Source organism: Aneurinibacillus thermoaerophilus, assembly GCF_900099925.1.
GTDB lineage: Bacteria > Bacillota > Bacilli > Aneurinibacillales > Aneurinibacillaceae > Aneurinibacillus > Aneurinibacillus thermoaerophilus.
In genome coordinates this window covers 1-56469 of record NZ_FNDE01000020.1, presented here as the reverse complement: position 1 = coordinate 56469, position 56469 = coordinate 1, and the positions used below count along the sequence as shown (strand labels likewise).

54 protein-coding genes and 5 pseudogenes are annotated in these 56469 nt (G+C 41.3%); 45 read left to right on the top strand and 14 right to left on the bottom strand.

Annotated elements, in window-relative coordinates:
- The 14 genes and pseudogenes from BLR88_RS11170 to BLR88_RS11115 all read left to right on the top strand — a co-directional run.
- Positions 1–345: pseudogene (locus tag BLR88_RS11170) on the top strand (DDE-type integrase/transposase/recombinase); the annotation flags it as partial.
- Positions 333–524, top strand: a pseudogene (locus tag BLR88_RS11165) (ATP-binding protein); the annotation flags it as partial. The pseudogenes BLR88_RS11170 and BLR88_RS11165, both read left to right, overlap by 13 nt.
- A gap of 160 nt (positions 525–684) precedes the next feature.
- Complete coding sequence (locus tag BLR88_RS11160; RefSeq protein ID WP_091260700.1) at positions 685–1320, top strand: hypothetical protein; 636 nt, start codon at positions 685–687, stop codon at positions 1318–1320.
- 515 nt (positions 1321–1835) lie between these two features.
- A pseudogene (locus BLR88_RS20575) lies at positions 1836–2009 on the top strand (heterocycloanthracin/sonorensin family bacteriocin); the annotation flags it as partial.
- Positions 1927–2133: a hypothetical protein gene (locus tag BLR88_RS11155; RefSeq protein ID WP_409359897.1), complete on the top strand. Its 207-nt coding sequence runs from the start codon at positions 1927–1929 to the stop codon at positions 2131–2133. The pseudogene BLR88_RS20575 and the gene BLR88_RS11155, both read left to right, overlap by 83 nt.
- Before the next feature lie 138 nt (positions 2134–2271).
- A complete protein-coding gene (locus tag BLR88_RS11150) occupies positions 2272–4236 on the top strand; it encodes a putative thiazole-containing bacteriocin maturation protein (protein ID WP_091260696.1) in 1965 nt (654 codons plus the stop codon).
- On the top strand, positions 4233–6176 hold the full coding sequence (locus BLR88_RS11145; protein ID WP_091260695.1) for a TOMM precursor leader peptide-binding protein: 1944 nt from the start codon (positions 4233–4235) through the stop codon (positions 6174–6176). The genes BLR88_RS11150 and BLR88_RS11145 overlap by 4 nt, the downstream gene beginning before the upstream one ends.
- 33 nt (positions 6177–6209) lie before the next feature.
- Positions 6210–7790, top strand: coding sequence for a SagB family peptide dehydrogenase (locus BLR88_RS11140; protein WP_091260693.1), 1581 nt, complete (start codon positions 6210–6212; stop codon positions 7788–7790).
- A 96-nt stretch (positions 7791–7886) separates the two neighbouring features.
- Complete coding sequence (locus BLR88_RS11135) at positions 7887–8465, top strand: nucleotidyltransferase family protein (protein ID WP_057899130.1); 579 nt, start codon at positions 7887–7889, stop codon at positions 8463–8465.
- Between the two features lie 170 nt (positions 8466–8635).
- A complete protein-coding gene (locus BLR88_RS11130; RefSeq protein WP_091260692.1) occupies positions 8636–9472 on the top strand; it encodes an EcsC family protein in 837 nt (278 codons plus the stop codon).
- A gap of 224 nt (positions 9473–9696) precedes the next feature.
- The gene (locus tag BLR88_RS11125; RefSeq protein ID WP_091260690.1) at positions 9697–11319 is read left to right on the top strand and encodes a multicopper oxidase family protein; all 1623 of its coding nucleotides are present in this window, start codon (positions 9697–9699) and stop codon (positions 11317–11319) included.
- Positions 11320–11399: 80 nt separating this feature from the next.
- Positions 11400–11534 carry an SHOCT domain-containing protein gene (locus BLR88_RS20570; RefSeq protein ID WP_139184963.1) on the top strand — a complete coding sequence of 45 codons (135 nt, stop codon included), beginning with the start codon at positions 11400–11402 and terminating at the stop codon, positions 11532–11534.
- Between the two features lies 1 nt (position 11535).
- On the top strand, positions 11536–12240 hold the full coding sequence (locus BLR88_RS11120; protein WP_057899128.1) for a response regulator transcription factor: 705 nt from the start codon (positions 11536–11538) through the stop codon (positions 12238–12240).
- Positions 12213–13637 carry a sensor histidine kinase gene (locus tag BLR88_RS11115; RefSeq protein ID WP_091260689.1) on the top strand — a complete coding sequence of 475 codons (1425 nt, stop codon included), beginning with the start codon at positions 12213–12215 and terminating at the stop codon, positions 13635–13637. The genes BLR88_RS11120 and BLR88_RS11115 overlap by 28 nt, the downstream gene beginning before the upstream one ends.
- A 298-nt stretch (positions 13638–13935) precedes the next feature.
- On the opposite strand, the gene pdaA is transcribed toward BLR88_RS11115, so the two are convergent.
- The 5 genes from pdaA to BLR88_RS11095 form a co-directional block, all read right to left on the bottom strand.
- Positions 13936–14715, bottom strand: coding sequence for a delta-lactam-biosynthetic de-N-acetylase (gene pdaA / locus BLR88_RS11110; RefSeq protein WP_091260687.1), 780 nt, complete (start codon positions 14713–14715; stop codon positions 13936–13938).
- A 168-nt stretch (positions 14716–14883) separates the two neighbouring features.
- A complete protein-coding gene (locus BLR88_RS19030; protein WP_139184962.1) occupies positions 14884–15009 on the bottom strand; it encodes a S8 family serine peptidase in 126 nt (41 codons plus the stop codon).
- A 31-nt stretch (positions 15010–15040) separates the two neighbouring features.
- Positions 15041–16645: an APC family permease gene (locus tag BLR88_RS11105; protein ID WP_057899125.1), complete on the bottom strand. Its 1605-nt coding sequence runs from the start codon at positions 16643–16645 to the stop codon at positions 15041–15043.
- 127 nt (positions 16646–16772) lie between these two features.
- A complete protein-coding gene (locus BLR88_RS11100; protein WP_091260686.1) occupies positions 16773–17798 on the bottom strand; it encodes a 4-hydroxyproline epimerase in 1026 nt (341 codons plus the stop codon).
- Positions 17795–18979, bottom strand: coding sequence for an NAD(P)/FAD-dependent oxidoreductase (locus tag BLR88_RS11095; protein ID WP_057899123.1), 1185 nt, complete (start codon positions 18977–18979; stop codon positions 17795–17797). The genes BLR88_RS11100 and BLR88_RS11095 overlap by 4 nt, the downstream gene beginning before the upstream one ends.
- Positions 18980–19154: 175 nt before the next feature.
- Here BLR88_RS11095 and BLR88_RS11090 point away from each other — a divergent pair, with 175 nt between their 5' ends.
- From BLR88_RS11090 to BLR88_RS11075, 4 genes are all read left to right on the top strand, one after another.
- Positions 19155–20858, top strand: a complete 1704-nt coding sequence (locus BLR88_RS11090; RefSeq protein ID WP_091260684.1) for a sigma-54 interaction domain-containing protein — start codon at positions 19155–19157, stop codon at positions 20856–20858.
- Between the two features lie 78 nt (positions 20859–20936).
- Complete coding sequence (locus BLR88_RS11085; RefSeq protein ID WP_057899121.1) at positions 20937–21209, top strand: (2Fe-2S)-binding protein; 273 nt, start codon at positions 20937–20939, stop codon at positions 21207–21209.
- On the top strand, positions 21206–21550 hold the full coding sequence (locus BLR88_RS11080; RefSeq protein ID WP_057899120.1) for a (2Fe-2S)-binding protein: 345 nt from the start codon (positions 21206–21208) through the stop codon (positions 21548–21550). Before BLR88_RS11085 ends, BLR88_RS11080 begins: the two co-directional genes overlap by 4 nt.
- Positions 21547–22749 (top strand): FAD-dependent oxidoreductase, encoded by a 1203-nt coding sequence (locus tag BLR88_RS11075; protein WP_057899119.1) that lies wholly within the window; start codon positions 21547–21549, stop codon positions 22747–22749. Before BLR88_RS11080 ends, BLR88_RS11075 begins: the two co-directional genes overlap by 4 nt.
- Before the next feature lie 109 nt (positions 22750–22858).
- On the opposite strand, the gene BLR88_RS11070 is transcribed toward BLR88_RS11075, so the two are convergent.
- Both BLR88_RS11070 and BLR88_RS11065 read right to left on the bottom strand, forming a co-directional pair.
- On the bottom strand, positions 22859–24295 hold the full coding sequence (locus BLR88_RS11070) for an aldehyde dehydrogenase family protein (protein ID WP_057900353.1): 1437 nt from the start codon (positions 24293–24295) through the stop codon (positions 22859–22861).
- Positions 24296–24424: 129 nt separating this feature from the next.
- The gene (locus BLR88_RS11065) at positions 24425–25306 is read right to left on the bottom strand and encodes a dihydrodipicolinate synthase family protein (protein WP_057899118.1); all 882 of its coding nucleotides are present in this window, start codon (positions 25304–25306) and stop codon (positions 24425–24427) included.
- A gap of 376 nt (positions 25307–25682) precedes the next feature.
- Here BLR88_RS11065 and BLR88_RS20395 point away from each other — a divergent pair, with 376 nt between their 5' ends.
- Positions 25683–25817 (top strand): hypothetical protein, encoded by a 135-nt coding sequence (locus tag BLR88_RS20395; RefSeq protein WP_302846665.1) that lies wholly within the window; start codon positions 25683–25685, stop codon positions 25815–25817.
- Positions 25818–26011: 194 nt separating this feature from the next.
- Here BLR88_RS20395 and BLR88_RS19025 read toward each other — a convergent pair whose 3' ends face one another.
- On the bottom strand, positions 26012–26347 hold the full coding sequence (locus BLR88_RS19025) for a hypothetical protein (RefSeq protein ID WP_139184961.1): 336 nt from the start codon (positions 26345–26347) through the stop codon (positions 26012–26014).
- A gap of 409 nt (positions 26348–26756) precedes the next feature.
- Here BLR88_RS19025 and BLR88_RS11055 point away from each other — a divergent pair, with 409 nt between their 5' ends.
- The 19 genes from BLR88_RS11055 (at position 26757) to BLR88_RS10965 (ending at position 44893) form a co-directional block, all read left to right on the top strand.
- Positions 26757–27527: a transposase gene (locus BLR88_RS11055; RefSeq protein WP_408863342.1), complete on the top strand. Its 771-nt coding sequence runs from the start codon at positions 26757–26759 to the stop codon at positions 27525–27527.
- Positions 27466–27681: a transposase gene (locus BLR88_RS20565; RefSeq protein WP_409359895.1), complete on the top strand. Its 216-nt coding sequence runs from the start codon at positions 27466–27468 to the stop codon at positions 27679–27681. Before BLR88_RS11055 ends, BLR88_RS20565 begins: the two co-directional genes overlap by 62 nt.
- Positions 27682–27889: 208 nt before the next feature.
- Positions 27890–28162 carry a hypothetical protein gene (locus BLR88_RS11050; protein WP_057899116.1) on the top strand — a complete coding sequence of 91 codons (273 nt, stop codon included), beginning with the start codon at positions 27890–27892 and terminating at the stop codon, positions 28160–28162.
- Between the two features lie 1225 nt (positions 28163–29387).
- Entirely contained in the window at positions 29388–30104 is a 717-nt protein-coding gene (locus BLR88_RS11045; protein WP_091260680.1) for a 7-carboxy-7-deazaguanine synthase QueE, read from the top strand.
- Between the two features lie 11 nt (positions 30105–30115).
- Entirely contained in the window at positions 30116–30802 is a 687-nt protein-coding gene (gene queC, locus BLR88_RS11040) for a 7-cyano-7-deazaguanine synthase QueC (protein WP_091260678.1), read from the top strand.
- Positions 30803–30814: 12 nt separating this feature from the next.
- On the top strand, positions 30815–31210 hold the full coding sequence (locus tag BLR88_RS11035) for a 6-carboxytetrahydropterin synthase (protein WP_091260676.1): 396 nt from the start codon (positions 30815–30817) through the stop codon (positions 31208–31210).
- A 1-nt stretch (position 31211) separates the two neighbouring features.
- On the top strand, positions 31212–31781 hold the full coding sequence (gene folE / locus BLR88_RS11030) for a GTP cyclohydrolase I FolE (RefSeq protein WP_057899112.1): 570 nt from the start codon (positions 31212–31214) through the stop codon (positions 31779–31781).
- Positions 31782–31806: 25 nt separating this feature from the next.
- Positions 31807–32298 (top strand): preQ(1) synthase, encoded by a 492-nt coding sequence (gene queF / locus BLR88_RS11025; RefSeq protein ID WP_057899111.1) that lies wholly within the window; start codon positions 31807–31809, stop codon positions 32296–32298.
- Positions 32299–32318: 20 nt separating this feature from the next.
- A complete protein-coding gene (locus BLR88_RS11020) occupies positions 32319–33026 on the top strand; it encodes an iron-containing redox enzyme family protein (protein WP_057899110.1) in 708 nt (235 codons plus the stop codon).
- A gap of 71 nt (positions 33027–33097) precedes the next feature.
- Positions 33098–34303 carry an ATP-grasp domain-containing protein gene (locus BLR88_RS11015; RefSeq protein WP_057899109.1) on the top strand — a complete coding sequence of 402 codons (1206 nt, stop codon included), beginning with the start codon at positions 33098–33100 and terminating at the stop codon, positions 34301–34303.
- The gene (locus tag BLR88_RS11010; protein WP_057899108.1) at positions 34293–35687 is read left to right on the top strand and encodes an aspartate aminotransferase family protein; all 1395 of its coding nucleotides are present in this window, start codon (positions 34293–34295) and stop codon (positions 35685–35687) included. Before BLR88_RS11015 ends, BLR88_RS11010 begins: the two co-directional genes overlap by 11 nt.
- Before the next feature lie 10 nt (positions 35688–35697).
- Complete coding sequence (locus BLR88_RS11005) at positions 35698–36636, top strand: ATP-grasp domain-containing protein (RefSeq protein WP_057899107.1); 939 nt, start codon at positions 35698–35700, stop codon at positions 36634–36636.
- Positions 36633–37835 (top strand): ATP-grasp domain-containing protein, encoded by a 1203-nt coding sequence (locus BLR88_RS11000; RefSeq protein WP_057899106.1) that lies wholly within the window; start codon positions 36633–36635, stop codon positions 37833–37835. Before BLR88_RS11005 ends, BLR88_RS11000 begins: the two co-directional genes overlap by 4 nt.
- 398 nt (positions 37836–38233) lie before the next feature.
- Positions 38234–39475 (top strand): MFS transporter, encoded by a 1242-nt coding sequence (locus tag BLR88_RS10995; RefSeq protein ID WP_057899105.1) that lies wholly within the window; start codon positions 38234–38236, stop codon positions 39473–39475.
- A 262-nt stretch (positions 39476–39737) separates the two neighbouring features.
- Positions 39738–40334: a class I SAM-dependent methyltransferase gene (locus tag BLR88_RS10990; protein ID WP_091260674.1), complete on the top strand. Its 597-nt coding sequence runs from the start codon at positions 39738–39740 to the stop codon at positions 40332–40334.
- Between the two features lie 217 nt (positions 40335–40551).
- Positions 40552–40779, top strand: coding sequence for a hypothetical protein (locus tag BLR88_RS10985; protein WP_091260672.1), 228 nt, complete (start codon positions 40552–40554; stop codon positions 40777–40779).
- A 305-nt stretch (positions 40780–41084) separates the two neighbouring features.
- Complete coding sequence (locus BLR88_RS10980; RefSeq protein ID WP_057899103.1) at positions 41085–42407, top strand: PLP-dependent aminotransferase family protein; 1323 nt, start codon at positions 41085–41087, stop codon at positions 42405–42407.
- A gap of 659 nt (positions 42408–43066) precedes the next feature.
- Complete coding sequence (locus BLR88_RS19560; RefSeq protein ID WP_156424065.1) at positions 43067–43219, top strand: hypothetical protein; 153 nt, start codon at positions 43067–43069, stop codon at positions 43217–43219.
- A gap of 1173 nt (positions 43220–44392) precedes the next feature.
- Positions 44393–44893 (top strand): hypothetical protein, encoded by a 501-nt coding sequence (locus BLR88_RS10965; protein ID WP_057899100.1) that lies wholly within the window; start codon positions 44393–44395, stop codon positions 44891–44893.
- 27 nt (positions 44894–44920) lie between these two features.
- On the opposite strand, the gene BLR88_RS10960 is transcribed toward BLR88_RS10965, so the two are convergent.
- From BLR88_RS10960 to BLR88_RS10950, 3 genes and pseudogenes are all read right to left on the bottom strand, one after another.
- On the bottom strand, positions 44921–45442 hold the full coding sequence (locus BLR88_RS10960; RefSeq protein WP_091260669.1) for a hypothetical protein: 522 nt from the start codon (positions 45440–45442) through the stop codon (positions 44921–44923).
- 769 nt (positions 45443–46211) lie between these two features.
- Positions 46212–46463, bottom strand: a complete 252-nt coding sequence (locus tag BLR88_RS10955; RefSeq protein ID WP_257721607.1) for a peptidoglycan-binding domain-containing protein — start codon at positions 46461–46463, stop codon at positions 46212–46214.
- A gap of 3 nt (positions 46464–46466) precedes the next feature.
- A pseudogene (locus BLR88_RS10950) lies at positions 46467–46901 on the bottom strand (L,D-transpeptidase); the annotation flags it as partial.
- Between the two features lie 402 nt (positions 46902–47303).
- On the opposite strand from BLR88_RS10950, the gene BLR88_RS10945 reads away from it, so the two are divergent.
- From BLR88_RS10945 to BLR88_RS10925, 4 genes are all read left to right on the top strand, one after another.
- Positions 47304–48605 carry an IS91 family transposase gene (locus tag BLR88_RS10945; RefSeq protein WP_091260666.1) on the top strand — a complete coding sequence of 434 codons (1302 nt, stop codon included), beginning with the start codon at positions 47304–47306 and terminating at the stop codon, positions 48603–48605.
- Positions 48606–49067: 462 nt separating this feature from the next.
- Positions 49068–49430, top strand: coding sequence for a GyrI-like domain-containing protein (locus BLR88_RS10935; protein ID WP_057899097.1), 363 nt, complete (start codon positions 49068–49070; stop codon positions 49428–49430).
- A 224-nt stretch (positions 49431–49654) separates the two neighbouring features.
- Complete coding sequence (locus BLR88_RS10930; RefSeq protein WP_057899096.1) at positions 49655–50383, top strand: MOSC domain-containing protein; 729 nt, start codon at positions 49655–49657, stop codon at positions 50381–50383.
- A gap of 127 nt (positions 50384–50510) precedes the next feature.
- Positions 50511–50927 carry a FixH family protein gene (locus BLR88_RS10925; protein ID WP_057899095.1) on the top strand — a complete coding sequence of 139 codons (417 nt, stop codon included), beginning with the start codon at positions 50511–50513 and terminating at the stop codon, positions 50925–50927.
- A 323-nt stretch (positions 50928–51250) separates the two neighbouring features.
- On the opposite strand, the gene BLR88_RS20560 is transcribed toward BLR88_RS10925, so the two are convergent.
- A complete protein-coding gene (locus tag BLR88_RS20560) occupies positions 51251–51820 on the bottom strand; it encodes a YkoP family protein (protein WP_057899094.1) in 570 nt (189 codons plus the stop codon).
- 129 nt (positions 51821–51949) lie between these two features.
- On the opposite strand from BLR88_RS20560, the gene BLR88_RS10915 reads away from it, so the two are divergent.
- A complete protein-coding gene (locus tag BLR88_RS10915; protein ID WP_091260664.1) occupies positions 51950–53050 on the top strand; it encodes an MGDG synthase family glycosyltransferase in 1101 nt (366 codons plus the stop codon).
- Positions 53051–53087: 37 nt separating this feature from the next.
- Here BLR88_RS10915 and BLR88_RS10910 read toward each other — a convergent pair whose 3' ends face one another.
- Complete coding sequence (locus tag BLR88_RS10910; RefSeq protein ID WP_091260662.1) at positions 53088–53927, bottom strand: metallophosphoesterase; 840 nt, start codon at positions 53925–53927, stop codon at positions 53088–53090.
- Between the two features lie 260 nt (positions 53928–54187).
- Between BLR88_RS10910 and BLR88_RS10905 the strand changes: the two genes are divergently transcribed.
- Positions 54188–55360, top strand: coding sequence for a pyridoxal-phosphate-dependent aminotransferase family protein (locus BLR88_RS10905; RefSeq protein ID WP_057899092.1), 1173 nt, complete (start codon positions 54188–54190; stop codon positions 55358–55360).
- A gap of 40 nt (positions 55361–55400) precedes the next feature.
- On the opposite strand, the gene BLR88_RS10900 is transcribed toward BLR88_RS10905, so the two are convergent.
- Complete coding sequence (locus BLR88_RS10900) at positions 55401–56174, bottom strand: ABC transporter ATP-binding protein (RefSeq protein WP_254778303.1); 774 nt, start codon at positions 56172–56174, stop codon at positions 55401–55403.
- Between the two features lie 93 nt (positions 56175–56267).
- Between BLR88_RS10900 and BLR88_RS10895 the strand changes: the two are divergent.
- Positions 56268–56469: pseudogene (locus BLR88_RS10895) on the top strand (IS701 family transposase); the annotation flags it as partial.

Below are 56469 nucleotides of genomic sequence, written 5' to 3'. Positions count from 1 at the left end.
ATGAAGTATGCAGAAGTGACAACGTCTCAAGACCAGGAGCACTTGATGCAGTGTCTCATTCATAGTTTCAAGTATTTTGGCGGTGTTCCGCAACATATCTTGTTTGACAACATGAAGACTGTGACAGATGGACGGGAACAAGGTGTGGTGAAGTGGAATGAACGATTTGCGGAGTTTGCCTCTTACTACTCCTTCACTCCGAAGGCTTGTAAGCCCTACAGGGCTCAAACAAAGGGCAAAGTAGAGCGAGCCATTCAGTACATTATGAATTCATTCTATGTAGGGACATCTTACGATTCGGTAGAGGATCTGAACCAACAGCTTCTTCGAGCTATGAATGTGGTTCTATCATCATGACCTCCAACAAGTCATTTGGTGAATGGGGAGAAGTATTGGGAGATCCAGTTATTGCGACAGCGATGTTGGATCGACTTCTGCATCATTCTCGTATCTTTAACATGAAAGGTGAAAGCTACAGATTACGGGAAAAGAAGGCTGCATCACGAAAACAGAAGGGTTCGTGAGGAACCCTTCTGGGGAATTTTAAAACGGCGATTTTGGGGAAGTTATAGCCGGCCTTGACACTATCGATACTCGTATAAATTTGTTCCCTTTTAGAATCTACCTAAATATAAATAGTATAAAATAACCCTACAAAGAAGGAAGAGGAGCAACGAGACGATTGTGGAGAACTGGGAACTCGTAAAGAAATTATCCAGCCGAAAGAAATTAGGAACGGTTTGGTTGGTTCGCAGAAGCAAAAGTGGACAGACTGAAACAGGGTATTTTAAATTTTCAAACCCACAAAATGAAAGGTACATTGGTCCTCTCTCAGGAAATGAACTGCTTGCTTACCATCTGGCTTCAAGGCTGCACCTACCGACTGCCCGCGTAGAAGCAGCAAAGATTAAAGGGCAGCTCGGTGTAGTATCGCTAGCACGCCCTGAGCCTAAATTATATAAATGGGATCAATTAACTAGACATATCTACCATAATATTCCGAGGTTTATTCTTCGCCCTGAAAGACTGCTCAAAATGTTTGTTTTTGATATTTGGATTTGCAACATCGACCGACATGGGGGAAATTTGCTTGCTTACCCTGTAGGGGAAAAATATGATTTCTATCTTATTGACCATGGTCTGTCTCTGCTTGGTGCTGTGCAATGGCAGGGATTTTCCTGGGATCATCCACACTGGGACAGGGTAGTGGGTTACAATCGAAATTACGTAAGAGGCTTAAGCAAATATATTCGTAGTTATGGCGCATTGAATACGGAAGTGGTCGGCGGCAATCCAAGGCTTAAGCAAATATATTCGTAGTTATGAGCAGCTGAAGCCTTACGTAAAAGAGATACAGCATATACCTTACCAGGAGTTAGAAAAATCTGTTGATTCGATTCCACTGACTATGCTTTCCCATGAAAATAAAAGAACCGTAAAGCAGCTGCTGCTCTCACGTCAGAAGAAGCTGCATACCATTGTGCAGCAGTGGATAAAAGATTACAAAAGACCCCCGGAACCGTAATTTCCGGGGGTCTCTGTTTGGTGCGCCCGGCATGGGCGTCATCTATAGGGTTCAAGTCCCGAATGGCGAAGGCAGTTGTAGCCATTAGCTTATGATAAGGGTGTCGACCGTGACAAGGGCGAGGCTCTGTAAAAATAGGTATTTAAATCAGTAACAATAGCCCAGCATAGTTCATATTTTGTTGAGGGGAGTAAATTCGAAGTATTTGGTGGATTCACCCGTTACGCAGTTGTTCTTTGTTTTGTCCTCTTTTCGAGTTGCTGGTTCGCTGCCGGCACAATTATCAATTTAATAAACGGAGGTTGTAAAAATGGATGATTTCAAAGATGAACTCCAGGAGCTGAATGTTGATCATTTCGAGGCGGGCCAACTGGTTTCTTATGATAATCAAAGCCAGTACTATGTTGATCAGTCTCGACAATGTTCTAATTGTTTTCATTGTACCCGTTGCTTTAATTGCTCTCGTTGTTCTAATTGCTTCAATTGTTTTCGTTGTTCTAATTGCTTTAATTGTACCCGTTGTTTTAATTGCTCAAACTGTTCCCGTTGTGGCGGTGGCCGTTGAGCCCATTGTTTCTAGTTTCCTAACGGAAACCGTGGTTGCATAAGGAGAAGAGCCCCTGCATAAGTTGCTGCAGGGGCTCTTTTCTACAAGAGTAGACATAAGGGACAAATAGCAGTACATAAGATTATGGTGAAGGTGATGGTGCAGAATTTGAGAACAGATCATGGTAAGGAGGAGTGTAATGACAAATTTGCCCCCTTCTACGCGCCTGAAAGTGAAAAGGGACACATTTTTTCTCCCTGATCCAAACGGCGGTGTGTATTTTCGGAACAACGTAAGCTCGTTCCGTATGAAAGGCAGTACGATCGACCAGTGGATTGAAAAACTGATGCCCATGTTCAACGGAGAGCACACGTTGGAGGATTTGACAGACGGATTGCCGGACCAATATCGAGGCCGGGTATATGAAATCGCAGAAATTCTGTACCAAAACGGCTTTGTTCGGGATGTGAGCCAAGACCGTCCGCATCAATTGACGGAGCAGGTTCTCAAAAAGTATGCTTCTCAAATTGAGTTTTTAGACAGTTTTGTCGATTCCGGTGCATACCGTTTTCAAACCTATCGTCAGGCCAAAGTGTTGGCGGTTGGCTCTGGTCCTTTTTTTGTCTCGTTGGTTTCTGCGTTGCTCGAATCCGGATTGCCCAAGTTCCACGTGCTGATCATGGACTCGGTGCCGACCAATCGGCTGCGGTTGGTGGAGCTGGTGGCACATGCCCGCAAAACGGACCCTGAGGTGGCGGTAGAGGAGGTCACCTTGCAGAAGGGGGGGATGAGTTCTTGGTGGGAGGCTGTGCAGCCGTTTGATTCGATTTTGTATGTGTCGCAGGAGAGTAATGTAGAGGAACTGCGGGTTCTTCATGCGATTTGTAGGAAGGAGAAGAAGGTGTTACTCCCCGCCATATGTCTGCAGCAGATGGGTATGGCGGGCCCACTGGTGCATCCAGACTCTGAGGGATGCTGGGAGTCGGCGTGGCGCCGCATCCACCAATCCGCGCTTTGCAAGGACCAGGGGCTGCACGCCTTCTCCTCCACAGCGGGAGCGATGTTGGCGAATGTGCTCGTGTTTGAATTGTTCAAAAAGGTGACGGGAGTGACGAAATCGGAACAGACGAATCAATTCTTCCTGCTTGATCTGGAGACGTTAGAAGGAAACTGGCATTCGTTCCTGCCCCATCCGCTGGTGACCGGACGTGTGTCAGCTGAATGGGTTCAAGATTTTGATCTTCTTCTTGAACGGAGCTCGAGCAGAAGAGAGCCGAGCGGATTACTTCCTTACTTCAGCCAGTTGACATCGGCGGAATCAGGAATTTTCCATATTTGGGAGGAGGGAGATTTGAAGCAGATTCCGTTGGCCCAGTGCCGAGTTCAGGCAGTTGATCCGCTGTCGGAGGGGCCGGCTGAGCTATTGCCAGACATTGTCTGTGCAGATCTGACGCATGAGGAGGCGCGGCGGGAAGCGGGGCTGGCCGGGATTGAAGCGTATGTGTCGCGAATGGTCGGTCTGCTCGTTACGACGCTTTCCTTACATCAGGAAGTAGAGGATAGTATGGTAGAATCGCAGGAATTTGTCGGTGTCGGAGTGGGGGAAACGGTTGCGGAAGGTGTTTGCCGCGGTTTGCAAAGATGTTTGGCCGAAGAGTTGGGCAAGCAACAGGCCAATCTGAAACCTTCTGTCTTTCGAGTGCAGTTGGGTATGGTAGAAGATGAACGTTGCCGGTTTTATTTGCAGGCACTGACCACAATGCAGGGAGCACCGATGATCGGCTTGGGAGAGGAAGTGCGCGGCTTCCCTGTGGTATGGGTCGGTACGAGCGGTCGCTGGTATGGCAGTGTAGGTTTGAATATAACAATGGCGTTGCGGAAGGCGCTGCAACAGGCGCTTATGAAGGCACAAAACCAAGCGACTTGTCCTACGACACACGCGTTAGAGGTTTCATCTGTGCTCCTGGAAGAAAAAGCATCGCTAAGTCTTGTGATTCCCGCATGTGAAGAGACGACACAATCGGAGGTTCTACAGTCCTCCTTGCAGGTCTTGAAACGAAACCGCACGCGGCTCTTGCTCTTTGATCTGGCGCTGGAACCGTTTTTGAAAGAGGAATTGGCAGGGGTGTTTGGCGTGCTGCTGCGAGAGGAGGAATCCCGATGAGCGCTTTCGTGGCAGTTGTCGGAGAAGGGCTGTTGGCGGAGCACGTGTACGGAGAACTGTCCGCTCAATACCAGGTCGTTCGTCAGACAGATTTCGAGGCAGGAGTACCGGAAGCGACGGAGTTGGCTCTGGTGTTGCACGATGCCTGGCATCCTTCCGTTCATCAAAAGGCGGAAGAAGTGCTGCGACCAATCGGCATCCCCTGGCTGCGAGGCTTCGTTTCATTTGGCGAAGGCATAGTCGGACCGCTGGTTCGCCCGGGTACGCCAGGGTGTTCCAGGTGTGCCGACAGGCGACGCCTCATGGCAGGACACGACCGTAAGGAGATGTGGGAGCTGCAACAGAGGCTGGCGGCGCACGGGGGAGTGCCATGTGACGCGTGGGCATCGCGCACAGGACTTTTGCAGGTAGCTCACCTGCTCGGGGCCGAGGCACAGAGGGTGCTGCAGGGCAGCCAGGCTTATTCGGAAGGACGGGTGTTTTTGATCAACCTGAAAACGCTGAAGAGCTCATGCCACTTCTTTCTGCCTGACCCGTTGTGTCCGGTTTGTGGCCGATTACCCGACGATTCATTGATCGCGGCCCGAATTTCACTCCAACCAAGTCCTAAGATCAGCACCGACAGTTATCGCTGCCGTTCGATGGATGACCTGAATAAAGTTTTGGTCAAAGACTATCTGGATTACCGGATGGGCCTTTTGAATGGTAAAATGTATGACCTTATGTCGCCGTTTGCCGATGTAAGTGTAAATCTGCCGTTGTTCGCGGGAGACGAGGGAACAGCAGGTCGGACTCATTCCTATGCGGTAAGCGAGTTGACTGCCATTTTGGAGGGATTGGAGCGATACTGCGGCCTGTCACCTCATGGCAAACGAACGGTAATTCATGACAGTTACCGCAATCTGGAAGATCAAGCACTCAACCCCCTTAAGGTCGGGGTGCACGCGAAGGAACAGTATGCGCGGCCCGGTTTTCCATTTCAACCGTTTCATCCTGATCGCCCAATGGATTGGGTATGGGGCTATTCGTTTTTACAAGAACGTCCAATTTTGGTTCCGGAGCGGCTCGCCTATTACGGCTTGGGTTGTGGGCATGGCTTTGTCTATGAAACTTCCAATGGATGCGCGTTAGGCGGAAGTTTGGAGGAGGCCATTTTCTACGGCATTATGGAAGTGGTCGAGCGTGATTCGTTCCTGATGACTTGGTACGCGCAGCTGCCTCTCCCACGCATTGACCCTTATTCTGCTAATGACCAAGAATTGCAGTTGATGGTCGACCGTTTGCGGGCGGTGGCGGGATATGATGTGTATTTGTTTAACGCGACGATGGAGCACGGGATTCCAAGCGTTTGGGCGTTGGCGAAAAACAGAAAACAAAAGGGAGTGAATCTCATTTGTGCGGCCGGAGCTCATCTGGACCCGGTACGGGCGACGAAAGGTGCGATTCACGAGTTGGCCGGACTGATGCTAACGCTTGACGAGAAATTTGAGATGAACAAGGAGGAGTATGTGCGGATGCTCCACGATCCGTCCCTGGTGCAGCAGATGGAGGACCATTCCATGCTGTACAGTTTGCCGCAAGCGCAGGAGCGCCTGCAATTTTTGCTGGATGAAAATCGTCCATTGCGAACGTTTGACGAGGAATTCAAGTGGAAGGCGAGGCATGCAGACCTGACCGATGATCTGCAGGACATTCTTCAGGTGTTTCGCCAATTGAACCTCGATGTAATTGTGGTGGACCAGACGACACCGGAAATCATACGAAATGGACTGTATTGCGTGAAAGTGCTGATTCCGGGAATGTTACCGATGACATTCGGATATCACTTTACTCGTGTGATAGGGCTGGAGAGGGTGCTCCGGGTACCGGTAGAACTCGGGTATGCGAAGCAACCGCTGACGCTTGAACAGCTCAATCCACATCCGCATCCGTTTCCATAAGCCATGACGAGGATAACTAGGGGGGAGAGAAGGATGAGTCTGGAGGCATTTCTTCACAACCTACATTTTGACATTGACAAGGCAAGGCCACCGGACTTAGAGGTGGACTGGGAAGACGCACCGCTTGCGTATAAGCTCTACCGTGGCTTACCTGTGATTCCATTGTCTTCGGAAGTACCGCTCACGCTCGAAGGACGGGAAGCACCCGCGAAGCCTGATCTTCGCGGAATCGGTCATTTTCTTTGGTACGTATTCGGGCTTACTCAATTCTGCCAGTCAGTCTTTGCCTCGGATTCCACGGAACAAGCGGTAAGCCTAATGCAGTCGTACCGGCGGTTTGTTCCCTCCGGTGGAGCATTATATCCAAACGAATTATACGTGTATTTGAATCTGGAAGATTTGCCTGCCGGGGTGTACCATTATGATGTGGCACACCACCGCTTGGTGTTGTTGCGAGAAGGCGATTTTGATTCATATCTAGCCCGGGCTCTTGGCAATCGCTGTGACATGTCTGCTTGTTTTGGTACTGTTTTTGTGTCGACGATGTTTTGGAAAAATTTCTTTAAATACAATAACTTTGCCTATCGTCTGCAAGGACTGGATGCTGGCGTGCTGATCGGGCAGCTGCTGAAAGTGGCAAAACGGTTTGGCTTCGCATCGGGAGTATACTTTCAATTTCTTGATCGGGCCATCAACCATCTGCTTGGGCTATCTGAACAGGAGGAGAGTGTATATGCGGTTATTCCACTGTCGATGGAGCCGGCGATCACTTGGTTTTCTAATAGGAATAGCATAGACGGGATTGTCTCTGCCACCGAATTGTGCCGAGAGTTGACAGCGGTTCAGCATGATCACTATGTCAGGTCACGAAGGATCATGGAGTATCCGATGCTGATCAAGATGAACGAAGCGTCCCTGATGGAATCATCGCGAATGTTTCGGCAGATCGAGGGGAAGAAGAACGTTATTTGTGAGGGCCAGGCGGTGGCGCTGCCCCATGTGAAGCGGTTGTCGTATGATCTGGCGTCGGTCTGCCGAAAGCGATATTCACCGGATATAGATTTTGTTTTGGGCAAGGTAAGTCAACCGCAGTTAGCCGCTCTGCTGCAAGAGGCGGTGGCTTCCTTTTCGTATCGAAATGATTTGGATGGAGTACATGAGGGACTTAAGTCCCGTGTCTCACTGTATGGTTGTTTGTATAGCGTTGAAGGTATTTCGGATGGTGCATATTATTATGACAGTGCTGCCCATGCGCTACAGCGGGTACGTCTCGGAGATCATCGGTTCTGGCTACAGCACGGAATGGCTGCGGACAATGTAAATCTGTTTCAAGTACCGCTCTGCCTACACGTGGCAGGAGACAAGGATCACCTCAAAACGGTACTGGGATACAGAGGATATCGTATCCAACAAATGGAAGCGGGCATGCTCGTGCAGCGATTACTGTTGGCGGCGTCCGCCATTGGGATGGGAGGACACCCGCTCCTCGGATTTGATGCGAATTTGTGTGATGAGATCTACAAGATGGATTCACAAGGAAAAACCAGCCTGATTCAAATTCCGGTCGGTCCCTATCGTCATCGTCCCAGGTTGGCGGGAAGTTTGCATGGCTAAGGGAGGCAAGAGTGAGATGTTGGAATCAAAAAAATAACGATAAATATTATTTTCCTATCATTGTTTATATAATTAAGAAGGATAGAGGTTTATGTAATGAACAACATTCAAAGTGAACAGGATATAATTGAATTAATTAAAAACGACCAATTGATGATGGAGATTCTTACCCTTGTTAAGGATTTACGTTTGCCTGACTGCTGGGTTTGTGCAGGATTTATCCGTTCAAAAGTTTGGGACGTTCTGCATGGATTTAAAGTAGCGACTCCATTAGAAGATGTTGATGTCGTTTATTTCGATTCAAAGAACATAGATAGTAGTACAGAAAAGAAATTTGAAGAAAAACTTAGGCATATGAATCCGAATATTAATTGGTCAGTAAAGAACCAGGCAAGGATGAATATAAGAAATAACGACAGCCCTTATAAATCTTCAGAAGACGCTATTTCTAAATTTCCAGAAACAGCAACAGCGGTTGGTGTTCAATTAGACAGTGAAAATAATGTTATTTTGACTTGTCCATGTGGCATAGAAGACCTTATTAACTTGATTGTTAGACCTACTGAACATTTTATTCGAAACGCTGATACTAAAGCTGAGATTTATGAAGAACGATTACAAAAAAAGAACTGGCAAGAGAAATGGTATAAGTTAAATATCATTCACATGCTTTAGTTACATAATGAAAGATGGTGTTGAAAAACTCTATTTCAGCGATTATTAGTTTTGCAACACCATCTAAAGAATTTGCAACCTTATATTAAGTTTTGCGTATAAAGAAGACGAAGACAATGGTAACCATAACGTTTTACTGTATGGTTTAATTATATTTTCACTGGGGTGAAATGGTTCTGAATAAGGTAGAAACAAAAGAGTATTTGATGCAAGAGCTAAAACGAGTGGAGACGTGGGAAAATGAGCAGAAGGATTTGTGGTTCTGGGAAAAGTTAGGTCGACTTCCTTTTGTTCTTTTGGATAAGATTACCCCAAAGTTGATTCGGGACAAAATTGGACAGGCCATTGATGAAGTGGGAAGTTATATTCAAACAGGTGGGCAATATTTAATTAGCGAAAAGCAAACGCTGGAGCGATTGCAAACATTCGCTTCACAGGATTTCGATGCTCTTTTAACAATTTCGGGTGTAGCTCATTATCCGTTAGAGGTTATGGACAAGGCTGCCGAGGAGATTGGCAAATCGCGTACGAACATGGCGATAGTACAGGGAGCTACCACGGGAATTGGCGGTCTGTTTACCCTGGCAATTGATATCCCGGCTTTGCTTGGCCTTTCGCTGAAAGTGTTACAGGAGATCGCCATTTGCTATGGCTATGACCCGAAAGAGAAACAAGAACGCATTTTTATCATTAAGTGTATGCAGTTTGTTTCCTCAGATATTGTAGGAAAGAAGGCCATCATTGAAGAGTTAGGTGCGTTTGGTCAAGAAGGAAAGGACAGAGAAGTTATTGCTCAGCTTCAGGGATGGCAAGAAACGGCCATGAATTATATTGATAATTTTGGCTGGAAAAAACTTTTTCAATTGATTCCAATCGTTGGCGTAGTGTTTGGCGCTTATATCAACAAGAGTACGGTTGAAGAAGTCGCGGAAGCCGGAAGAATGCTGTATCGAAAGCGGCGAATTGTAGAGAAGCTTAAACAGGTTACAGAAAATTCTGTCTTATAAAACGCGATTTCATTTGAATAATTTTTTACGAAAAATAAGGAAAAAGGGAAGGCCCGAAGTTTTTGCTAGAAACGGCATACTCGGGTCTGTTTTTATGAGAGAGGATATCTGTCGTGGAAGGTGTATGTGCCTAAATTTAAATAAAGGTTCTTCACAGTTTCTTCACACCTGTTCTTTATATTTATAAAAAAGTGAAGAGAAACAATAGAAAGGGAAGAGGCAAAATGAAAAAGACATTACTTTTTGCTGGTATTGCCACAGGTGCCTTTCTTCTGACCGCCTGCGGCCAGATGGAGAAAAACTCAGCAACCGAGCCACCAGTGAAAGCAGAGAATAAAGAAACGAAACAATCAGCAACCCAAATTGCAAATCAGGCGAATCGGGTGATTGTAGATTTAGTAGCAAAAGAGTCGCGACAAGAAATGAAGCCGGGGATTACATTGCCGGTTTGGACATACGGAGGGAAGGTTCCAGGTCAGGAAATTCGGGTAAAGCAGGGGCAAGAAGTAGTCGTTAACTTGAAAAATGAGTTGTCCGAAAATGTAACCATTCACTGGCATGGCTATCCGGTACCTTTTGAAATGGATGGTGTGCCGGGGATGTCGCAAAATTCCATTAAACCTGGAGAGTCCTTTACGTACAAGTTTACGGCAACTGTTCCGGGAACGTATTGGTATCATTCTCATAAAAATAGCGCAGAACAGGTGGATAGAGGATTGTATGGTGCGTTTATTGTAGAAAAGAAAGATGAACTGAAGACGGATAAAGATTATACGCTGATTCTTGATGAATGGGAAACAGCAGCGGCAAACCAAAAAAGTTCTAAACAAGGAATGGACCATTCTAACATGAATATAGACAGTATGTCCGGTCAAAATAATAGCAATGGCAACAATCAATGGATGCATGGAATGGATCATTCGAAAATGGGTACTATGAATATGTCCGATAACATGAAAAACAGCAAGGGCCAATCCATGCATATGATGGATCACATGGCTTCTTATGACTTATTTACAGTTAATGGAAAGTCCAGTTCGTTTATTGAACCGTTGGTCGCAAAAACAGGAGAAGTGGTGCGGCTACGTTTTATTAATGCCGGATACCAGCTTCGTTTGATGGATTTCGGTAATGTTCCATATCGAATCGTAACAACCGATGGACAAGATATTCAACAGCCTCTAGAAGTGAAAGGTAAGTTGCTCCCAATTGGACCAGGTGAGAGATATGATGTGGTACTGACTATTCCATCTTCCAGCTTTGAAATTTTAGATCGTACCAAGCGTCCGGCAGCAAAAGATGTAAAAATCATGGTACAAAATCAAGATAACAAGAGCGTTGCGCAAACCGGCAAGGTAACAACGGAGCTGCTTGATATTACAACGTACGGTAAAGCGACAGCTAAAACAGAGCGAAGAAAATATGATAAAGAATTTAAAATGGTTTTTGAGGATGTTATGGATCATAGCTCTGATATGGGAATGAAATATACAATCAATGGCAAGTCTTTCCCGGATACGGAAAAATTAATTGTGAAAAAAGGCGAATATGTGAAAGTGACGTATGAAAATAAAGGGCAAGCGAACCATCCAATGCATTTGCATGGCCACTTCGTCAGAGTGCTGTCCAAGAACGGGAAACCGGTAAGCGGCTCGCCGCTGATAAAAGATACGTTAAACGTCAAACCTGGTGAGACGTATGAAGTAGAATTTGTGGCTGACAATCCGGGGAATTGGATGTTTCATTGCCACGACCTGCACCATGCAAGCACGGGCATGATGACAACGGTTGAGTATGAAGGATATAAGAATCCTGTAAAAGTAGATCGTAACGATCTGTCAGAATAAGCTGATGGTAGCGAAGGAGATGTCGGTGTCTCCTTCGTTCTTTGTTTATATTTTTTAGGTTAAGATAGCTAAAAGGCTGTATGGAGTCTCTGGCGGAAGGAAAAAGTTCAATTGAGCATGCCATTCATATTGCCGGAGAGCGGTTTGCTAAAGGTGAGATTTCGGAAAAAGAATATGAACGAATTCTGAACAGGCTCAGAGAGGATGAGAAGTAGGATGAAAGAAGAAAAAGTTATTTTAATTGTTGACGACGAACAACCGATGCGTCGGCTTCTCTCGCTGTATTTACGCCAATCAGGCTATGCGACTCACGAAGTATCCTCAGGAGAAGAGGCGCTAGCTGCCGTTCGGAGCAATAGATACGGGCTTATTCTGCTTGATATCATGATGCCCGGTATGTCAGGGTGGGAGGTGTGCGAAAGCGTGAGGGAAATCTCGAATGTTCCTGTTATTATGTTGACCGCGCGAGATGAAACGAGAGATAAAGTGAAAGGGTTGGGTTTAGGTGCAGATGACTATATTACAAAGCCTTTTGAAAAAGAAGAATTGTTAGCAAGAGTACAGGCTTTGTTACGGCGAAGTGAAAGATATCATCCTGAAGATGGGAATTATCGAAATAAAAACCTGCTGATTCATGGTGGTATTACGTTGGACAGTGAAAAGCGTGAAGTATGGTATAACCAACAAATGCTTTCATTAACCAGAAAAGAGTACGAATTACTCTACATATTGATGAAACACCCGGGTCAAGTATTTAGCAGGGAACATTTACTTGCTCTCATATGGACAAATCAAGATGTCGAGGATTATCGTACAGTAGATACTCATGTGAAAAATTTGCGGGAGAAGTTGCGGGCAGCGGGAGCGCCTGCCCATGATATTATCAAAACAGTATGGGGAATCGGGTACAAAGCGCAATGAACATGCAAGCACTAGTACAATTTATTCGTAATCGTGTATCAATTAAGCTTGGCCTTTTATTATTGTTTGTTTTTTTGCTTATTCTTTTTTCGTTGGGCAACATTTTATATTCTCTTTTCCTAACTTTCTATCTTTCGCATGTAAATGAGGAATTAGTACAACGTGCGAACAGTCATGCGAATGTATTAAGCGATCATTTCGAACCAACCACAATTCAGCATGTTGTTCGTATGGAGAAGGGTTCAAGAAACATGGTTGTCATTCTTGATCAAAAAAAACAGGTTATCGCCAGCTCAAGTCCAATCACTTCTTTGCATCGGGAGTATCTTAAGGCCAGTGAAAATAAGCAAGAAGGAGAAACATCGATAGAAAAAGATTGGAATACAAAACCTTTTCTTGTTTCTTATTCACCTGTTTTACAGAATAGGGAAGTGGCTGGAACTGTTGTTATGTTTAGTCCCACAGCGCCGATTCGTGAAGCAGTCAATATTTTGCAGCAAATGCTAGTGATTAGCGGCATCATTACCGTTTTTGTCGTTGCGGGAATTTTATTTATCATTTCTCGTATGCTCGTTCGTCCCCTCTTGGAAATGAAAAAAGCAACAGGTGAAATTGCGCAGGGGAACTATGCTACCAGATTGCCTGTTAGAGGTGGTGATGAAGTCGCACAATTGGCTGCATCCATTAATCATATGTCAGATCGCATTCGCTTTTATCAAAAGCAGCGTAATGAGTTTTTAGCGGATGTTAGCCATGAATTGCGCACTCCGCTTACATATCTTAAAGGGTATTCGGAAATCCTGGCTCATTCACAACGAGAGGGAGAGAATGCCGAATATGCAAAAATTATTTATGAACAAAGCAACCGATTGCAGCGGCTTGTCCAAGATTTATTCGATTTGGCACGGATGGAACAAGGTGATTTTTCCTTCCGCATGGAGCGCTTCTCGCTTGAAGATGCAGTTACAGACGCTTTGTCATTAGTCGAAGTTCCCGTAGAGGAGAAGGGGATTCGACTTGAGTACCGACCTTTCAGCACCTCCTTGTATGTAAAAGGAGATAGGCAGCGAATTGGTCAAGTCTTGCTGAATGTATTAGAAAATGCACGAAGATATACACCTTCGGGAGGTATCATTTTTGTTAGAATGAAGCGTAATGAACATTACGGAATTGTAGAGATTGAAGATACTGGGCCTGGTATTCCAGAAGAAGATATACCGTATATAATGGAAAGATTATACAGGGTGGAAAAATCTCGTTCTCAAGTGACAGGTGGAGCCGGTTTGGGACTAGCTATCAGTAAAGAAATTATCGAAAAGCATAAAGGAACATTGCAGGTTAAAAGCGTCGAAGGAGAAGGCACGACCTTTGTTATTAAGCTACCATTGTATAATTGACACTCCACACGGTTTCTAAGCCATCACATGAAGGGATTACCGAGCAACACCGTCCTTCATCCCACGATGAAAACCGCAGGAAAAGAGAAGAGCGACAAAATAGGGGCCAAACCAAGCTCTTTTTTCCTTTTCCCGGCAACGTTTCAGACAAAACGGGATACGGTATCAACTGTCTCCCTCACTGAATGGCCCAGATGTTTTTCTGCCGCGTTCTGTCTGAAGCAGAGAGTGGCATTTTTTTGGTTGCCACGAGGAAAAGACGAGGTGCAAGGTTTGGCCCTTATTTTGGCTCGAACGATTATCTTCTTTTCGTGCGTATTTGTTCAAGACTTTTAAATTCATACCCTTTTTTTCGTACGTCATCGATAATTTTTTCCAGAGCTTCTGCATTATCCTTAGAAACCGAATGAAGCAAAATGACCGCACCCGGATGAAGTTGAGCCATGAAATTATCGTATGCGTATTTCCAGCCCCTTTGCGCCTTGGTATCCCAATCTTTATAGGCAAGAGACCAAAAGACATTTGTGTACCCGAGCTGTTTGCTTACTGCCAGCGTCCGTTCGCTAAAAATCCCTCTCGGCGGACGCAAAAAGGAAACCTCTTTTTGTCCGGTCATTCGGATTACCTCTTCTTTTACTTTTTCCAGTTCTTCTTTCATCCTGCTGTTTGAAATTTTGGTCATATCCGGATGACTCCAGGAATGATTCCCGATGATATGCCCTTCCTTCACCATTCGTTGTAATAATTCGGGCTGGCTTTTGACATAATGTCCAGTAACAAAAAAAGTCGCCGGGACTTTTTTCTCCTTCAGCGTATCTAAAATTTGCGCTGTGTAGCCATTCTCATAACCATTGTCAAAGGTGAGGTAAAGCTCTTTTTTGGTCGTATCCCCCAAAAAGATAGCTTCATGCTTTGCCAAAAGTTCCTTAAACCCCTCTTCGTCAATGGAGGGAAGCTGACCGTTTTTACTTTTTTTAAAGCCGAAGTGATACGGAGTATCCTGATAACTTCCTGTTGCATAAAGCGGTAATAAGGAAACGAACAGGACGAAAACAGTAAGGATGGTTAAACGCTTCATTGATGCACTCACTCCTCGGTATGCGTAGCTTTTTATAAAGATATTTTCCCAACAAGACGGAAACATTATGTACATTTGTTTGGAAACCTTTTGCAATGCGTACCATTTCTTCATTTTTCTCTGTAGTCACTCATGATATTCTTTTCTACGCTTCAGCCGTGCGGAGTGTCAATTTCTTGTAGCTAGGTGTAAAGCAATAAGGCCGGAAATGTGGGGAGCAGCCATTGAAGTTCCATCTAGTGTCTTGAATTGCTTACCGAGCCAGGTAGAAAGAAGATTGGCGCCCCCCGCCATTACCGACCGATGCTACCATGATAATTCCTTTTTAACCGACGAGATGTTCATGAATTGGATTGGATTCGTTTGTTTCAACTTCATCATCATCAAATATTGCTTTTGGCAGGCTAGTATACGTTCCCCAATAGTAAGAGATTAAAGAAAGTATGGCAACGAAAATGATATCCCAAGGATGTTTAAGGACACCGATACCTCCGAATAATCCGAGATAGGAAGCAATCATCATCGTTGCGTAATAAAATACGAGCCACCATGAGGATTTTATTTGTTGTGTGAAACTTACTTTCTCAGTAGGAACCCATTTTTTAAAGAATAAATAAACGATAAACATAACGATTTGAGAACCGAGTAACCAGGAAATCGTTTTCCAACCAGACCAGTATACGATTAATGAAGCAATAATAAATGAAAGTGGACATAAAATAGCCATTCCTTTTAATCGAAATGGACGGGGCAGATCCGGTGCGTTGTGTCGGAAAGCTGCCGCAGAGATTGGAGCAAATGCATAGCTTAATACTAACGCCGCTGAAACAACACTGATTAAAGACTCCCATGACGGAAAGGGAAGAGTCCAGAATACTGATAAAATAAATGATAACCAAACAGCAGGACGAGGAATTCCTGATTTTTGTTCGACTTTTGTAAATACTTTGAATAATGTTCCGCTACGGGCCCATCCATATACAACACGTGGAGTTGTAGACATATAGATATTACCCGTTCCACTCGGGGAGATGATCGCATCAGAAACGATAAAAAATACGAGCCAATTTAGTCCAAGAACCGCAGCAATATCTTTAAATGGGAGACTAAACTGTTTGTCAATTCCTGCCCATCCATTTTCCAGCATATTCGTTGGTATGCTTCCGAGAAATGCTACCTGTAAGAGAACATATACAATTGTGGACAGAACGACGGACAATATTAAGGCGATTGGAATCGTTCGCTGCGGATTTTTAGCTTCACTTGCAACCGAAACAATGGGTGTTAACCCTAGATATGCAAAAATAACCCCACCTACAGAAATAGCAGATTCTATTCCGAATATTCCGGATGGTGCAAATCCACCTACAGAAAAATTAGCTGGTTTTAAGTGAGATAATAAAACAATGATAGTTATCGTTGGTACGAAGAATTTAAAAATGGTTATAATTGTGTTCGACTGAGCAAAAGTACGTATACTCCAATAATTCAAGATGAAAAAAAGACAAAGTAAACAAAATTGAAATAACCATCCAGATAACGTTGGCAGCGTAGATTCTTCTTGAGTTAAGCTTGGCCACCATGCGGTAGCATATTGGCGAGCTGCTTCTACCTCAATGGCAATAAGACTTGAATAAGCAATTAATGTTATAGAGCCAAGGAGATATCCCATAAGTGGACCATGGGAATAAACAGGATAACGAACGACACCTCCTGCACGTGGGACGGAAGCGCCGAGTTCACAGTAAACGAATCCTAATAGCAGAACGGCTATACCTCCCATAACCCATGATAATATACCAGCTGGTCCTGCAATGGCAGAAACGTGGCTAGCAGCAAAGAGCCACCCTGAACCAAATATAGCTCCAAATCCTATCCAAGTAAGATCAGACAGTGAAAGTTCTCTCTTAAACTTCCCTTGATTTGACATGTAACCTCACCCCTCTGTTTAATAAACATAGTTACTATCGTTGTGATTGTTTTTCATCAGCTGGATGGAATGTTTAAATCCAGCTGATGTGGAAAAGTAGATAGATTGGCAGGAATGGTAAAAAGGATTAATGATTGATTGGCATAGGTGGTATGAGTAAAAATCCTTCCTTTAGCGGGTCATCTTCGTTGTAGATGAATGTATGCATCCCTGTTATCCAAGCTGAGCCAGTAATTTCAGGTATGACTGCTTCAAATTCTTTTACTTTTGTAATATCGACTATCTTCGCTTTGAAAAGGCTTCCAATAATGCTTTCATGAACAAAGAGCTCGTTCTTTTTGATTTCGTTTCGTGCATACAATGTAGCAAGTTTTGCCGAGGTACCTGTTCCGCAAGGAGAGCGATCAATTCCTCCCGGCGGTACAACGACTGTATTTTTGCAATGTGCTTCTTCCTTGGTAGGATCCGTATAGAACTCAATATGTGTTAATCCTTTAATAAACGAGTGCTCGGGGTGGACGACGTCAGTTATTTGATTGATTGTGTCGCGAATTTTAACAGCGGTATCGATAATTTTTGCAGCATTGCTTGCTACAAGTTCTAATCCAATTTTTCGTGCATCGACAATACCATAAAAATTTCCTCCATAGGCGATATCGCAGTAAACCTCTCCAATGTTTTCTACATTAACATGTATGCTTTTTAACAGAAAAGCTGGGATATTATGGAATGTTACTTCTTTCGCTTGACCATGTTCTACTTTAATCTTGACTTTTACCAGACCAGCTGGCGTATCTAAACTTAGATCGGTATAAGGTTCCTTAACTGGTATCAGACCAGCTTCAACTAGTGCTGTACAAAAACCAATGGTATCATGCCCGCACATCGGCAAATAGCCGCCTGTTTCGATATAGATTACACCTACATCCGCTTTAGGATGGCAGGGTTCCATAAGCAAAGCACCTGACATTACGTCATGCCCCCTTGGTTCAAACATAAGGAACTTTCGAATCCAATCATATTCTTCTTTCATGTGCAGCATTTTCTCAGCCATTGTTTTTCCTTCTAATTTTGGAAGACCACTAATAACTGTTCTTGTAGGATTTCCTCCGGTATGAGTATCAATAGTATGGAAGATTTTTTGGAATTTCATGAATGTACAACTCCTTTGACTTTAAAGCGATCGTATCTTAATGGTTCGATAGGAATTGTTGTATGTGATTTCTCTTTGATTAGTTCATCAATTAGTTTTCCCGTAATAGCGGCTAAACTGATTCCATCGCCTTCATGGCCAGCAGCAATATAAAATCCAGGAACCTCGTCAACGTGAGAAATAATAGGTAGATGATCGTTTGTCCATGGGCGCAGACCAGCATACGTTCGAATGACTAACATGTCCGCCATTTTAGGATAGAACCGAATGGCACGGCGTGCTATGCATTTAATAACATCAATATTTACAGTTGTATTCATTCCCACAAATTCTCTACTACTTCCAATCAAAAAATTTTGGCTCTCTGTTGGTTCAAATACTAAAGCCACGCCATATTTTTCAGTTGGCGGATCTACTTTTCTTTGGCCTCCAAACTTAGATATAAGATAACCGAATTCCATAACTTTTCTAAGGCCAACAGGTTGTTGCCTTGATGCAACAATAATATGACCTTTTCTGGGTTTAATTGGAATAGGAATGTCGAGCATCTTTCCAATCATGGGAGCCCATATCCCAGCAGCATTCACGACTTTTTTTGCTGTAAATAATCCGCTGGATGTTTCGATTTTAAAATCCCCCGTAGTTGATTTTTTAATGGAATGAACCTCAGTATGGGTGTAAATGTTAGCTCCCTTTTTCTTTGCTCCCTCTGCTAATGCAAATGAAAACAGGTAAGGGTTAACGGTTGAATCTGTTTCGCATTCCAGCCCTCCTAATAAATCATCAGCAAAAAAAGGGGATTCCTGTCTAATATCACTGCGATCTAACATTTTAAAGGGAAGCCCCGCTTCTTTTTGGCGTGCTACCCATTTTTCTGCAGCAATCATTTCCTCTTCAGTTTCACATACTAAAATACTGCCCGGTGCCCTATATTCAAAGTGATGTTCCAATTCTTTGCTTAATTCATTCACTAATTTCTGACTAGCTAGAGACATTTGACTATCGAATCCCGGGTCTTTATCGATCGCTAGTATGTTTCCATCACATCTGGACGATGTTCCGCTTGCTAATTCGTTTTTTTCTAATACCGCCACACTCATTCCTGATTTCGATACATAATAAGCGATAGCACTTCCAATAATCCCTCCTCCTATAATGATTACGTCAAAGTTTTTTTTCAATATGTTCCCTCCTTTCCGATGTTTCTAGTAATATTTTAGGAAGCAAGAATCATGCCAATAACAAACGCTTTTAATTGATTCTGAATTGACAAAATATTTTTACATGAATAATATAATTATGTAAAATTTTTTAGAATGTGTAAAAAATATTATACGTTATGTAGGAGGGATACACATGAATTTTAAATTTCCTAGTTTAAAGGAAATCACGAATAAACACGTTATTATTTTTAAATCTGAAACTGAAATTTCAAGGTCCTTTAATGCTGATGCAGCTTTTCTTATAGATAAGGATATCTTTTATATCACTGATTTTGAGCCTTTAAAGTTATCGAAGAGCAGGATGGTGGATTGTGATACACCCATTGAAGAGGTGATAAAGTATGTGAAAAAATACCGGTATTTATTAGTGAAAAATAAAGAGGGAGAACCGATTGGTTTTGTTGATTCTGTAATCATGTGTGAGTGTTTATTAAATTCGTATAAGTACTTGCATGCTTTTTTTGAAACGGTACTAGAAACGATGGATGCGTCGTGTACGGTGATCGATAAAAATGAAATAGTATGTGCCTGGACAGAAGAAGCGGAGAAAATTTTTTCTGTTTCGAGGAAAGATATCATCGGTAAGCCTATTACAGATTTCTTTGAACCTAATATGCTAGAAATATTAAAAACGTTAAAGCAAGGAAGAAAACTTCATCGTCATCGACATCAACCAAGGCCTGATTTGTTTGTGCTGATTAATTCCAATCCTGTTTATTTAGAGGGAAAGATAATAGGTGCAGTAGTATCTGAAACAGATATTACAAGTCAAGTACGTCTAAACCAGGAATTATTTAATATTTCCGCGGAGGTTCATCGGTTAGAGCAGGAGGTTGCGAGGTTAAGACCTTCAAAGGATTCATTTAGCCTTATAAAAGGGAGAAGTAGAACCATTCGAAAAACGATTGAAATGGCGAAAAAGATTAGCTCAGCTAAATCAACTGTTTTGATATTAGGGGAAAGCGGCGTTGGAAAGGAGTTATTCTCCAAAGCAATTCACGATGCTCGTGAAGCACCAGACGCCCCATTTATCCCTATAAATTGTGGAGCCATTCCAGCATCCTTGTTTGAAAGTGAGCTATTTGGTTATGAAAAGGGGGCTTTTTCAGGGGCAGATCAAAGAGGAAAAAAGGGGAAAATAGAATTAGCAAAAGGCGGAACCTTATTTTTAGATGAAATTGGTGAAATGCCTATCGAAATGCAAGTTAAGCTTTTACGCGTGTTGCAGGAAAAGAAATTCTATCGAATAGGTGGGACAAAGGAAATAGATGCAGATTTCAGAGTCATTGCTGCTACAAATAAAAACCTGGAGGAGATGATTAAAGAAGGAAAATTTAGAGAAGATTTGTTTTATCGTTTAAACGTTATAAGTATTCATATTCCGCCTTTGAGGGAAAGAAAAGAAGACATCATTGAACTGATTCATTATTTTTTGTATGAGTTCTCCATCAGATATAACAGGCCCATTCATGGTATCTCCCAAGATGTAATGAATGAATTATTCAACTATAGCTGGCCTGGGAATATACGTGAACTTAGAAATGTTATTGAACGTTTAGTAGTGCTTGCGACAGACGGAATTATAAAAAAAGACGATTTGCCTTTTGTACATCAAGTTGATACTCGCAGTACAAATATTGATAACTTGTTTGAAGTTCCCCATGCTGATACTGATAAAATTTTATCGCTGAAAGAAGAATTAGAGATTTGTGAGAAAAAAATTATTGAACGGGTGCTCCAAATGGAAAATGGAAATAAGCAAGCGTGCGCGAAGAGGCTGGGTGTTACGCGAGCGACATTATACAATCGAATGAAGAAACTTGGCATTACACTGTAATTCTCCTCGTTTGTTGGCATGTTTTTTGCTCGTTATGTAAATAGAAAAACCTATAACCATTGAATGAGGAGGAAAGACATGAAGACCTCAACAGATTTTATTGTATGTCGATGTGAGGAAGTAACTTATCAAAGTATAGTTGAAACAATAAAAAAATATAAATGCTCATCAAGAGAATTAAAATTGAGAACCCGTGCAGGTATGGGATTTTGCGGGGGAAGAACATGTCGCTATTTTATCGATAGGATTGTTGCTGATTATGGAGAAAATGCGGTCACTCACAATATGCCACTGAAATATCAGGCTCCGGTAAGACCTGTTACATTTGGACTGTTAGGTGATTTAAAATGAACAATCGTATTATTGATCACCCAGTTTTAGGTGAAATGAAGATCGGCAAGAAAGTGCCATTTCATTTCAATGGTCAGTATTATGAGGCATACGAAGGAGAAACGATTGCAGCTGCGCTTTTGGCCAACAATATTCGGACGTTGCGTGTGCATGAAGAAAGTGGTACAGCTAGAGGGATTTATTGTAATATTGGGCATTGCTTTGAGTGCCGAGTGACTGTAAATGGTTGTCATCATGTAAGGGCTTGCATAACTATAGTGGAAGAAAACATGGATATTCATAGCGGAAAAACACAACCAACTCCAATTAAAGATTTATTTAAAGGAGAAAATAACGTATGAGTGAATTAGTCATTATTGGAGCTGGGCCGGCAGGACTGGCTGCGTCAATTGCTGCAAGGGAATGTGGTCTTAAGGTAACATTAATTGATGAATTTATAAAACCCGGGGGAAGATTATTAGGGCAGCTATATCAGGAAAGGGATGGAACATGGTGGAACGGTATTAAAGAAACGGATAAATTAGTTGCTCAAGCAGAAAAGCTCGGAGTAGAAATTACATGTGGGATTTCTGTTTATCATTTGAATAAACATGAACACGGGTGGCTTGTTCACACCAATCATGGAAGTATGCAAGCCCCATATGTTTTGCTAGCAACAGGTGCAGCAGAATATCATGTCCCAATGCCAGGATGGACTTTGCCTGGAGTCATGTCAGTAGGAGCCGCACAAGTAATGACGAATGTTCATCGTGTAAAAGTCGGAAAGAAGGGAATGATTATTGGAGCGAATATTCTTTCCTTTGCGATTATGCATGAATTGCAACTTGCTGATCTTAATATTGCGTGTATGGTGTTACCACCAAAGAATGAGATATCAAAGAGCGCTGCAAAGCCAATGGAAGTCATGAAGAGTTTATTGAGAGCATCCCACTTAGCTCCATCACCTATATTAAGATTCGGAAGTCGCTTACTGATAAATGAATCATTGTGTAAGCTAGCCCTTCGTTTTCTTCCGAAAAAAGGAATGAGTGTATGGGGAATACCGATTCATTTACGGAAGGCAGCTATTGAAATAGTCGGCAATCAGCAAGTAGAAGGAGTAAAAGTAGTTGATATTACGATGGATGGAGAACCCATCAAGGGAACGGAAGAAATAGTACAGGTGGATTTTGTTTGCATATCTGGTGGATTATATCCATTAGCTGAATTGGCTGCAGTAGCGGGATGTCCATTTCACTATATTCCTGAACTTGGAGGACATATCCCACAACATAATGAACGAATGGAAACACCTCTAAAAGGCCTTTATGTTGCAGGGAATATTACAGGAATCGAGGGAGCCAAAGTTGCAATAGCACAGGGATTTGTAGCTGGTTATTCGATAGCAGAGCACACCGGGGCATCGAGAGAAACTGCAAAACGTAAATTGGAAGAAGCAATGAAAAACGTAAAAGACATTCGTGAAAAAGCAATCATCCAGTTCTATCCTAATGTCAAAGAAAATAGAGACAAATTGTACGGTGCATATCAATGTATTTAGTTGAAAAAATGGATGACATCACATGATAAGTTTTGTGAGTCATCCATTATTTTATCGTAATTAAAAATCACCCAATGATGTAATGTCACTGGGTGATTTATATATACGTTTAAAAATGATATTTAATGGCGCAAGTTTTGATTTGGGAGTAAAAATCAAGCGCTGATTGACCTTGCTCTCTTGAATGAGAACTGGATTGTTTCATTCCGCCGAATGGTGCTTGATATTCCACACCAGCTGTTTCTTGGTTTACTCTTACCATTCCAGCTTCCGCTTCTTCTAGGAAACGATGAGCTTTTGATAAATCAGTGGTAAAAATAGAAGCGCTTAATCCATACACAGTTTCGTTGCACAACTGAATCGCTTCATCGTAGTTTTTAGCTACTAGCACCGTTGTTACGGGACCGAATATTTCTTCTTGTACTAACTTATGTTGTGTATCTACTCCTGCCACTACCAATGGTTGAATAAAATAACCTTCATTATCACTTTCGATCGATCCTTGTGCGATAATTTCTGCTTCCTCCTCAGCCATTTTTACGTAAGAAGAGACCGTTTCATATTGATGTTTAGATGCAACAGGGCCGAGATATGAATCTGGAAGCAACGGATCTTTAGCTTTTAATAAAGATACTGCTTCATTGAATGATTTCATAAAGATCGGATAAACACTTTCCTCAACAATGATACGGCTGGTTGCTGTACATTTTTGTCCGGCTGAACGGAAGGCACCACTTAATATCATAGGAATCGTTTTTTCGATATTGGCATCATGAAGGATAACAGCAGCATTTTTACCGCCCATTTCTGTCTGATATTTAATGTTTCGTTTAGCACAAATGGAAGCGACTTGCTTTCCAATCGTGGATGAACCGGTAAAACTAACAGCGTGAATATCTGTAGTTTCGAGAAGGGTGTTTCCCACTTCTTTTCCTTTTCCAACGATAAGATTTAAAACTCCGCTTGGAAGGTTTGCCTGCTGGAATATCTCTGTTAACTTAATAGCAGATAGTGTAGCATTCTCCGCTGGTTTCCATATCACTGAATTTCCACAAATAAGTGCAGGGGCAATTTTCCAAATAGGAATAGCTACTGGAAAGTTCCATGGTGTAATAATTCCCACTACTCCTAACGGAACACGTTTTGAAAATTGTATAACATGTTTATCGCTTGAAGGGATTATATCGCCATTTGAGCGTGTACCTTCTGCGGCATAATAACGCAACAAGTGAATGCCACGTACGACCTCACCTCGCATTTCACCAATTGGTTTTCCCATTTCCCTACTTGCGAGTACTGCTAGTTCTTCAAGGCTATTTTCTAATGCCTCTGCCATCTTGTATAGATAATTCCCTCGCTCAATTCCTGTCATCTTAGACCATATTTTGAATCCTTCTTTTGCTGACTTTTCCGCTTCAAGTAAATGTTTGGCGGAAGAATAGCAAAGGATGCCAACTTCTTCTTGGAGGTTCGAAGGGCTATATACGATCGTTTCCTTTCCGTCAATAGATACCCATTCTCCACCTATAAAGTTTTTGGATTCAATTAATGATTTTGTTTTCATAACCGTACCTCCCGCTCAATGTTTGTATGCATTCCTATTGTTATTTACGACAATTTTAATTTTTTAGAAATCGGAAAGGATAAGGAAGACTCCTTACCCTTTCTCTTACAATTAATGTTTAATTTTTTCTACTGCTCTCTCAAAGTCTCTCCTTACATTTTCATATTCTTCTTGATGTAAAGGAAGTCTAGGTGGGCGTGCAGGACCAACGGGTTGTTCAGCTAACTCCATCATATACTTAATGTATTGAACCAATTGGGGACTAGCGTCATAATGAAATAGAGGAAGAAGACGACGATAAAGTTTCAATGCTTCGTCTATTTTTCCATTTTTGGCTAAATTGAATAATTGAACTCCCTCTTTAGGTAATGCGTTAGGAACACCGGCAATCCACCCTGTTGCTCCTATCATTGGACCTTCTAACGATAAATCATCGACGCCTACCATGACTTCCAAATCTGTTCTATCTAGAATATCATGCATGCGACGGATATCACCTGAAAACTCTTTTACAGCAACCACATTTTCAAATTTGGCAATCTCTTCGAGCAAATCAGGGGTTAAATCTGTTGGGTAATCTCTAGGATTGTTATAAGCAACAATAGGCATACCGACTTTATTAATAGCTTCATAATGGGCGATAATCTCGTTTCGTAAAGGTTTATAGTTAATAGGTGGAAGCACCATAACACCTTCAGCTCCAGAGTCTTTTGCATATTCAACCCATTTTATGACTTGTTGCGTAGATGGAGCAGCGGAACCAACAACAACCGGTACACGTCCCCGAGAAGCTTCAATGACAGTTTGTACTACTTTTGCTCTTTCTTCAGGAGTAAACGTAGCATATTCACCGAGTGATCCTGTAGGAACCAGTCCTTGTACGCCTTCTTGTATGAGCCAATCACATAGCTCATACAATCTTTTATAATCGACTTCAAAATCAGTAGTAAATGGAGTGACAAGAGCAACATAAACTCCTTCAAATCTTGCCATTTGAAATTCCCCTTTCCATTTAATTTTTTATTCATTATCTTGTTATCGCAAAATCCATACCAATGTTTTTTGATAATTATGTAAATTTTTTTATACATAATGCGTTTTTGTATGTATAAAAAAGTTTACAATGTATAAAATTTTATAAGTTGGCTGTTACCACATATTCTGAGGAAACACCCGAGCCAACCAAAACCATTCCCAAAGCGATTTTTCTCATTGCTCTAGTAGATGGAGTTATTTTCGGCTCTTACTTCACACAACCTGTCTTTCCTGATGTGTCTTTCTTTAAAAATCCCGATGCGACTGTGTCGGAAATTGCCTTGTTCGCTGGTAGAAAGGTATTTCAGCGCAAAATGAGCAAGTGCCAGAAAGTATGGGTAACAATGCGACCATTATCCGGATCGAGCCACCTGCAGTTATTTTGTACGAGCAAATTGATATCGTTCTTAACGCGATTGAGAAAAGTCTCGGTATGATAGCTCAAGAAAAAGCAACGTTTTGTCAATAAAGTGAAAATCCCCGAATTCGGGGATTTTCAGTTTGTAGACAAAGTCTAACTTCGTTGTCGATGAGTGTACTATCATGAATGCTATCGAAATTCCTTTATTCTAAAATTAAGAACAAAAGCGATAGTGTTCTCCGTATGGTTCATAGTAATGCTACTACCAAGGCAAATACTGATGACCTTTCTACTCAGGATATTTATTCTTGCTGCTCACGATGCCATTGCTGTCCATGATGCCACTGCTGTCCATGATGCCACTGCTGTCCAGGGTGCCATTGCTGTCCATGATGCCACTGCTGTCCATGATGCCATTGCTGTCCAGGGTGCCATTGCTGTCCAGGGTGCCATTGCTGTCCATGATGCCACTGCTGTCCAGGGTGCCACTGCTGTCCATGATGCCACTGCTGTCCAGGGTGCCATTGCTGTCCATGATGCCACTGCTGTCCATGATGCCATTGCTGTCCAGGGTGCCATTGCTGTCCAGGGTGCCATTGCTGTCCATGATGCCACTGCTGCTGTCTATCTTCAGTCATATTCTTCCCTCCAAGGTATTAGTCTATTTCCTGTATTTAAGATATGTGGTCTGAAAGGAAGAGTGAGAAGAATAAAAGCCCAAAATATCCCCCGTTTGTACCTGTTAAATGAAGTGGAAAAATTTGTTTCTATAACCGAGATTATAGGACATAGCAAAGCGAAAGAAATTCACATTTTTGCTACTAACCGGATATCAATAATGAGTCTAGCAGAGCCAAAAGAAAAGAGAGAGAACTAAAATAAAACCATAAAAATATTATGTATACTAAAAGTGCGGATATCCATTTTTGGAGTTGAGTCCATATAATTGTGTAAAAACAGTCTCTTTAAAATTAAGAGAGCCATTTCAAATACCCTCGGTTAGAATGAAGTTGACCAGAAAACATTCCAGGAGAGGGGATTTTGAAAATGGCTCAATACCAGATTACTGTAGATTCGCAGCTTTTGCAGCAACTTTTTCTCGGAAATTCGCAGGATTCGGGGGTGGCCAAGCTGCTGGAATCGGTATTGAATCAGGTGTTGCAAGCCCAGGCTACGGAACAACTGTCTGCGGAACCGTACGAACGTACAGATGAACGCCAAGGTTATCGAAACGGTACATATCCTCATCAACTGACGACGCGGGTGGGAACGATCACCCTTCGGGTGCCACGGATTCGAAATGGAAAGTTCTCGACAGAAATGTTTGCCCGCTATCAGCGAAGTGAACAAGCCTTGGTTTTAGCCCTCATGGAGATGGTGGTGAATGGGGTATCAACTCGAAAAATTGCCCAAATCACGGAGGAACTGTGTGGAACCGAGTTCTCTAAGTCAACTGTTTCCGAACTGTGTATTCGAACCCATTTTCAAGGGGTGACGTGGCAACGGTGTCAGACTCATTTTATGCGAAATATCCTCGATGCCACGCCCAAGCAGCTGCAAGAGGAGTTGTATCCCCGTGTTCGTGCGATTTTGGATGCTCCTGATCTTGAGACCGCACGGTTGTTGTTGCAACAAACGGTGGAAACGTATGAGGCCAAAGCTTCAAAGGCGATTTCCGTTTTAGAGAATGGTTTTGATGATGCCACAGCCGTTCTTCTACTCCCTGAAAAGTACCGCAAACGACTTCGGACAACAAATGGCATGGAGCGACTCAACGAAGAAATTCGCCGACGGGAGTGTCATTCGCATTTTTCCTAACCGTGAATCTGTTATTCGCCTGATCGGGGCTTTGCTTATGGAGATAGACGAAAAATGGGCAAGCGGCAAAAAATATCTCGATATGGCAGAGTATTTGGAATGGCGAGAAACTCAGGCAACAAAAGCGATGTCTAAAGTGACTCGCATTGGCTAATTTATTTCTCTAACCGAGGGGAATTTACACACAAATCTGGACTTGATCAACATATGTCTGTGAATCATGCAACCGACAATTAGTGGGACTACAACACATCTCTTAACAATGAACGTGGAGGATTAGAAATCCTGGATTTTGCATAAAACACAGTACCCTCGGACAGAGGGAAAAGAAACGCCTGTGAAGATCGTTGGTTGCGAGGTCGATGAAACAGGAATCCACGGGGCTTGCCCAGTGTGAGATTACCAACCAAGAAAATGAACCTAATAAAAGGATTGAATTTATTGCCTTTTGCTTTGAGGGGGAATACGGTTTGAGCCTTAGTGTAAGCCTGATAATGGTGAAGTGTGACATTCGCCCAATGATTCCGAACTGTTTGCCATTTTATTGGGTTACTCATAATGAACAAGAGGCAACATGGGATGAGTTTCAGTTTGTGAGAAGAATCTCACATTCAAAGCTGTCGCCCATTATATGAACTGGACAGTGATCTACGATCCGGAAATGGTTCTGTTTGCTTCCGATGAGGAAAGTGCGTACATTTCTGAGAGTTACGATGTATGTTCAATAATTATCCAGGGCACATCTGGTACGTATGACTTTCATAACTGCTCAGAATGGACAAAGACTCGTAACTTTTTATCAGTTGATGGTGCGATTGTAGAGGACATGGGAGAATGTCTAACTGTGGAAAATTACATCACCCCTGTGACCTTTCCGAGGAGGCACTATTATCTATATTGCAGGGACTGGGAGTTGATTTTGATAAGCTCATACGGGAGCAGAGATTCATCCTCAAGGAGATGGCCTAACTGCACATAGATGATCAAGCACCCGTAAACTCTAACCGTCACCTGTTCAAGAAAAATAAAGTATTAGCCCCCCTTTAAGGAAGGAGAAGGGGGGCTAAAGAAAAAGGTGTGGAACGCGGATTGTTTCTGCATTTTTTACAAAAATCCGATTATTTCTACAATTACCCAAGAAAAGTGTCGAAATAAAATTATTTTCAAACCATCTATATATTGGTATATTTTGTAGTAGATCGAAAAACAAGGAAATTAATTAGTATTTTGTGTCGTTGTCATGATTTTTGTGTTAGTGGTAGTAGAGTATTCTTCGGCTATTTTTATTGGGGAAGCGCTGACTCATTTATGCATGTTATTCGTTTTTGTATCAGGAAGAATTGTAACAAAAAGTACGACCCAAGACCCTTTCTATTGGAGGGATCTAACGTGGTCTAGGTGTAAACGAAGAAGATCATTGAGTAATTCTTAGTTTCTTCATTGGTGGTAAAGTCGTATATTCAGCGTACGTTGGCTCATACCATTTTGTTTCATTCAAACAAATAGCTTCTTATTACCACTCATGCAGCACGTTAGTAGTGTCGGAAGAGCTGAATTAAAAAGTCATCATTACGGTCGCACACAATTAATCGATTCTTGTCGTACCCGTATCTAAAAGGAGCGCTGATAACAATAATATTTATTGCTTTTAATGTTTTCTGTACAAGTTCATAAAAGTTCTGCAGATCTTCCTTCATGATGAGCAGGTAGGGCTACTGTCACACAAAAATCCATATTTAGTAAAATGTAAGGATATATTACATATTTGTATTTCTCCATATTGTATGTTTCGAACTAATTAACATAAGTCATTCAATATTTAGAGTCTTAATATCTAGTATTTTAAGGATTTGATCAAATATGTTAGGAACGAGCGGCATTCAATACGATATGAAAATACCCATGGTTGAAATTTTTCAAACAGTTGAAGGGGAGGGAACTAGAGCAGGATTCCCCACGACATTTGTAAGAGTATTTAATTGTAATCTTAGATGTACCTGGTGTGACACAAAGTATAGTTATGCACCTTACAAACCTGAATTTACAGCTACGATAGGAGAAATCGTAGAGCAAGTTAAAAGATTTCCGAATAAACATATTTGTTTAACGGGTGGAGAACCTCTGATACATGAGGAAAGATCGTTGATGCTTTTAAAAGCATTAGCGGAGATCGATTATATAGAGGATATTCACATTGAGACAAATGGCGCGATTAACATTAGTGAGGTTTGTAGATTTCGAGAAAGTCACCCAAATTTCAAGAAGAAGATACGCTTCATCTTAGATTACAAACTACCAAGTAGTGGTGAAATGAAAAAGATGATTTTAGAAAACTTTTATTATTTGCAAGATAATGACGAGGTTAAATTTGTAATTAGCGATTCTAATGATTTTGAGGTGGCTACAAGGATTTTAAAGAAGTTGTATAAAAAAGGAACAGTTCTATTTAGCCCTGTATGGGAAACTATGCCACCTGATAAATTGGTAAATCTCGTGTTATCAAATCAATTGGTAAATGTTAAGGTTAGTCTTCAACTACACAAAATTATTTGGGACCCTAATAAAAGAGGGGTATAGGAGGTATGAAAATGAAGAAAGCAGTTGTTATATTAAGCGGTGGGTTGGATAGTGCAACCTGTATGGGAATTGCAAAAGATGAAGGGTACGAATTGTATCCAATTACTTTCCATTACGGTCAAAGACATTCACGTGAGGTTGAAAGTGCTATTAAAATGTCTGAATATTATGATAAAAGGAGTCATAAAGTAATTAATTTAGATTGGTTAAGGCAAATAGGGGGAAGTTCCTTGACAGATATAAGCTTGGATGTTCCAACTTCAGGGTTAACAGACGAAATTCCAAATACTTATGTCCCTGCACGTAATTTGATTTTCATAGCATTGGCAACAGCATATGCGGAAGTAATTTCAGCATCAGCTTTATTTCTCGGTGTCAATTCATTAGATTACAGCGGTTATCCGGATTGTCGTCCAGAATTTATTCAATCGATGTCAAAAACAATCAATCTAGCGACCAAAAATGGAGTAACTGGAATGAATATCAAAATAGAAACTCCATTAATTAATATGACAAAAGCTGAGATTATCAAAAAAGGACTTGAGTTGGGCGTTCCTTACCATCTAACAACATCTTGTTATCAAGGTAAAGAACTAGCTTGTGCGAGATGTGATAGCTGTCGTTTACGTATTAAAGGATTCCAAGAAAATAAGATCATAGATCCCATTGACTATGAAAAATCTATTGTTTGGAATTAAAGGAGAAATTTCATGAAACAAAAATACCATCTCGTTAAACATTTCTGGATTGCTTGTGCACATCGTGTACCAAATGCTGGTAAGTGTGATAGAATTCACAGACATAATTATAAAGTTACTTTTTGTATCGAAGGATCAAAGTTAGATGATAAAGGAATGTTAATAGATTTTCGTGATGTTAAGCACTCGATTGAGGATAAATACGATCATTATTTATTAAATGATTTCCCAGAATTCGATGTTGACCAAGGTGGATCTGCACCGTCTACTGAAAAAGTTGCAGAAGTATTTTATTCAATCATAAAAGATCTCTGTTTAATGAAAATAAATCAACCCAAAGTAAAGTGGGTTGAAGTACAGGAAACCAATGAAGTCTTTGTAAGATACAGCGAGGAGTTGGAAAATTAAAATGAACCACACAGTACTCAATGTAGATTTAGAAGAAAATATTAAATTAATTCTTCAATACATTGGAGAAATTCCAGAAAGAGAGGGCTTAATTGAAACTCCTAAAAGAGTCATAAAGATGTATGATGAAATTTTTAAAGGTTATAAAGAAGATCCTAGTTCGTATTTGCGAAAAACGTTTAAAGAGGATCACAGGGAGTTAGTATTGGTAAAAGATATTTCATTTTACTCTCATTGTGAGCATCACATGGTACCTTTTTTTGGGGTTGCTCATATTGCCTACATACCTAACGGTTTTGTGGTTGGATTAAGTAAAATTGCAAGGATGCTGGAAGCTTATGACAGGAGGCTTCAATTACAAGAAAGGTTAACATTTCAAGTTGCTAAAACCATGTTTGAGGTGCTTAATCCTTTAGGAGTTATGGTAGTGATAGAAGCAGAACATTTTTGTATGACTATAAGAGGAGTTCAGAAACCAGGTGCAAAAAACGTAACAACGGAGACTCTTGGTATTTTTACTGAAGATAATGAGTTAGTTCATAAGGTCTTAGACCTTATAAAAACTAAATAATGTTTTATGAAAAGGAGTGATTAAATTGCGAGATATTCACACTGAAACAGAAATCACGCTATTGGGAAATCAAAACGTCGAATATCCAAGTAATTATTGCCCTGATTTGTTGGAGAGTTTTGAAAATCTTCACCCAGATGTTGACTATTTCGTCAAATTTAACTGTCCAGAATTCACCAGTCTTTGCCCAATAACTAAGCAACCAGACTTTGCAACGATTCATATTAGTTATGTACCAGATAAAAGGCTAGTAGAAAGTAAGTCTTTAAAGTTGTATTTATTTAGTTTTCGAAATCATGGGGACTTTCATGAAGATTGTGTTAATAAAATAATGAAAGATCTCATTAATCTGTTGGAACCAAAATATATTGAAGTCTGGGGTAAATTCCTTCCTCGTGGCGGGATAAGTATTGACCCTTATGTAAACTGGGGTAAAGAAGGTACTCGTTGGAAACAAGTAGCGGAACATAGACTGTTTAATCATGATTTAAATCCAGAAAAAATTACAAATCGATAAATTAACGGAGGTTGAGTTCGATGAATGTAAACACTGTATCTAATGCCTATCTTATACTTGAAAACGAAATTGCAAAAATGTTTGATGAACAAGTCATAAATGGACCTTTCTATTCTGCATTTAGTCAACGTAAACTGACCGATGAACAGATTGCAAAGTTTAGTATTCAATATGGTCATCACAGATGTTATTTCCATCAACTATTGGGTGCAACAATAGCATGTGCTCCTCCATGCGATAAATGGTGGGCACCAATTGTTGAAAATTTATATGATGAATGCGGCAGGGGTGTAGCAGGTATGGGTCATGGTGAACTCTATAATACTTATTTGAAGAGTGTGATCCCTGATGTTGAGTTAACCGCATTTGGTACACCTGCTATACCAGCTGAGGATTTTATTTTTGAATACAACCGTTTGGCTTTAGACTTTTATAAGAATGCAACTTACCTTGAAGCCTTCGGATATATGGGGCCAGGTAACGAATTATTAACCATTCCCATGTATAAAAGTATTTTAATAGGTCTTGAAGAAAGAGGATATGACTTAAATTTCTGGAAGATCCATATTGAGGAAGTCGAAGAAGAGCATTATGGTTCTATTAGAAATCTTTTAAGTTCTTATGAAGATGAAGAAAGTTTGAAACAAATTGAAAATGGCGCAAAAACTTCTATAGAACATATGAAATGGTTCTATAACGAATTCTATGACTATCTGTTTCTAAAATAGTTTCAACTGTTTTTTTAGGCTAAATTCAAGTAAAGTACATTAATTAAATTACCAGGTAGAAGGAGCTAATCATGACATATCTCGTTCTTAGTTATGCTCATCAAGCGGAGATGCCATACCATGAATGGCTTCCGGAGATAAAAGACCAACTCATTCTATTTGTGAATGGTGAAATTTCAAATTCGTTTAATCGACAACAATATTCATCAATTTTTTCTTTTAAAAATTATAGCAATAATGGGAATGTCGAAAGAGAAGCTATTCTTTTAAACGAGAGACACCATATCAAGCGAATACTGGCTCTTGACGAATTGGATTTGATTCGAGCGGCACAGCTTCGTGAACTCTTTGGTATTGAGGGACAGAGTGTAGAGAGCGCCGTTACTTATCGAGATAAATTAATTATGAAACAGTATATGAGAAAAAAAGGAATACCTGTTCCGGATTTTAGGTTAATAAATTCACCGCTCGACTTATTGTCATTTGTCAAGGAACATAACTATCCCGTTATCGTAAAACCTCGTGATCTTGTCGCTTCAATCGGAGTTTCAATAATCCGTGATTCTACTGAATTAGAGGAATGGCTTACACATCATTTTCGACCTAATATGTTGGCTGAGAAATATATTGAGGGAAAATTATATCACATTGATGGATTGGTAAACGATGGAGAAATAAAACTTTGTTGGCCATCCACTTACCACACACTTAATCGATATTGGTTAGATACCGACTTTCATTCGAGTCATATGTTGGAGCAAGAAAACCCAGTTTTTCAACGATTGGTAAATCTCACAAGTAAGGTTATTGGATTGATGCCTTCTCCAAAGACGTTTACTTTCCATTTAGAAGTATTTGAAAAGCCAAATGGCGAATTGCTCATCTGTGAAATAGCAAGTCGTACCGGATGGGCACGTGTTAATAAGACAATTGAATACACTTTAGGAGTAAATTTAAATTGCTCTGTTTTACGTCTACAATGTGACCTTCCTGCTAATACACAACCGTCTTTACGTAAGCTTGGAGGGTGGATCTTATGTAAACCTCAAGCTGGTGAATTGGTATATGTTCCATCTGAAGTACCTTTTGATTTTGTAGTTGAGTACCAAGTCACAGGAAAGCCTGGAATGGTTTACAACGGAGCTAAAAGCTGTGTTGATTCCATTGCCAACATGATTGTTATGGCGAATACAGAAGTAGAGTTACGTGACAATATAAGTAAAGCCCAGCAGTGGTTTGTTGAAAATACAAAATGGAGGTACCTAGATGAGATCTAACACAAATCATGGGCTGCCTGTTATTAAAACAACAATTCCTGGGCCCAAATCGCAACAACTCCTTAGCAAACTTCGGGAATTAGAAGCACCCAACTTGACAAATACAGATAATGAAATAACGATTGTTTGGGAAAGAACAACAGGCGCGAACATAATTGATGTAGATGGAAATCAATACATTGACATGGCTGCCGGTTTGAATGTTGCAAACATCGGACATACTCATCCCGCTGTTCAGGCTGCTGTTAGCAAGCAGATTGAGGAAATGTTGCAAGGAATGGGTGATTTCCATGCAAACATAAGAAAAATCGAGTTTATGGAATTTATTCAAAAAATTATACCTATTCCAAATGCTAAAATGATCGTGTCGGTTAATGGATCGGATGCAGTTGACAGTGCCCTAAAAACCGCAAATCTAGCAACAGGAAAGAGTGGTTATATTGCGTTTTATGGAGCGTATCACGGGATGGGGGCAAAAAGTATTGAAGTAACAGCACGTCATCATTTCCGAAGACCTTTTAAAAATGAAACAAAGAAATCGACTGCATTTGCACCCTATCCTTACTGTTATCGGTGTCCTTATGGTGAACAAGTTGATACCTGCAAGCTTACTTGTTTAAAAACAGTTCAGGATATGATTGAAAATACTGCCTCAGGAGTAGAAGATGTGGCGGCCGTTATTATTGAACCAATTCAGGGACGAGGAGGAGTGGTAGTTGCTTCACAGAAGTTTCTTCAAGGTTTGCGTGAAATCTGTGATCGTAACAATGTGTTATTAATTTTTGATGAGATACTAACAGGCTTCGGACGTACAGGTAAGATGTTCTCCTTCCTTCATAGCGGAGTGATACCAGACATTATGACCATCGGGAAAGGGCTTTCTTCTGGTTATCCAATATCCGTTTGTGCAGCTAAACAGGAAGTAATGGACAAAGCGTGGGGACAGTATAATGGAGAGCCCATTCATACTAGTACGTTCCAAGGAAACCCGTTGGGATCAGTAATTGCCATGGCATCCATAAAAGAGTTGCTAAATTCAAACTTAGTTGAAAAGAGTCACTATGATGGATTGTATCTACAAAAGGAGTTAAGAAATCGAATCGGTGCTCACCCTAATGTCGGTGATATACGTGGAAATGGCTTGATGGTAGGGATTGAGCTAGTCAAGGATCGAGATACCAAAGAAGCAGCACCAGAACTCTGCTGGGAAATTATACGCAGGGCTATGAAAAAGGGTGTACTTCTATTGAATGGTGGTCACCAAGTCAATGTATTGTGCTTAACTCCTCCACTTTGCATTACGAATGAGCAGTTAAATTTTGTTATTAATACACTTGAGACGATACTCAATGAATTGAAAGTCGAGCTTTATCAACAAAATTAGGAGGCTCTTTATGGATTTTGTTTTTTTTAGCAAGAGACCTTTTGCTTGGGCTGAAAACAAACTTGTTGAGGAAATATCAAAGCTAGGATACAAGGCAGAGGTCTGGGATTGGGATCAAGTTGAAGTAGTAGCAGCTCCTTTCGAATTTTTTTATCAAGGAATTAAGAGAGAACTTCCTAAGGTGGCTATGTTTGAATCAAGAATTCGTTCAAGATATACATTAGGAGATCGGTTATATCTGTTTGATGCACTTGAATTACTAGAACAGCAAGGAATGACAATTTTAAACTCACCACAGGCGGTACGAAAAGCGAGTAACAAGGTATATGCGGCAAACGTACTTCAACGGGCCGGCATCCGTGTTCCTTCAACACGGATGGTCAGTTCGGTAGACCAAGTCGGTAGTTGTTTAAAAGAGTGGAAAGATATTATCCTTAAACCCCTTTCCGGACATGCATCGATTGATATCAAGCGCTTAATTTTAAACGAATTTCGGTACGGGGATGAAATTGCTGATGTTTTAAGTATTTTTCAAGAGATTGAGGTATGGCATCTTATCCAAAACTATAAAGTTCTATGCGCACAGCAATATGTTTCTAATCCTGGATATGACCTACGCATTAATGTAGTTGGAGACAAAGTAGTTTCCATTTGGGCCCTCGATTGTTTTCCAAATACTTGGCGAACTAAGGATATAAATGAAGGTAAGAAATTACGGAAATATGAATTAACAAAAGAACTAGAAGATATTGCATTAAGTGCGGTTAGTGCGTTAGGTCTCGATTATGCTCCAATTGATTTGATTGAGGGACCTGATGGGCCTATAATCATTGAAGTTAATTCTGCTCTGTCAATCTGGCCAGGGCATGAAAAAAGTGGATTCACCATCGATCCAGAGGGGAGTGTGAAATATTATGTTCAAATGATTGAGGATCGGATTAAATCATGAACACGCTTGTTATCGTAGCACCTCCTGTTTACCAAAAATACGTTAACGCAGCTGCACTTTTATGTCCTGAAATAATCTGGATTGGACCTGACGTAATCGAATTAGATAATAAGCGAGAAAATGTTATTTGTTTTGAAGCTAATGCCCGTGTATATGAGGAATTACATCAGGTTTTCAGACAGGTAATTGAACAATATCCAGTTGAACAGATCGAAACGCCCTATGAGTTTTATATAGAAAATGTGGCTTACCTTCGTGAAGTATTCCAGATTCCTGGATCAACGGTTGCTCAAATTGTTCCCACTCGTTACAAAGACGTAATGAAAGACTGCTTTGTACAACATGATGTACCATGCGCCAAACACAAGAAAATTAGCAACCTTGTCGATCTTACGGAGTTTGTTCAATTACATGGGTATCCGATGATTTTCAAACCTTTAAATAATGCTGGCTCTCGAAATGTCTTTCGGATAACCTCAGAAGAAGAAGCGGTTGAAAAAGCAAAATATTTTCTCGATGTTTTAGAAGAGCCATTCCTTGCTGAAGAGTTTATTGATATCCAGCAAGAAGGAAGCTATGACGTAGTAATCGTTGGAGGAAAGGTTGTTTTTGGAACCATTTCTGTTTACGAACCACTTGTTTTGGAAACAGCTGCTCGCCCGGGAGGTCAACGGATCTATATTCGTCATGACTTGCCAAAGGAATTGGATCAGGCGATCAGAATATATGGTCAAAAAGCAATTGAGGCCCTGAACATTACCCACTCTTTCGCTCATATTGAGTACATGATTGATCGCAAAGGACGCTTATTAATTGGAGAAGTGGGAGCGCGTATACCCGGTGCTCAAATTCCCTTACTAATGGGATTATCACAGGGTATATCTATGGAACAAGTATGGGCTGAACATCTTATCTACCGAAGCTGTCAGCATGAATTGAACAGAACATGGCATACTGGAATTCTTTTTATAAATGCTGAAACAGATCAACCGATCCAAAAATTAGAAAACCTCGATCTGATATTACAACTTTACGGTGAGGCTATCGTATACCAGCAGTTACCTTCTATTGGTCAATTACCAAAATTGCACAGACTCAATATGGATGACACTGACGCGTTTATAATAGTAAAAGATAGAAGTTCTAAACGAGTAAAGGAAATCTTAGATGATATTTCTCAGTTATTAAAAATAACTTAAAAAAATTTTTGTTAAAATTCCAGCCGTAATATTTTCAAGTATCAAATAATGACAAGTTGAATGGGAGTTCGTAATAGAAAGATTTTGTGACAAACATCGCAAAGTAAGGGGACTACACAAGAGAAAATACCATGGAATTAATTTGAATGTATTCTTGTCAATACTTTAGAATCAAAAAGCCTATTGGGGAGCGAGTGTCCGTTCGCCCCCTATCATTTTCTATCCGGATCCATATGATTCCAAAAATGGTGGTTTTGACATTGTTAAGTTGTTTCATGAATATTTATGATTTTTATATTGATTTTACAAACAAAAACTGACTGCTAAGTTTAGGATTCCGCATCGCTTATTTTAGAGAAGCAGTTGCTAAATTAACTTGAGAAAGGAATGTAGCAAAGTTGAAACCTCGTTCACTCTTCACCAATCCAACCTTCTTAGCTCTTTGGATTGGCCAGGCAGTTTCTGAATTAGGAGGGGCTTTAGGGGCGTTTTGTAACTCCCTAATTCTATATAATCTCACGGGCTCGAAAATAGAGATGGGTACGCTCTGGCTTATTTACTTTATTCCTTCACTCCTGATACAACTTGTAATTGGACCTTTTATAGATATCTGGAGTAGGAAAAAAATTATGGTTTTCTCTCAGTTGTCTCGTGGCCTTGTGTTTTTGGTTCCGATTTTCATGTTGTTATTCGACGAGATCCATGTTTGGAATCTCTTTGTTGTTCAATTTGTTCTCGGAATTATTCAACCTCTTTATGTGCCAGCAAGTTTAGCAATCTCACCTACCCTATTTAAAAAAAATGAATTAACTAATGTAAATGCATATATAGATGGTACCGTACGACTAATGAGTATTCTTGCACCAACTCTAGGTGGTATCATCTCCGTTGTGATCGGTGTTACAAATACACTCTATATCGTTTGTTTATGCTTTTTATTGAGTGCTACTTCTTTACTTTGGGTGCATGAGAAAAGTTCGGAAAACATACAAGTGAGATTAGCCTGGTTTAAAGAGTTAAAAGGCGGTATTTCCTATTTTCTCAATCAAAAGCATCTAGTTTGGCTAGGATTTTTTGCAGCATTCATTCAATTTGCTGTAGGCGTTACGATGGTTTTGAATGTTCCTTTTGTTACGGATGATTTAGCCGGGAGCTCTTTCGAATTAGGATTATTTCTGTCCGGTTTTCCAGCAGGGTATCTAGTAGGTAGTTTCTTTGTTCCGCGTATAAAAATATCAGAAAATAGACGCCGCTTTATGTTGGGAGCTATTGCTATTGGTGGACTTTCTTTTGTTCTACTTAGTTTTGTTTATGAAATATGGCAAGCTGTTGTACTTGAGATTATTGCTGGAATGTCAACTCCATTTTTTAACGTACATAGTACAAGCATATATCAGCGCAGTGTTCCGAATGAGATGCTTGGGAAGGTTTTTTCAGTTCGATTATTAATAATCCGAAGTGTAATGCCATTAGGAGTATATTTTGGAGGGCATTTTTCTGAGGGATATAGTGTTCGATTAAGTTACTTATCAATTGGCTGCTTGGTGTTTATTGCTGCCGTTATCGGCATTCTTCTCCCATATTTCAAATTTCTTGAGGAAGATACAGTAAACACTACTCTAGATGAAAAATTCGGTTGAATCATGAATTATTCGAAGATGTTGTCCTTAAAATTAATCTCTAAGCTAAGAGGACAATTCGGGATTTAAAAATCCTGTTAATACCTAACATCTGTTCTATAACAATCGCTTTTTAGCGTTCTTCGAGATGGAAAGATGTATTTTCAATTACAAAGAAAGTTTTTTATAGAATAGACGTGTCACTTTAATTTTAAATTTATACTCATAAAAAAGTTTTAGTAGAAATTAATTCACTTATAAAATATTTAGGCAGGTGAATACCATGGATGTTAAAGTTCTTAATACTTCTGCTAATGAGCAAAAGCTTTGGAAACAACTTGCTCGTTTAAAAGAAATCTCTCCTTCTTTGGCTAATTGTGTAGATCTAGAACGAATCAAACGAGTTGCGACAGATATCCACTTTTATGCAGAGAACAATTCCGATTTTGAATCTCAAAAGGAAGGAGGACGTGGAGATGTGTATCGATTAGCGCAGCGTATCCCGGTTGTACGAGCGATTGGTATTCTTAATTTATTTCGTTTAGTTGCTTCAGAAGAAAACCTTGAGAATTTATTACCCAACGATCTTATACTGGATGCTCTTGGTGGGGATGGTGTTTTAGTAAGAGCTTTAAAGCAATTACTTCCTGAATCGTCTATCCCTAATATATTGACGAGCGATTTGTCTGAAGAAATGATAAGAGGTGCAGTAGAGTACGGGATTCCTGCATTATGGCAACCAGCTCAACAATTACTTTTAAAGGACAGAAGCATGGATGGTGTTATTTTAGCATATGGTACGCATCATATTCCTAGAGCCCAGCGATTGATAGTTTGCAAGGAAGGGTTTAAAGTATGGTGGACGTTTTGTTCTTCATGATTTTGAAGAAGGTTCTCCAGTAGCAAGATGGTTTAAAGAGATAGTTGACCGATATTCTTACACTGGACACGATGTACCGCATTTTACTAGGGAAGAGATTGCAAGTTATCTTATTGAAGCTGAATTTAGATCAGTTAATGTCCACTATGTTTATGACCCATTCATAATAAGCGGTAAATCTGAACCCGAGTTACGAAAAAATCTATCGAGATATCTTATGGAAATGTATGGGCTTTATCGCCTAAAAGAGCAAATGAATGAGGAAAATGCCCTAAATTTTATCTACGAACGAGCTAAAGAAATTTTTCAATATGATTACGAAAAGGTAGGACTTGATAAAGATTTTGGGGTTTCTAAAATTGCAGTATACGAACAGTCTGGAAAATTGAAAATAGAAATGCCGCGTTTAGCGATTGTTGGGGTTGGAATAAAACTATCTACTTAGATTTACTTCTTTAATATTTATGCTTTCTGTTATTTGTAGACAATTTTTAAATAGTGAAGGTAAGAATAAACTTTTTAGTAACGAGAATTGTGATGACAAGACATCAAGGACAGCCTCACCTGTATTGGTTGACTATCTTACGAGCCTCTACTTGGTTGGAACTTGCATAAATTGTGTTATCAATAAATAGCAGAGGATTTAAAGTGATTGTATAATTTTGGAAGATATTAAAGTGTAGGGGATTAAATATTAACTATGGTATCTTGAGATGAGTTATTAAAAAAACTTCAAATGGAGGATCCCCCATGAATATCTATGAAATTGTAGACATGTTACGTGAGTGTGAGAGTAATAAGTACAAGACAATAAATCTAGTACCGAGTGAAAATGAAGCAACTACGCTTTCTAGGTTGCCACTCCTGTTAGATCTTTATAATCGCTATTTTTTTAATGACAAACAAAAATGGAACGAGTGGTTTTTTCGAGGAGCTCAAGAGGTTCATCGACTTGAAACAGAAGTAGCAATCCCATTATTGCAGGAACTAGGAAAAGCACAGTATGTAAATCTTCGTCCTCTATCCGGTTTAAATTGCGGCTTAATTGTATTGAAAGCACTAGGTGGTGGCATTGGAGCAAATATTTTAACTGTCTCGCCAGAACAAGGTGGGCACTTTGCAACTAAAGATCTTGCGGAAAGTCTAGGCTTAAAAGTGAATTTTATGACTGGACCGGATGAACACAGTATTGACTTTGATTTATTAAAAACTCAATTACTGGAAAGAGATGTCCATCTTGTATATGTGGATCAATCAAACTGCCTCTTTCCAATTGATCTAGAAAAACTCGTGCAGTCAGTAAAGGAGACATCTCCCAAAACAATCATTCATGTCGATGTAAGCCATTGGCTTGGTTTGATTTTTGGTAATGTAATGAAAAACCCCCTAGTACTGGGGATTGACTCTTTCGGAGGGTCTACTCATAAAACTTTTCCAGGTCCTCAAAAGGCAGTATTTTTTACAAATAATTTAGAAATTGAGCAAAAGTTCAAAGAGGTTCAATCTTATATAGTAAGTAGCCATCATTTTGGAGCTGTAGCAAGTTTAGCTATCTCTTTGCTAGAATTTAAAAATTGTGGTGGTTTTGATTACGCACACCGAATTGTAGGTAACGCAAAGACTTTGGCTAATGAGTTATATCATCTTGGATACGATGTTAAGGGAAAAGAACGTGGTTACACTATCGGACATCAAATATGGCTGAGTACTGATAATACTGGCATTTCTTCTTATGAGGCTAGTGAAAGACTTTACAAAGTTGGGATACGAGTAAATGTATATAATTCCCTTCCAAGCTTCCGTGGTAAATTAGCTTTACGACTTGGAGTTAACGAAATAACGCGTCATGGTGCACATGCTGAAGATATGGTTGAACTAGCTTCTGTTATGGATGATGCAATTCGTGAGCGATTATCTGTTAGCGAGTTACAAAGAAGAGTGAAAAATATTCGTACAAGGTATATAAATAGCTACGGATATTCAATGGATGACAGAAAGTTGCGTGAATTATGTATACAAACGTTTTTATCAAGTATAGAAGGAGTCAATTGTGCCGAACATTCAACGTGGTGAAATCCTCCACATGACGTTCTTATAAAGCCCAATAATTGTTTTTTGAGTAATTACCCCTTATCTTGTTAAGCTGGTATCAGAAGAACAGAGGGGGGGATTTTTTTCTAAGGCAGTCAAATTGACATGCAGGATTTTCCTTTCCTCGAGGATTTTTTTGTCACCTATTGATACCGGAGAAAACCTCTTATTTCCGATCAGAAATCCAAGTGTGCCCACATTGTCATACGAAACTGAACCGAATTCACATCGCATGGAAAAAGAAAATCTATACCCTATCCGCTGGAGAAAGAGCTGACACTAGTCGCTGTTTACCTGCCTGACGGCAAAACGTTGACAAGTACCGTGAGATCCAATCGAAAGCCCAAAAATCTGATGTTGGCATTGGGTCGATCGAAAACTATGCCCAAGAAGATGGTTTCCATGCTGAAGTTGTGAAGAAAAACGAGCCGGGATCGGGTAAAAGTACGACATCGACACCTAAACCGAAACTGCAGCTACAACCACAACAAACAAATCGAGCAGACGGTTGAGCAGAACATGAACGATGTTTTCTATCCGAACTGTAGTAAAGTGCAGCACCATCGTATAGAGGGGAGCCTGGATAGGGCGGAAGCGATCCGGTACCGGGCGTTGGATCGCGAGGTGATGGGATGAGGAGTTTGCGGAGGTTTACGGTAGGGAACGTAAATCGGACCAAGATCATATCGGCTACTTCCGGGGGAGCAAGCATGCCGGCGACGAGAAAGAGTGGGTGGACGAGCGGCAGCGCTAAGCCAATGCCGGATAAACGGGGCAAGTGGCAGCCGGATTGAGATTGAACGGAAAAACCGTTCTGACGCCGTTTCCCGGATATACTGGAGGCTGAGGACGGGATCGCTCCCTCTAAAATGGCTTGATCGCGTCTGAGCCGCAGCGGTTAATTATTAACAGGTTCGCGGCGCAGGCGGCAGCTGGTTATTTGAATGAACGGTTTGGGGAGAGAGCCTTGTCTATACACGTAAGGTTCTTCAACGCGAAGAACATGTATATGCGTGGAGAAAGGATTCAAGAAGGACGAGAGTGTCCAGACATGGGCACTCTTCTTTTATGTTTTTGTAAGGAAAACGTAGTACTATTTGGTTACTGTTTCGGTTCACCTGACTGTAACTCGTCGGTGCCGATGTTTGGCTGTAGGGGTAAGAATTGCACAAAAAAATATTGGCGATATCAAATTACCAATCAAGATGACTCGATTCATATCTTCTCCTTTCAGCCGATTTCTCATCCCATGCTACTGATATGCCCGGACGCAGGACAAAATAAAAAAAGACTTCCTAATCTTAGAGGTTGAAAAATCTTGGTTTCCTGTGCCTAATGAAATACTCATGACAGGCTGTATTTACTTACAAATTCCTTCAGGGTCAAAAGCTCAATCTTTTGGATGAGTCATTTCCCCTCTTCATCTGTGACGTACTCATGGAGTTTTGTCAAACTTCGGTCATTGGATATGACTACTTTTGCACCTCCGCATATCACATATTCGATGAACATAGCATCGTCTGAGTCAAAAACACCATGAGAGCTAACAACGGGTTCAATCTCTTCGGTTCTAAGTAAATGAAAGGCTGCAAACCCGATTATACGAAAACCAGGAAGGACGATAGGTATACATGACAGAGGTTGTGGCGGACGGTGTTTGTTTCCTTGAAAAAGCAGAGGATACTCGTACGGGCAAGCAGCAACCAAGCCATTGCCCCTAGAGATCCATTTGCCGATCCGTTTACTTGCTCAAGAAAACTGATCGATATTACAACTGACAATTTGCCGTTCTAGTGAATTGGTCATCGCAGAGAAAGGAGATTCCATGAATAACTATCTGGACTGAAGGTTCCATCTTTACCTAAATCCGGTAAAGAATACGTTTCACTGCTTTCGCTGCCAGGAAAAAGGGGGCGTGGCCAAATTCATCGGTCTTCTGGAGGGAAAAGGCGAACAACAAGTGATCGATGAATACAAGGCCAAAACACGAAGCCGCCCGAAGGAAAAAGCGGAAGAAAAAGACATGGGAAGATCATCCTGCGATGAAGCTTTCCGCACACCAATGGAAACTGATGGGCTTTCTCGGGAAGATCGACGGGAAAATGTTTCACACCAACCCGAATTATGCACGCGCGGTTCTTCAGTGGGCATGGCGGGAGTGGCAACTATTCACGTCTGAGAAATCGAAGGAAGCGTTCCATGTCCTTCTGATTGGCAAATACCTGGCGAATGAAAAAGCAGCGGAGGATTTCGTCAGGAAAACCGAGAAAGATACCGGCATTGAAAGTCTTTGGGAGCGCGCCGTGAAGATGCATCAGCTCCCCAAGGATTTGTGGGCGGAATGGGCCAAACGAGCTGATGTCATCGTTCGCGAACTTGTAGAAGCAATTCGGAACGAAGAGAAAGCGGCGGATTTGGAAGGGACCATTCAGCGAGAGTTGCAAAAGATGAAGGAGAGAACGGCGTGACCTGGAAATGGAGTTATATCCGACTCTTCAAATATGACACCTGCCCCCACGCGTACTATTTCCGGCATGAATGCGACGTCCCCCCCAGCCGCGGGGAGCGCCCCATGTACTGCGATAGCTGTAATTGTAGTGGAGAGGCACAGGAAATGCGCTGCCTGTCAGATTCAGTCGCTGATGATGCTGGAAAAGAGCTGCCAGCTCTGAAATAATTTCCACGTTTCTTTCGCGTGAATAGTAATGCCAGAGTCCGATCCGAATATCATCTTCAGTATAGCCGAATCCACTGAGGTAGCTGGCCATCGTATATACGACGTCTAAATCGTTTGCTGCATCGGCTTTGCCGACTCTGTTCCCGTCTTTGCCTATTCCGCCAAAAAAAGCAATGCTTGATGGATTAGTGTCTTCAGAATTGGGGTTTAGCAATCCGTTCCATATCTCCGGCGCAAATACAATACCGGTTTTATGCGACGAAGTATGGGAAAAGGATGTGTCTGCTTTTTTCTTTGAATTTTTGTGGATGTTCCGCTCATATTGATCAATAGCCGCCATAAAGTATCATGGAATTCCGGTGATGGCCTGCATATGTTCAAACAACAATTGTCTTTCCCGGGCTGATGCTTCTGTCTCCGATGCTCCGGGAGACGCAGCCTGGACGGAGAAAGGGGGGCAGAGAAGGCTCAGGATAAGGATGAGAAACAGTACTTTGTATGATATGGCATCCTCCCGTCATAAATAAATAGTCTTGGCTTTAGTGTGTGTAGCGAAGCAGATTTTATAATAACACTCAGTGTCAGGGGACAGGTGGGTTCTTTACTCCGGGCAAGATGTGGGTCACATCAGAGCGGCGTTATGACTCCGCTTTTCCTCTTACGAATACCTGGGCTACGCTGTGCATGATCCCAAGCTAATCTTTACGAAGCTTACAAACCTTCACTTTCGGTCACCGCAAGCTGTACCGTAAGGTACAGCCTTACCCATCTTCTCCTAGCAGTATTCCGGATGATGCACTCATCCTTTGTTTCCGCATTTCCCTTATGCAACCAACCCCTCCATTGCTAGAGACGCTGTTTCGGGCAGAGATAGCCTTTGCGACTAGGCTAGCAGCATACCAGCAAATGAGACCGGTGTTGCACTGTATATAAGAAAGCGACTTGCTTGTCGCACCATAACGGAGATTATAGAACACAAAAAAGCAGCTACCTGGACAAAACCCGATCAGCTGTTTTAATTTACATTTACATTAGTTAGGATCTGCATAAGGACAGCCCGTTTGGAAAAGGAACGGCTGCTTTTGCTTATACCGCAGCTCTAAAACTTATCATTCAATAATGCCTAAGTACAGCAAATCGGTCTCATGAATTTGTTTCGTTACAGGCAAGTTACTCTGTTTTTGAAATTGAGTCACGGCTTGTTCTGTACTCCGATCAAAAATGCCGTGACATGTACCATGATAAAAGCCGGCAGCCCGAAGATGATTCTGGACAAGTTGAACTAGCGTGCCACGCGAACCGCGTACCAGGACGTGATAGGTCAAATCTTTATGACCGGTAATCGGCCCTTCTACGATCACTATTGTTCCGACCGGCACCTTTTCATACAGTTCCTCGATATCCCGATTTCGCATACGAAAACAGCCATGGCTTACATTTTGACCGATCAGATGAGGTTTGTTCGTGCCATGTATTCCATATTTTCCTCATGGTACGTTTAATCCGAGCCAGCAGCTTCCAAACCCGCCGCCCCATCCCGTACTCTTTGAAACAATACGAAAGGTCCCTACGGGGGAAGGTGTATCTCGGGTACCGGGAGCCACTTTGAACGTCTTGATTGCTTTCCCCCCTTCAAGAAGCTGAAGATCCTGGTGCCACAGGTTGATACGGATTTCGTAAGAGGCTTTCTGTTCATTTGAAGAATAAGCGGTTAGGGTACATAGAATGAGAACAAAAACAGAAACAACAATCCAGATGATTCCCAGTTTTATAAATTTATGCAAAAAAACTCTTAACATTTTCATAAAACCTACCTCTTTTCATGCTGAAATCACATGCATGCTACCCGATTGTTTTCGTCGATAATTAAATTTTTTTCAATAAAGGCGTGAATAAAGCCGAGCATTCCATGCAGTGAACGGTTTTTTTCTTATCGTTTTCCCATCATGCGTGCTGTATTCGTACTAAAATCGTTAAACTCCCATCTTAAACTAATCGGTTCCTGTCGCCTATCATAGCCAGGAATTAATTTTGTTTGTCATAAGGCCATTTTTTTGACTCTTCTTAATAAACAACATTTCTGATGGCCAGGGCAAAGGGCTACTGCTTTTCTTATCGTATAAGAAAGTATATGTTGCTTTAAAGTGGAAAAGTGGGACCGGAAGGTCCCTTTCTTTTTGGATTCATTGTAAGATGAAGGTATGGAGACAAATATTTTGAAACGTATTTTTTTTGATGAGCGTCAACACTGGAAGCGATTTGTTGAAAAGTATGGAAATCGTATACGTCCAAATGTGATTAAAGAAATTGAAAAATTTCGTACATGTGGTACATCTGAGAATGGCTTTAAACTCTTTGTATGTGAAGGGTGTCATCATGTTCGGAAAATGACTTTTCGTTGCAAGGGAAGATTTTGTACAAGTTGCTCCAATGGGGAAACCGAGGAGTGGGGACGCTTATTGGCAGAAGATATGTTTCAAGTATGTCATCGACATGTTATTTTTACGATAGATGAAGGATTACGGAATATCTTTTTACAGCATCGTGAGATGCTAAAACCTTTCATGGATGAAGCAGTTAAACTGGTGCAGGGCTGGTTTAAAAAGAAGTTTAGAGTAACACCTGGTATTATTGCTGGCTTACATACGTTTGGTTCCCGCCTTAATTTTAATCCCCATGTGCATATGCTCGTTACCATGAGAGGTATGAAAGAAAATGGAGAATGGAAGGTATATAATTATATTCCGTTTTCCATGTTGAGAAAGCAGTGGCAAGTGGTTGTCTTAAAACTTATTCGCCGTACAGTAAGTGAGATAGAAAAGAAAAAGATTCAACCTTTGCTACAAAAAGCGTATTCGGCAAATGCCGAGGGTTTTTATGTATATGCTCCTAAACAGAAAGGAAATGTAAAGGAGCAGTTGAAGTATATCGGACGTTATATTCGTCGTCCTGCGATTGCTTTACATCGTATTGAGGAGTATGACGGCGAATTTGTTACCTTTCGGTATTATGACAAAAAAGAGCAGAAAGAAAAGCGGGAAACGATTTCTGTTGAGGAGTTTATTTCCCGTTTAATTCGTCATATTCCAGATGAACAGTTTAAGGTTATCCGTCATTACGGTGTATATTCCCGGAAACTAAAAGCAATGTGCAAGAGACTTGTATCTGTATGGCAAAAAGAAGTACGAAAATGGATTGTAAATGTGCGAAAGATTCTCCGAAGGAGAACATGGAGAGAGCGGATTAAAGAAGGAACAGGGAAAGATCCAATGATATGCCCTCGATGCCAATGTTATTATGAATACAAGGGAGAAGTATGGCTGCATGGCGGCGAATTAAAAGTAAGATACGCTGTCGATGACATGGCAAGGAGATATCTAACGAGGGAGATTGAACATGGCAAAGTCAAAGAAGAAAAAACACAAGAAGCAAGGCGTAATCACCGTATCTCGATTTCTTCGAGCGAAAAACAAGGTCAATTACGTCTGTTTGGTGTGCAATGAAACAGAAGGAATTCCGTATGATACGGTCCGCTCTTTTGATGCGATGGATGATGGGGACCTTACGGTCCCTCCCCAGTTTAGTTGTGAAAAGTGTGGGGGGGAAATGTACCCTGAATATTACGAGGGAGTACATGGTCAAATTTATAGGCTTGAAGATGTTAAGAAGTAAAAAGGACCGGGCGCATGCCCGGTTTTTCTCATTAACGTAAGCGAAATTATTGAAAATAGATAATCAATCATGGCGAAAATTTTTAATTTTTATAACGGATAATCTATAATGAAAGTTTTTGAAATGATATTTTATTCTACACTTATGATTACTTAATTACATTAGGCACCAGACTTTTTAGCATGTTCAAGTTATCTTGCTTTCTTTTTATCGTTTCATCGCGGAGTTCTATACCATTTTCAGGGATAGGATCAGGGAAGAAGGACTGAAGATCATCTATATTTAAATTAAGCTTGGAATTCTTATTAAATCATCACAATGTAAAAATTGTTTCTCCTATTGCGGTTTATTATTCTTCTGACGACAGTGAAAATGATGTAAATATTGAAGTTGCAGTGCCTGTTATGGGTAATCTGCCTGAATCAGAAAGAATCAAGATCAGGAAATTAAAAGCGGTCAAGAGGATGGCTTGTGTTATCCATAAAGGTAATAATGATAAATTAGCTGATGCTTACACGGCTATTCAGAAGTGGATGGAAATGAACGGATATGAAATTGCAGGACCTAGTAGAGAAGTACACCTTGAGGGATACTGGTCAACGTCTAATGAAGATAAACACGTTACTGAAATCCAAATTCCTGTTGTAAAATCATAATACTAAGCGTAATATTTATTTTTAATACGTCCGATAATACGTAAAATGTAAAACTAAAGCAGCTGATCCGGTTCATCCAGATCAACTGTTTTGCTGTGTCCGATAACTTGGTTTATGTAAGAAGAGCGTTTTGCAAATCGCTCGATAGTAGTAATTCTTACAATTAAATGAAAAATTTTGATAAGATTATATTTAGAAAAAATGTTGTTGAAAGGATAATAAAGATGCTGATTGGGGAAATTAAAGAAATTATTCGCCATCCCGTGAAGTCATTTCGGGGGGAAAGCGTACGGAAGACAACGATCCAGCCTTATGGGTTGTATGGGGATCGCAGTCATGCTTTTTTGGATGGAACGAGACCCGGCCAATTTTTGACAGCCACGCAGCTTCCGGCGATGATTGGCTATCAGGCGGAATTTATCGGGCAAGAGAGTCTGGAGAAGTTTCCACAGGTTAAGATTACATCGCCCAGCGGAAAAACGTATTTTTGGGGAGATGAAGCATTAACGAAAGAATTGGAGGAGAAGTCAGGCAGAAGCATTTCAACGATACAGTATTCTCCAGACCATATTCCATTGGGAGCGATTGAAGAAGAGAATGTTTTGCTTGCTACAGACGCTTCGCTTGCCAAACTTGAGGAATTATGGGGAGATAAAGTGGATCACAGACGTTTTCGACCTAATATTCTTATCGCCATGTACGAAAATATTCCATTTGCAGAAGACCATTGGTTCGGGAAGCGAATGATGATGGGGGAAGCGGAGCTGGAAATAAAGCGGCATTGTGAACGGTGCATGATGATCACGATTAACCCCGATACGTGCGCGTTTGATCCTTCTCTGTTAAAAACGGTAGTTCGGGAGCGGAACAATTATTTCGGAGTCTACGCTTCTGTGATTAAGACGGGTGAAATCAAGGTCGGAGATAAGATTTATTTATGGCAATCATATTAGCAGTAGAGTCAGGAACGATATGAATAGCGGATGGAGCATAGAGAACATCGAGAAATAAGTAGACAGATGCATTTTGTATATCAATATCGTTATATATGCTGGAAAGGGTGAATGTAGGAAAGTGAGAATGTCGAAAGTTTTGTTTGGTTTTATGCTTTTGTTAATTGTATGGGGGGGAATCGGGTGTGGCCAGAATAGCACGCCAGAGGAAAGGCAGAAGCCGGTACCAGTAGAGGTTTCGCTTACGATTATGCCCGAAAGCGTGAAAGAAAAACAACCGGTGAAGATTTCCGCTCGAATCACGCAGAAGCAACGACCGGTCAATGATGCGGAAGATGTTAAATTTGAAATCGGACAAGAAAATCAAGAAAAGAAACAGATGATTGCCGCCAAGAAAACGGGAGACGGGGTCTACTCGATTACATATACGTTTGATAAAGCAGGACAATACTACATTATGTATCATGTCAATGCTGGAGGCATGCACAATATGAATAAAGTGCCGGTGAATGTACAACCGATGTCCGGTGCTGTACAGCGCTAATCAAACTAAATGTATAGTTTTTCAACAATTGAAATAAGTGAATGCATGAATATAAAAAAGTCTTTAAAGGAGCGGGGGTTTAGCCTCTTTCTTTCCTTCAAAAGACTTTTTTTGTTTTTAGGGCCATGAAATGTATGAATACCCACTCATAAGTTGCCCATCGAAGCCCGTTGTTTGTAGCAAATGGCTCATTCGTGTAGCGCAATGCGAGTACAATGACAGAAGAAAATAAGGATACAAAAGAAGAGATCAACCACAGCCAGGGAGTCGCGCTTTTCTTTCGTATCCGCTGCGAACGACCTACAGCTTGGTGTTATTATCTATTATGTGGGTAAGTCCTGTGCTTGTAAATATTTATTAAATATTTGTTCCTTTGACATCAGAAGGAACTTAGGAACTGGATTTTTTTGTCTAAAAACTCCTTTTTTATCCGGATGGCATAAAATAAACATTGGCTTCATATATAATTGCTTCATATTTCGATAATAGCGGTTTTGAATATCCTTTACCTCGAATCCTAGGCGACTTACCCCGCGGGATAGCATGGTAATGCCAATGATGCCTTTAATGTTGTCTCTCTGTGGGTGTTTAAAAATAAAATGGGCCAGCTCGGGCAGCGAGGATTGCACACGATGATAAACATACAGGGCTCGTTTTGTGTCGTTTAGAATGTTTTTCATCTCGTCCATAAGCAAACAATTATGGAGATGTATTTTCAGAAGAAGATCGTTGGGACATATACGTGTTCCATCCGAAAGAGTGAGATGTTGCCCGTGATAACGAATAAGCTTGACGCGGAAAATGTTTTTTTCTTTTCTGTTTACATATTCTAATTGAGAACACGAAAAATAAAATTTGTCTATAAATGACCAGAGTTGAATCCACGTTCCCAATGCAGATGCCTCCTTTCATGCTGGTGTAACAGATGATGAGACAATTTTTTTCTTATTAATGCGTAGCAACGAGAGTAAGTATGCATCACAATTTTTTCCCAATGAATATAAAGGAGTCTGATACTAAGCATGAAAAAAGTTCTTTTTTTTCCATTATTGCAACTTCCTTCAGGTCACCATCAAGTCGCCGATGCCCTTATGCGCTCATTGGAAAAAAGAGCGGAGGGAATCTCGTGCCGAAAAATCGATTTTTTGTGGTATGCGAACAGACACTTAGAAAAAATAGTGACCGGTATATATATGAGGTGGATTTATTACGCGCCGCAGACGTATAAATGGACGTATCAGCATTGCGCCTGTTCGGCAAGCGGCATAAAAAATTACCAATTAGCATGGTATGAAAGACTATTTCAGGACAAAATGGAACAATTGCTTCGTGAAGAAAAACCGGATTTGTTGGTTTGTACCCATGCTTTTCCTTCTTTTTTAATAAGCAGGCTGAAAGAACAGGGGAAAATCTTTACGCCTGCCATTAATGTGTATACTGACTTTTTTATTAACGAAATTTGGGGACGTCGAGGAATTGACTTCCATTTTGTTCCTGCTAGTTCACTAAAGAACGAACTCATGGGAAAGTACAATATACCTGAGGAACGAATTCACATAACCGGTATCCCAGTAGATGAGCAGTTTCACACGACCGATAGGAAATTTCCTGTATCTCCGCCTTACAAAATATTGATATCAGGAGGAAGTAACGGACTGGGCGACATTCTTTCTCTATTGCAAAAAATGAAGCATGCTACCGAGTTTCGCTATTTTATTCTTTGTGGCCATAATAAAGAGCTTTTCCATGAGATTGCTTCTTGGAAAATGGAACATATTCAACCGCTTTCCTTTATTTCATCGAGAAAGCAGATGAATGATTGGTACGAACAAGTGGACGCTATCATTACCAAGCCAGGAGGCGTAACGATAAGCGAAGCTTTGTGGAAGAAACTTCCCATCTTCGTCCATTCCGTTTTGCCCGGTCAGGAAGAAGTGAACCTGCATTACCTGGAATCACAAAAATTGGTATACAGACTTTTATCCCATTCGCCGTATGAAACACAAATACTAAACGTTTTGCAGAACGAAGAAGAACGAAGCAATTGGATGAAAATAATTGAACGCTATCATCAAGATAAGGAAGGAATGGCCTGGGAGAAAATAAAGGAACTAGTGGAATAAAAAGAAGTCCCCAAACGATTCACACGTTTAGAGACTTTTAGCTGGCACGTGTTATTTTTTCGCTTTCTTTTCCTTTAAGCGTATGGAGCGTAATTTCCGGACGGCAACCTGTACGAATATTCACCCCGGTTTGCCCTAATCCTTCGCTGATGTAGTAAGGTTTCCCGTTTCGGTAATGCAGGCCCTTGATAATCTTCATTCTAGCCAACTTCCCCATTTTTACCAAGTGGTAAGGTTTCGGCCAGTGGATTTGGCCGCCATGGAAATGGCCGGAGAGAAGGTAATCGTAAGGCACATCATCCATATGAAGCACGACATTCGGATCATGGGTTAATACAAGATTGATGCCTGTTTTAACCCCTTCATACGATTTGGCAATGTTGCTTCGACGGGTGCTGAAATCATCAATGCCGATGATGTTAAGCACAGTATCACCCAGTTGTAGGACTCTGTTTTCATTCTGCAGAACAATGCAACCATGGCTCTCCAGCGTTTTGCGGAAGAGTTCAAGATGGTGCTTGTGCAGCAGATAGTCATGGTTGCCAAAGACAACGTAAATGCCGAGAGGCGCATTGAGTTGTTTCAGCACCTTAATGTATTCCATGAACGGCTGGATATTTTTCTGACGCTCAAGCTGATCCCCGGTCAGGGCAATAAGATCTATATTTAAATCTTTTACTTTTTCATACAGAGTTTGAGGTGTGATCGAAAGATTTTCAAGATGCATGTCGGAAAGGTGCAGAATATTTATTTCTTTATTCTGCGGCAAGTCCAGTGGAATCTCTACTTTTTGCACTTGTACATCGAATGTGTTGCGGTATGCACGGCGGATTCCAAAAAACAAGCCTAGTAAGAGGATAAAGGTAATGATAAGCATGATAATCCTCCTTTCTCGTTTTTCAATCACGTAATTTATATAATAAAGGGAATCGACCCGAATGAAAATGATGAAATATTGGATAAAGACCCTATAGCTAGCATTGAACATGAGGAACGAGCGGCCGCTTGAAAGAATTTTCAAGCGGGCTTTGTCGATTTTATTGTTGAAATTGTTTGATGTTTTTGAATGGAAGGGATAAACTATTTTTAGAAGCGAACCCCCCTTTTTTCCATCATACATAGGAAAGGATGAGAGAGATGTATAAAGAATTAAATCCGCCAAGCCGTATTTTAATGGGGCCGGGGCCGAGCGATGTTCATCCGCGCGTACTGAAGGCGATGGCAATGCCGCTTGTCGGTCATTTGGACCCGTCTTTTCTACAAATTATGAACGAAACGATGGAGCTAATCAGAATGGTTTTTGAAACAAAGAATGAGCTTACGCTCTCGATGTCGGGCACTGGTAGCGCTGGGATGGAGACGGTGTTTGTAAATATACTGGAGCCGGGCGATAAGGTTATCATCGGTGTCAATGGCCTTTTTGGCGAGCGGATGACGGATGTAGCGGAACGTTGTGGTGCTGAAGTCATCAGAGTGGAGGCACCGTGGGGCGAGATCATCCAGCCAGAGCAAATAAAAGCAGCGCTTGAAAAGCATGCTGGTGTTAAGGCAGTAGCGGTCGTGCATGCCGAGACATCGACCGGCGCCCTTCAGCCATTGTTCGAAATTTCGCGACTTGTGCACGAACACGATGCCCTCTTTATTGTGGACGCGGTAACGTCGCTCGGTGGAATCAAAGTGGGGATAGATGAAAACGAAGTAGACGCGTGCTACAGCGGAACGCAAAAATGCTTAAGCGCGCCGCCGGGCCTTTCACCGGTAACGTTCAGCAAACGGGCGCAGGAAGCGCTGGCGAAACGTACGTCCAAGGTGCAAAGCTGGTATCTTGATCTATCCATGCTTCAAAATTACTGGGGACAGGAGCGTTTCTACCATCATACAGCTCCGATTAGCATGAATTACGCCCTGCGCGAAGCGCTGCGTTTGGTAGCGGAGGAAGGGCTGGAACAGACGTGGGAGCGACATTGGAAATTCGGGAAGGCGCTTCAGGCCGGTTTAGAAGCGATGGGATTGTCGTTGCATGTGGCAGAAGAATACCGCTTGCCGCAGCTTACGTCTGTGCGCATCCCGGAAGGTATTGATGAAGCGGCAGTGCGTAAGCAGTTGCTGGAACAGTTCGGCATTGAGATTGGCGGCGGATTGGGAGCACTCAAAGGAAAAGTATGGCGCATCGGTTTGATGGGCTATTCTTGTCAGCCGCGCAATGTTCTTCTCTTCCTATCGGCACTTGCACAAGTGTTGGAGCAGCACGGGTACAAAACCAGTTCGAACGAAAGTTGTGCGGCCATGCTCGAAACGATATACGGCTGAGAACAAACCTCCGCTATGTTGGCGGAGGTTTGTTTTTTTATTAGCCAGCATTTCGCTTTCGTTCATGCTTACTGTACGGAATGCACATCGGCGTTCCGTAAATTGGGTCTTTAATAATGCGGCAGTCAAGATTAAAGACCGCCCGTACCAAATCTTCCGTCATCACCGACTCAGGAGCACCCTCGGCGTATACGGTCTGGTTTTGCACTGCGACGATATGGTCAGCATACCGGCAGGCAAGGTTTAAATCGTGAAGCACCATAACAACTGTCCGTTTTTCGTTCCGGTTTAATTCAGCAAGAATATCAAGCACTTCTAGTTGGTGCGTCATATCAAGATATGTGGTCGGCTCGTCAAGCAGCAGTGTATGCGTTCCTTGAGCAAGCACCATCGCGATCCATGCCCGCTGACGCTGGCCGCCGGAAAGGGAATCTACCGGCTGTTCGGCGAGCTCGCTCATTTGTGTTGCATCTAACGCCCAGGTTACCATTTTTTCGTCTTCTTCTGACCACTGGCGCAGCCAGCTTTGGTACGGATATCGGCCTTGTTTCACCAATTGCAGGACAGTGAGTCCTTCGGGAGCTGCCGTTGATTGCGGCAAAATGGCAAGACGCCGTGCTACTTCCTTTGTGGATAAACGGGAAATGCTGTGGCCGTCCAGCAATACAGACCCGGATTTCGGTTTCAATAAGCGCGCCAGAGAGCGGAGCAGGGTGGATTTTCCACAGCCGTTGCTTCCGATAAATACCGTCACTTTTCCTTCTGGTATCGTCATGTTTAATTCATTACTGTAGATGAGCAAATTCACTAACATAAATTTACATCCGAACAAAAAAGGAGACATGAACCCGATTCCTTGATTAGAATAGATGTGTCACCAAACCATTCTCAAGGAGGTTCATGTCTCATGAATAGACTACCACATCACCAAGGAATCGACAAGTTTTTCGCAATGTTGGGGCTGGCCCTTTATTTCTCTAAGCCGGTCATGAAGCATCTCGTTCATATTATCGATGCGCTGACAACGAAAGGATTTGTGGGAACCTTGACCGATCTGCATCATGAGAGCTTTCATCCCAACCATCGAACGACACTGAGCCATTTTTTCA

Coding starts and splice junctions, on each gene's coding strand:
- BLR88_RS11080 (WP_057899120.1), top strand. CDS start 21,206: ATGAACAATCGTATTATTGATCACCCAGTTTTAGGTGAAATGAAGATC.
- BLR88_RS10985 (WP_091260672.1), top strand. CDS start 40,552: ATGGAAATGTATGGGCTTTATCGCCTAAAAGAGCAAATGAATGAGGAA.
- BLR88_RS10945 (WP_091260666.1), top strand. CDS start 47,304: ATGGAGACAAATATTTTGAAACGTATTTTTTTTGATGAGCGTCAACAC.
- BLR88_RS11090 (WP_091260684.1), top strand. CDS start 19,155: ATGAATTTTAAATTTCCTAGTTTAAAGGAAATCACGAATAAACACGTT.
- BLR88_RS10910 (WP_091260662.1), bottom strand. CDS start 53,927: ATGCTTATCATTACCTTTATCCTCTTACTAGGCTTGTTTTTTGGAATC.
- folE (WP_057899112.1), top strand. CDS start 31,212: ATGAACCACACAGTACTCAATGTAGATTTAGAAGAAAATATTAAATTA.
- BLR88_RS11075 (WP_057899119.1), top strand. CDS start 21,547: ATGAGTGAATTAGTCATTATTGGAGCTGGGCCGGCAGGACTGGCTGCG.
- BLR88_RS10990 (WP_091260674.1), top strand. CDS start 39,738: ATGGATGTTAAAGTTCTTAATACTTCTGCTAATGAGCAAAAGCTTTGG.
- queC (WP_091260678.1), top strand. CDS start 30,116: ATGAAGAAAGCAGTTGTTATATTAAGCGGTGGGTTGGATAGTGCAACC.
- BLR88_RS11100 (WP_091260686.1), bottom strand. CDS start 17,798: ATGAAATTCCAAAAAATCTTCCATACTATTGATACTCATACCGGAGGA.
- BLR88_RS10960 (WP_091260669.1), bottom strand. CDS start 45,442: ATGGCGGCTATTGATCAATATGAGCGGAACATCCACAAAAATTCAAAG.
- BLR88_RS20565 (WP_409359895.1), top strand. CDS start 27,466: ATGGCATGGAGCGACTCAACGAAGAAATTCGCCGACGGGAGTGTCATT.
- BLR88_RS11015 (WP_057899109.1), top strand. CDS start 33,098: ATGACATATCTCGTTCTTAGTTATGCTCATCAAGCGGAGATGCCATAC.
- BLR88_RS20395 (WP_302846665.1), top strand. CDS start 25,683: ATGGGTAACAATGCGACCATTATCCGGATCGAGCCACCTGCAGTTATT.
- BLR88_RS11150 (WP_091260696.1), top strand. CDS start 2,272: ATGACAAATTTGCCCCCTTCTACGCGCCTGAAAGTGAAAAGGGACACA.
- BLR88_RS11055 (WP_408863342.1), top strand. CDS start 26,757: ATGGCTCAATACCAGATTACTGTAGATTCGCAGCTTTTGCAGCAACTT.
- BLR88_RS11005 (WP_057899107.1), top strand. CDS start 35,698: ATGGATTTTGTTTTTTTTAGCAAGAGACCTTTTGCTTGGGCTGAAAAC.
- BLR88_RS20570 (WP_139184963.1), top strand. CDS start 11,400: ATGGAGTCTCTGGCGGAAGGAAAAAGTTCAATTGAGCATGCCATTCAT.
- BLR88_RS11155 (WP_409359897.1), top strand. CDS start 1,927: ATGTTGATCAGTCTCGACAATGTTCTAATTGTTTTCATTGTACCCGTT.
- BLR88_RS11140 (WP_091260693.1), top strand. CDS start 6,210: ATGAGTCTGGAGGCATTTCTTCACAACCTACATTTTGACATTGACAAG.
- BLR88_RS11000 (WP_057899106.1), top strand. CDS start 36,633: ATGAACACGCTTGTTATCGTAGCACCTCCTGTTTACCAAAAATACGTT.
- BLR88_RS10925 (WP_057899095.1), top strand. CDS start 50,511: ATGTCGAAAGTTTTGTTTGGTTTTATGCTTTTGTTAATTGTATGGGGG.
- BLR88_RS11120 (WP_057899128.1), top strand. CDS start 11,536: ATGAAAGAAGAAAAAGTTATTTTAATTGTTGACGACGAACAACCGATG.
- BLR88_RS11105 (WP_057899125.1), bottom strand. CDS start 16,645: ATGTCAAATCAAGGGAAGTTTAAGAGAGAACTTTCACTGTCTGATCTT.
- BLR88_RS11050 (WP_057899116.1), top strand. CDS start 27,890: ATGAAACAGGAATCCACGGGGCTTGCCCAGTGTGAGATTACCAACCAA.
- BLR88_RS11045 (WP_091260680.1), top strand. CDS start 29,388: ATGTTAGGAACGAGCGGCATTCAATACGATATGAAAATACCCATGGTT.
- BLR88_RS10930 (WP_057899096.1), top strand. CDS start 49,655: ATGCTGATTGGGGAAATTAAAGAAATTATTCGCCATCCCGTGAAGTCA.
- BLR88_RS11145 (WP_091260695.1), top strand. CDS start 4,233: ATGAGCGCTTTCGTGGCAGTTGTCGGAGAAGGGCTGTTGGCGGAGCAC.
- BLR88_RS10900 (WP_254778303.1), bottom strand. CDS start 56,174: ATGTTAGTGAATTTGCTCATCTACAGTAATGAATTAAACATGACGATA.
- BLR88_RS19030 (WP_139184962.1), bottom strand. CDS start 15,009: ATGGCGGGGGGCGCCAATCTTCTTTCTACCTGGCTCGGTAAGCAATTC.
- BLR88_RS11085 (WP_057899121.1), top strand. CDS start 20,937: ATGAAGACCTCAACAGATTTTATTGTATGTCGATGTGAGGAAGTAACT.
- BLR88_RS11020 (WP_057899110.1), top strand. CDS start 32,319: ATGAATGTAAACACTGTATCTAATGCCTATCTTATACTTGAAAACGAA.
- BLR88_RS19025 (WP_139184961.1), bottom strand. CDS start 26,347: ATGACTGAAGATAGACAGCAGCAGTGGCATCATGGACAGCAATGGCAC.
- BLR88_RS11130 (WP_091260692.1), top strand. CDS start 8,636: ATGGTTCTGAATAAGGTAGAAACAAAAGAGTATTTGATGCAAGAGCTA.
- BLR88_RS11115 (WP_091260689.1), top strand. CDS start 12,213: ATGGGGAATCGGGTACAAAGCGCAATGAACATGCAAGCACTAGTACAA.
- pdaA (WP_091260687.1), bottom strand. CDS start 14,715: ATGAAGCGTTTAACCATCCTTACTGTTTTCGTCCTGTTCGTTTCCTTA.
- BLR88_RS11010 (WP_057899108.1), top strand. CDS start 34,293: ATGAGATCTAACACAAATCATGGGCTGCCTGTTATTAAAACAACAATT.
- BLR88_RS10965 (WP_057899100.1), top strand. CDS start 44,393: ATGAATACAAGGCCAAAACACGAAGCCGCCCGAAGGAAAAAGCGGAAG.
- BLR88_RS11125 (WP_091260690.1), top strand. CDS start 9,697: ATGAAAAAGACATTACTTTTTGCTGGTATTGCCACAGGTGCCTTTCTT.
- BLR88_RS10915 (WP_091260664.1), top strand. CDS start 51,950: ATGAAAAAAGTTCTTTTTTTTCCATTATTGCAACTTCCTTCAGGTCAC.
- BLR88_RS11035 (WP_091260676.1), top strand. CDS start 30,815: ATGAAACAAAAATACCATCTCGTTAAACATTTCTGGATTGCTTGTGCA.
- BLR88_RS11065 (WP_057899118.1), bottom strand. CDS start 25,306: ATGGCAAGATTTGAAGGAGTTTATGTTGCTCTTGTCACTCCATTTACT.
- BLR88_RS10905 (WP_057899092.1), top strand. CDS start 54,188: ATGTATAAAGAATTAAATCCGCCAAGCCGTATTTTAATGGGGCCGGGG.
- BLR88_RS10980 (WP_057899103.1), top strand. CDS start 41,085: ATGAATATCTATGAAATTGTAGACATGTTACGTGAGTGTGAGAGTAAT.
- BLR88_RS11135 (WP_057899130.1), top strand. CDS start 7,887: ATGAACAACATTCAAAGTGAACAGGATATAATTGAATTAATTAAAAAC.